Origin of the sequence: Natronomonas sp. CBA1123, from assembly GCF_009741925.1 — an archaeon.
Taxonomy (GTDB): Archaea; Halobacteriota; Halobacteria; order Halobacteriales; family Haloarculaceae; genus Natronomonas.
Map to the genome: position 1 here is coordinate 1 of NZ_WPCC01000015.1, position 55882 is coordinate 55882.

General features: G+C 64.3%; 57 protein-coding genes (1 of these 57 cut by a window edge). 24 read left to right on the forward strand and 33 right to left on the reverse strand.

Annotated features, from left to right (window positions below):
- Positions 1–188: 188 nt before the first annotated feature.
- From GJ631_RS08735 to GJ631_RS08745, 3 genes are read right to left on the reverse strand one after another with little or no spacing between them, the layout of a single operon-like run.
- Positions 189–1202: a nitronate monooxygenase family protein gene (locus GJ631_RS08735; protein WP_156708786.1), complete on the reverse strand. Its 1014-nt coding sequence runs from the start codon at positions 1200–1202 to the stop codon at positions 189–191.
- Positions 1203–1246: 44 nt separating this feature from the next.
- Positions 1247–1630: a methylmalonyl-CoA epimerase gene (mce, locus tag GJ631_RS08740; RefSeq protein WP_156708787.1), complete on the reverse strand. Its 384-nt coding sequence runs from the start codon at positions 1628–1630 to the stop codon at positions 1247–1249.
- Positions 1631–1670: 40 nt separating this feature from the next.
- Positions 1671–3347, reverse strand: a complete 1677-nt coding sequence (locus GJ631_RS08745; protein WP_156708788.1) for a methylmalonyl-CoA mutase — start codon at positions 3345–3347, stop codon at positions 1671–1673.
- Between the two features lie 87 nt (positions 3348–3434).
- Between GJ631_RS08745 and GJ631_RS08750 the strand changes: the two genes are divergently transcribed.
- Entirely contained in the window at positions 3435–3653 is a 219-nt protein-coding gene (locus GJ631_RS08750; RefSeq protein WP_156708789.1) for an antitoxin VapB family protein, read from the forward strand.
- Positions 3653–4063 (forward strand): type II toxin-antitoxin system VapC family toxin, encoded by a 411-nt coding sequence (locus tag GJ631_RS08755; protein ID WP_197424920.1) that lies wholly within the window; start codon positions 3653–3655, stop codon positions 4061–4063. Before GJ631_RS08750 ends, GJ631_RS08755 begins: the two co-directional genes overlap by 1 nt.
- Here the strand turns inward: GJ631_RS08755 and GJ631_RS08760 are convergent.
- Positions 4060–4938 carry a hypothetical protein gene (locus GJ631_RS08760; RefSeq protein WP_156708791.1) on the reverse strand — a complete coding sequence of 293 codons (879 nt, stop codon included), beginning with the start codon at positions 4936–4938 and terminating at the stop codon, positions 4060–4062. The genes GJ631_RS08755 and GJ631_RS08760 overlap by 4 nt on opposite strands.
- Positions 4935–5492, reverse strand: a complete 558-nt coding sequence (locus GJ631_RS08765) for a hypothetical protein (RefSeq protein ID WP_370518609.1) — start codon at positions 5490–5492, stop codon at positions 4935–4937. The genes GJ631_RS08760 and GJ631_RS08765 overlap by 4 nt, the downstream gene beginning before the upstream one ends.
- Positions 5493–6146: 654 nt before the next feature.
- On the opposite strand from GJ631_RS08765, the gene GJ631_RS08770 reads away from it, so the two are divergent.
- Entirely contained in the window at positions 6147–6884 is a 738-nt protein-coding gene (locus GJ631_RS08770) for a hypothetical protein (protein ID WP_156708792.1), read from the forward strand.
- A 159-nt stretch (positions 6885–7043) separates the two neighbouring features.
- On the opposite strand, the gene GJ631_RS18535 is transcribed toward GJ631_RS08770, so the two are convergent.
- On the reverse strand, positions 7044–7289 hold the full coding sequence (locus tag GJ631_RS18535) for a hypothetical protein (RefSeq protein ID WP_197424921.1): 246 nt from the start codon (positions 7287–7289) through the stop codon (positions 7044–7046).
- Between GJ631_RS18535 and GJ631_RS08775 the strand changes: the two genes are divergently transcribed.
- Positions 7257–7817 (forward strand): hypothetical protein, encoded by a 561-nt coding sequence (locus GJ631_RS08775; protein WP_197424922.1) that lies wholly within the window; start codon positions 7257–7259, stop codon positions 7815–7817. The genes GJ631_RS18535 and GJ631_RS08775 overlap by 33 nt on opposite strands.
- 228 nt (positions 7818–8045) lie before the next feature.
- Here GJ631_RS08775 and GJ631_RS18540 read toward each other — a convergent pair whose 3' ends face one another.
- Positions 8046–8384, reverse strand: a complete 339-nt coding sequence (locus GJ631_RS18540) for a hypothetical protein (protein WP_197424923.1) — start codon at positions 8382–8384, stop codon at positions 8046–8048.
- 22 nt (positions 8385–8406) lie between these two features.
- On the opposite strand from GJ631_RS18540, the gene GJ631_RS18545 reads away from it, so the two are divergent.
- Entirely contained in the window at positions 8407–8736 is a 330-nt protein-coding gene (locus tag GJ631_RS18545; protein ID WP_197424924.1) for a hypothetical protein, read from the forward strand.
- A gap of 12 nt (positions 8737–8748) precedes the next feature.
- On the opposite strand, the gene GJ631_RS08785 is transcribed toward GJ631_RS18545, so the two are convergent.
- The 3 genes from GJ631_RS08785 to GJ631_RS08795 form a co-directional block, all read right to left on the reverse strand.
- Positions 8749–9375: a hypothetical protein gene (locus GJ631_RS08785; RefSeq protein WP_197424926.1), complete on the reverse strand. Its 627-nt coding sequence runs from the start codon at positions 9373–9375 to the stop codon at positions 8749–8751.
- 243 nt (positions 9376–9618) lie between these two features.
- Positions 9619–10632, reverse strand: a complete 1014-nt coding sequence (locus tag GJ631_RS08790; RefSeq protein ID WP_156708794.1) for a hypothetical protein — start codon at positions 10630–10632, stop codon at positions 9619–9621.
- 1 nt (position 10633) lies between these two features.
- Entirely contained in the window at positions 10634–11230 is a 597-nt protein-coding gene (locus tag GJ631_RS08795; protein ID WP_156708795.1) for a hypothetical protein, read from the reverse strand.
- 558 nt (positions 11231–11788) lie between these two features.
- On the opposite strand from GJ631_RS08795, the gene GJ631_RS08800 reads away from it, so the two are divergent.
- The 3 genes from GJ631_RS08800 (at position 11789) to GJ631_RS08810 (ending at position 14667) form a co-directional block, all read left to right on the forward strand.
- Positions 11789–12307, forward strand: coding sequence for a hypothetical protein (locus tag GJ631_RS08800; RefSeq protein WP_156708796.1), 519 nt, complete (start codon positions 11789–11791; stop codon positions 12305–12307).
- A 102-nt stretch (positions 12308–12409) separates the two neighbouring features.
- A complete protein-coding gene (locus tag GJ631_RS08805) occupies positions 12410–13540 on the forward strand; it encodes a signal peptidase I (protein ID WP_197424928.1) in 1131 nt (376 codons plus the stop codon).
- Positions 13541–13587: 47 nt separating this feature from the next.
- Entirely contained in the window at positions 13588–14667 is a 1080-nt protein-coding gene (locus GJ631_RS08810) for a DUF5305 domain-containing protein (protein ID WP_156708797.1), read from the forward strand.
- Position 14668: 1 nt separating this feature from the next.
- Here the strand turns inward: GJ631_RS08810 and GJ631_RS08815 are convergent, their stop codons facing one another.
- Complete coding sequence (locus GJ631_RS08815) at positions 14669–15247, reverse strand: GNAT family N-acetyltransferase (RefSeq protein ID WP_156708798.1); 579 nt, start codon at positions 15245–15247, stop codon at positions 14669–14671.
- A gap of 118 nt (positions 15248–15365) precedes the next feature.
- Between GJ631_RS08815 and GJ631_RS08820 the strand changes: the two genes are divergently transcribed.
- Positions 15366–17342 carry an AMP-binding protein gene (locus GJ631_RS08820; protein ID WP_156708799.1) on the forward strand — a complete coding sequence of 659 codons (1977 nt, stop codon included), beginning with the start codon at positions 15366–15368 and terminating at the stop codon, positions 17340–17342.
- A gap of 375 nt (positions 17343–17717) precedes the next feature.
- Here GJ631_RS08820 and GJ631_RS08825 read toward each other — a convergent pair whose 3' ends face one another.
- A complete protein-coding gene (locus GJ631_RS08825; protein ID WP_156708800.1) occupies positions 17718–19535 on the reverse strand; it encodes a S9 family peptidase in 1818 nt (605 codons plus the stop codon).
- A gap of 87 nt (positions 19536–19622) precedes the next feature.
- Between GJ631_RS08825 and GJ631_RS08830 the strand changes: the two genes are divergently transcribed.
- From GJ631_RS08830 to GJ631_RS08840, 3 genes are all read left to right on the forward strand, one after another.
- On the forward strand, positions 19623–21167 hold the full coding sequence (locus GJ631_RS08830) for a lipopolysaccharide biosynthesis protein (protein ID WP_370518610.1): 1545 nt from the start codon (positions 19623–19625) through the stop codon (positions 21165–21167).
- Between the two features lie 72 nt (positions 21168–21239).
- Positions 21240–22295 carry a glycosyltransferase gene (locus tag GJ631_RS08835; protein WP_156708801.1) on the forward strand — a complete coding sequence of 352 codons (1056 nt, stop codon included), beginning with the start codon at positions 21240–21242 and terminating at the stop codon, positions 22293–22295.
- Positions 22296–22376: 81 nt separating this feature from the next.
- Entirely contained in the window at positions 22377–24362 is a 1986-nt protein-coding gene (locus GJ631_RS08840) for a long-chain fatty acid--CoA ligase (protein WP_156708802.1), read from the forward strand.
- 18 nt (positions 24363–24380) lie between these two features.
- Here the strand turns inward: GJ631_RS08840 and fer are convergent, their stop codons facing one another.
- Together fer and folP are read right to left on the reverse strand one after the other, a co-directional pair.
- The gene (fer, locus tag GJ631_RS08845) at positions 24381–25070 is read right to left on the reverse strand and encodes a ferredoxin Fer (protein WP_370518611.1); all 690 of its coding nucleotides are present in this window, start codon (positions 25068–25070) and stop codon (positions 24381–24383) included.
- A 57-nt stretch (positions 25071–25127) separates the two neighbouring features.
- A complete protein-coding gene (gene folP, locus GJ631_RS08850) occupies positions 25128–27572 on the reverse strand; it encodes a dihydropteroate synthase (protein WP_156708803.1) in 2445 nt (814 codons plus the stop codon).
- 124 nt (positions 27573–27696) lie between these two features.
- On the opposite strand from folP, the gene GJ631_RS08855 reads away from it, so the two are divergent.
- On the forward strand, positions 27697–28101 hold the full coding sequence (locus GJ631_RS08855; protein ID WP_197424930.1) for a CBS domain-containing protein: 405 nt from the start codon (positions 27697–27699) through the stop codon (positions 28099–28101).
- Positions 28102–28104: 3 nt separating this feature from the next.
- Here GJ631_RS08855 and GJ631_RS08860 read toward each other — a convergent pair whose 3' ends face one another.
- Positions 28105–28944, reverse strand: coding sequence for a M48 family metalloprotease (locus GJ631_RS08860; protein WP_156708805.1), 840 nt, complete (start codon positions 28942–28944; stop codon positions 28105–28107).
- A gap of 285 nt (positions 28945–29229) precedes the next feature.
- Here GJ631_RS08860 and dapA point away from each other — a divergent pair, with 285 nt between their 5' ends.
- Positions 29230–30111 (forward strand): 4-hydroxy-tetrahydrodipicolinate synthase, encoded by an 882-nt coding sequence (dapA, locus tag GJ631_RS08865; RefSeq protein ID WP_156708806.1) that lies wholly within the window; start codon positions 29230–29232, stop codon positions 30109–30111.
- Positions 30108–30848 carry a 4-hydroxy-tetrahydrodipicolinate reductase gene (gene dapB / locus GJ631_RS08870; RefSeq protein WP_156708807.1) on the forward strand — a complete coding sequence of 247 codons (741 nt, stop codon included), beginning with the start codon at positions 30108–30110 and terminating at the stop codon, positions 30846–30848. The genes dapA and dapB overlap by 4 nt, the downstream gene beginning before the upstream one ends.
- 60 nt (positions 30849–30908) lie before the next feature.
- Here the strand turns inward: dapB and GJ631_RS08875 are convergent, their stop codons facing one another.
- Positions 30909–32306: a PAS domain-containing sensor histidine kinase gene (locus tag GJ631_RS08875; RefSeq protein WP_156708808.1), complete on the reverse strand. Its 1398-nt coding sequence runs from the start codon at positions 32304–32306 to the stop codon at positions 30909–30911.
- A gap of 129 nt (positions 32307–32435) precedes the next feature.
- Between GJ631_RS08875 and GJ631_RS08880 the strand changes: the two genes are divergently transcribed.
- The gene (locus GJ631_RS08880; RefSeq protein ID WP_156708809.1) at positions 32436–33272 is read left to right on the forward strand and encodes a 2,3,4,5-tetrahydropyridine-2,6-dicarboxylate N-succinyltransferase; all 837 of its coding nucleotides are present in this window, start codon (positions 32436–32438) and stop codon (positions 33270–33272) included.
- A gap of 38 nt (positions 33273–33310) precedes the next feature.
- On the opposite strand, the gene GJ631_RS08885 is transcribed toward GJ631_RS08880, so the two are convergent.
- Positions 33311–33592, reverse strand: a complete 282-nt coding sequence (locus GJ631_RS08885; RefSeq protein ID WP_156708810.1) for a hypothetical protein — start codon at positions 33590–33592, stop codon at positions 33311–33313.
- Positions 33593–33673: 81 nt separating this feature from the next.
- Between GJ631_RS08885 and lysA the strand changes: the two genes are divergently transcribed.
- Entirely contained in the window at positions 33674–34918 is a 1245-nt protein-coding gene (lysA, locus tag GJ631_RS08890; protein WP_156708811.1) for a diaminopimelate decarboxylase, read from the forward strand.
- 103 nt (positions 34919–35021) lie between these two features.
- Here lysA and GJ631_RS08895 read toward each other — a convergent pair whose 3' ends face one another.
- Entirely contained in the window at positions 35022–36104 is a 1083-nt protein-coding gene (locus GJ631_RS08895) for a CNNM domain-containing protein (RefSeq protein WP_156708812.1), read from the reverse strand.
- A 69-nt stretch (positions 36105–36173) separates the two neighbouring features.
- Positions 36174–37556 (reverse strand): adenylosuccinate lyase, encoded by a 1383-nt coding sequence (purB, locus tag GJ631_RS08900; RefSeq protein WP_156708813.1) that lies wholly within the window; start codon positions 37554–37556, stop codon positions 36174–36176.
- 147 nt (positions 37557–37703) lie between these two features.
- On the opposite strand from purB, the gene GJ631_RS08905 reads away from it, so the two are divergent.
- The 3 genes from GJ631_RS08905 to GJ631_RS08915 are packed head-to-tail and all read left to right on the forward strand — an operon-like array spanning position 37704 to position 40420.
- Complete coding sequence (locus tag GJ631_RS08905) at positions 37704–38777, forward strand: PQQ-binding-like beta-propeller repeat protein (protein WP_156708814.1); 1074 nt, start codon at positions 37704–37706, stop codon at positions 38775–38777.
- A 51-nt stretch (positions 38778–38828) separates the two neighbouring features.
- A complete protein-coding gene (locus tag GJ631_RS08910) occupies positions 38829–39497 on the forward strand; it encodes an HAD family hydrolase (protein ID WP_370518612.1) in 669 nt (222 codons plus the stop codon).
- Positions 39494–40420, forward strand: a complete 927-nt coding sequence (locus GJ631_RS08915; protein ID WP_197424933.1) for an aminoglycoside phosphotransferase family protein — start codon at positions 39494–39496, stop codon at positions 40418–40420. The genes GJ631_RS08910 and GJ631_RS08915 overlap by 4 nt, the downstream gene beginning before the upstream one ends.
- A gap of 3 nt (positions 40421–40423) precedes the next feature.
- On the opposite strand, the gene GJ631_RS08920 is transcribed toward GJ631_RS08915, so the two are convergent.
- Complete coding sequence (locus tag GJ631_RS08920) at positions 40424–41980, reverse strand: acyl-CoA carboxylase subunit beta (protein ID WP_156708815.1); 1557 nt, start codon at positions 41978–41980, stop codon at positions 40424–40426.
- 221 nt (positions 41981–42201) lie between these two features.
- Here GJ631_RS08920 and purH point away from each other — a divergent pair, with 221 nt between their 5' ends.
- The gene (gene purH, locus GJ631_RS08925; protein ID WP_156708816.1) at positions 42202–43773 is read left to right on the forward strand and encodes a bifunctional phosphoribosylaminoimidazolecarboxamide formyltransferase/IMP cyclohydrolase; all 1572 of its coding nucleotides are present in this window, start codon (positions 42202–42204) and stop codon (positions 43771–43773) included.
- A 27-nt stretch (positions 43774–43800) separates the two neighbouring features.
- Here purH and GJ631_RS08930 read toward each other — a convergent pair whose 3' ends face one another.
- The 6 genes from GJ631_RS08930 to GJ631_RS08955 all read right to left on the reverse strand — a co-directional run bounded on the left by GJ631_RS08930 (position 43801) and on the right by GJ631_RS08955 (position 48535).
- Positions 43801–44091, reverse strand: coding sequence for a transcriptional regulator (locus tag GJ631_RS08930; RefSeq protein ID WP_156708817.1), 291 nt, complete (start codon positions 44089–44091; stop codon positions 43801–43803).
- A gap of 30 nt (positions 44092–44121) precedes the next feature.
- The gene (locus GJ631_RS08935) at positions 44122–45093 is read right to left on the reverse strand and encodes a sugar phosphate nucleotidyltransferase (RefSeq protein ID WP_156708818.1); all 972 of its coding nucleotides are present in this window, start codon (positions 45091–45093) and stop codon (positions 44122–44124) included.
- Positions 45094–45160: 67 nt separating this feature from the next.
- Positions 45161–45880, reverse strand: a complete 720-nt coding sequence (locus GJ631_RS08940; protein ID WP_156708819.1) for a diphthine--ammonia ligase — start codon at positions 45878–45880, stop codon at positions 45161–45163.
- Between the two features lie 42 nt (positions 45881–45922).
- Entirely contained in the window at positions 45923–47068 is a 1146-nt protein-coding gene (locus GJ631_RS08945; RefSeq protein WP_370518613.1) for a DUF373 family protein, read from the reverse strand.
- Between the two features lie 215 nt (positions 47069–47283).
- Positions 47284–48282 (reverse strand): signal peptide peptidase SppA, encoded by a 999-nt coding sequence (gene sppA, locus GJ631_RS08950; protein WP_156708821.1) that lies wholly within the window; start codon positions 48280–48282, stop codon positions 47284–47286.
- Between the two features lie 64 nt (positions 48283–48346).
- The gene (locus tag GJ631_RS08955; protein ID WP_156708822.1) at positions 48347–48535 is read right to left on the reverse strand and encodes a hypothetical protein; all 189 of its coding nucleotides are present in this window, start codon (positions 48533–48535) and stop codon (positions 48347–48349) included.
- A 112-nt stretch (positions 48536–48647) separates the two neighbouring features.
- On the opposite strand from GJ631_RS08955, the gene GJ631_RS08960 reads away from it, so the two are divergent.
- The 3 genes from GJ631_RS08960 (at position 48648) to GJ631_RS08970 (ending at position 50300) form a co-directional block, all read left to right on the forward strand.
- Positions 48648–49106 carry a PUA domain-containing protein gene (locus GJ631_RS08960; protein WP_156708823.1) on the forward strand — a complete coding sequence of 153 codons (459 nt, stop codon included), beginning with the start codon at positions 48648–48650 and terminating at the stop codon, positions 49104–49106.
- A gap of 55 nt (positions 49107–49161) precedes the next feature.
- A complete protein-coding gene (locus GJ631_RS08965; protein ID WP_156708824.1) occupies positions 49162–49557 on the forward strand; it encodes a nascent polypeptide-associated complex protein in 396 nt (131 codons plus the stop codon).
- Between the two features lie 62 nt (positions 49558–49619).
- Positions 49620–50300, forward strand: coding sequence for a methyltransferase domain-containing protein (locus tag GJ631_RS08970; protein WP_156708847.1), 681 nt, complete (start codon positions 49620–49622; stop codon positions 50298–50300).
- Here the strand turns inward: GJ631_RS08970 and GJ631_RS08975 are convergent.
- The 7 genes from GJ631_RS08975 to GJ631_RS09005 form a co-directional block, all read right to left on the reverse strand.
- The gene (locus GJ631_RS08975) at positions 50281–50847 is read right to left on the reverse strand and encodes a hypothetical protein (RefSeq protein ID WP_156708825.1); all 567 of its coding nucleotides are present in this window, start codon (positions 50845–50847) and stop codon (positions 50281–50283) included. The two genes, GJ631_RS08970 and GJ631_RS08975, sit on opposite strands and share 20 nt — an antisense overlap.
- Before the next feature lie 76 nt (positions 50848–50923).
- Entirely contained in the window at positions 50924–51220 is a 297-nt protein-coding gene (locus GJ631_RS08980) for a group 1 truncated hemoglobin (protein ID WP_231753932.1), read from the reverse strand.
- A 127-nt stretch (positions 51221–51347) separates the two neighbouring features.
- The gene (locus GJ631_RS08985) at positions 51348–52718 is read right to left on the reverse strand and encodes a geranylgeranyl reductase family protein (protein WP_156708826.1); all 1371 of its coding nucleotides are present in this window, start codon (positions 52716–52718) and stop codon (positions 51348–51350) included.
- A gap of 69 nt (positions 52719–52787) precedes the next feature.
- Positions 52788–54287, reverse strand: a complete 1500-nt coding sequence (locus GJ631_RS08990) for a DUF790 family protein (protein ID WP_370518614.1) — start codon at positions 54285–54287, stop codon at positions 52788–52790.
- 37 nt (positions 54288–54324) lie between these two features.
- The gene (gene nth, locus GJ631_RS08995) at positions 54325–55140 is read right to left on the reverse strand and encodes an endonuclease III (protein ID WP_156708828.1); all 816 of its coding nucleotides are present in this window, start codon (positions 55138–55140) and stop codon (positions 54325–54327) included.
- A 60-nt stretch (positions 55141–55200) separates the two neighbouring features.
- On the reverse strand, positions 55201–55617 hold the full coding sequence (locus GJ631_RS09000; RefSeq protein ID WP_156708829.1) for a DUF371 domain-containing protein: 417 nt from the start codon (positions 55615–55617) through the stop codon (positions 55201–55203).
- Positions 55618–55699: 82 nt separating this feature from the next.
- A protein-coding gene (locus GJ631_RS09005) for a DUF4396 domain-containing protein (protein WP_156708830.1) crosses the window boundary here: on the reverse strand, positions 55700–55882 show its 3' end. Its footprint extends 558 nt past the window's final position; the window shows 183 of its 741 coding nt (coding positions 559–741); its start codon lies off the right edge, out of view; its stop codon occupies positions 55700–55702.

A 55882-nucleotide genomic window follows, 5' to 3' on the forward strand; every position in this document is an offset into this window, starting at 1 on the left:
ACGCGATGGACCTCGTCCGGGAGTTCTACTAACGACCTTTTTGCACGGCGGGCCTGCGGCCCGCCGGCAAAAACGTCGATGAAAAAGACACGTCGGCTCTCCTTCCAGTCGAGCCTCGGTCCCGCGCCTCCCTTCGGTCGGCGCGGTTGAACCGCTCGCTCACTCCGTTCGCTCGCGGATGCTTGTTTCTACTGGACTACTGCCGATAGCTGGTCGATTCTCGCCTCGGTTTCGGCGACCAACTCCTCGACCACCTCGGCGGCCGGCTGTACCTCGTCGGTGAGGCCGCTGCTCTGTCCGGCGTACAGCGCTAGGGCGTCAAGGTCGCCCTCGACGCCTTCCATCGGGAGGTCGTCGCCGTAGCGCACGATTGGGTGGCCGCCGGGGTATTCGGCGATGGTCTCGCCCTCACCGGGTCGGTCGCCGGGGGTGGGGCGGCCCGCTCGTTCCCACGCTTCCGTGGTGCTGTTGTGGAGAACGCGGTGGGGCATCCCTTTCCATCCGATATCGAACAACTCCGAGTACAGCGTCTCGGTCTCCTCGGCGTCGACGATGCGCTCCCGGTAGTGATTCTCGACGGCGGCCTCTTCGGTAGCGACGAATCGGGTTCCGAGCCACGCACCATCTGCCCCGGCAGCGAGGACGGCGGCGACACCGCGGCCGTCGGCGATGCCGCCCGCCGCGACGACCGGAACGTCGACGGCGTCGGCGACGCGCGGGACGAGCGGCAGCGTCGCCACCTCGCTTTGGACGTGGCCGCCGGCTTCCCAGCCCTGTGCGACGATTACGTCCGCGCCGGCCGCCGCGGCCGTCTCGGCCTCCTCGGCGCTGCCGACGGTGACGAGCACCGACGCGCCTCCGTCGTGGACGCGTTCGATGTACGGTGTCGCATCGCCGAACGAGAAGGAGACGGCTGGCACGCCAGCACCGAGGACCGCATCGAGGTGGTCCTCCGTTGCGACTTCTTTGGCTTCGGGGTCGAGAACGACGTTGACGGCGAAGGGGCGGTCGGTCCGCTCGCGGGTTCGCTCGACGAACTCGGCGGCTCGGTCGGGCGGCCGCCACGTCACCGCCAGTGTCCCGAGGCCGCCCGAATTCGACACCGCGGCGGCCAGTTCGGGTCTGGTCACGCTGCCGATGGGCGCCTGTACGATGGGGTACTCGATTTCGAGGGCGTCACACAGCGGGGTCGAAAGCGCCATATCCGGGAGTAGTCCGGCGGGTGAAAAAGCGTGCTGCCGCCGTGTCAGTGTTCGACGAACTCGACGAGCATGCCGCCGGTCGATTTCGGGTGGAGGAACGCCACTTGATGGCCCCACGCGCCCGGCCGCGGTTCTTCGTCTATCAACTCGACGCCAGCGGATTCTGCGCGTTCGAGGGCGGCGTCGATGTCGTCGGTCTCCAGGGCGATGTGATGTAAACCGGGGCCGTTGTTCTCCAGATACTTCGAGATGGTTCCCTCCTCTTGGGGTTCGAGCAACTCGAAGTAGCCGTTCTCCAGTTCCAGAAAGATGACTCGGAGGTCCCCGAACCGTTCCTCGTGGGCGATGTCACAGCCGAAGATGTCCTCGTAGCGGAAGGCGAGGCTCTCGGCGTTCTCGGTGGCGATGCCGGCGTGGTCGAAGCGCATGCGTTTCCGTCGGTCGCCGAGGGAGAAATAACCTCCCGACTCAGACGCCGGCGCGGTACTCGCCGAAGACGTCCCGCATCGCGTTGCAGATTTCGCCGGTCGTCGCGTAGGCCTTCACCGCGTCGACGATGTAGGGCATGACGTTTTCGTCACCTTCGGCGGCCGCTTTGAGGTCGGCGAGGGCGTCGTCGACGGCGGCCTGGTCGCGGTCGTCGCGAATCGCCTGGACGCGTTCTTTCTGTTGCTGTTGTTCCTCCTCGGAGACCTCCTCGATGTCCTCTTTGGGGTCCTCGTCGACCTGATACTCGTTGACGCCGACGATGATTCGCTCGCCAGTCTCGATTTCGCGTTGGCGCTCGAAAGCGACGTCCTGAATCTCGCCTTGGACCCAGCCGCTCTCGACGGCCTTTCGCATTCCGCCGCGGTCGTCGATGTCGTCGAGGATGTCGAAGGCCTCGTTTTCGAGTTCGTCGGTTAGGCTCTCGACGTAGTAACTGCCCGCGAGCGGGTCGATGGTGTCGGCGGCGCCGGATTCGTGGGCGAGGATTTGCTGGGTCCGCAGGGCGGTGCGGACGGATTTCTCCGTCGGCAGGCTCAGCGCCTCGTCTTTGCCATTGGTGTGGAGGCTCTGGGTCCCGCCGAGAACCGCGGCGAGTGCCTGATAGGCCACGCGGACGACGTTGTTCTCGACTTGCTGGGCGGTCAGCGTCGACCCGGCGGTCTGGGTGTGGAACTTCAGTTGCTTGGAGGCGGGCTTTTCGGCATCGAAGCGTTCCTCCATGATTCGGTACCACATCCGGCGCGCGGCGCGGAACTTCGCGACCTCCTCTAAGATGTTGTTGTGGGCGTTGAAGAAGAAAGAGAGTTGGGGGGCGAACTCGTCGACGTCGAGGCCGGCGTCGATGGCGGCTTCGACGTACTCGACGCCGTCGGCGAGGGTGAAGGCGATTTCTTGGGCGGCGGTCGCGCCCGCCTCGCGGATGTGATAGCCGGAGATGGAGATGGTGTTGAAGTTCGGCACCTCGGCGGCACAGAACTCGAAGATGTCCGTGATGATGCGCATCGAGGGCTCCGGCGGGAAGATGTAGGTGTTCCGAGCGATGTACTCCTTGAGGATGTCGTTCTGGATAGTGCCGCGCAACTCCTCGCGGTCGACGCCCTGTCGGTCGCCAACGGCGATGTACATCGCCAACAGCACCGACGCGGGGGCGTTGATGGTCATCGAGGTCGAAACCTCGTCCAGCGGGATGCCCTCGAAGACGGTCTCCATGTCGTTGAGGGAGTCGATGGCGACGCCGCTTTTGCCGACCTCGCCTTCGGCCATCGCTGAATCCGAGTCGTAGCCCATCTGTGTCGGCAGGTCGAAGGCCATCGAGAGGCCGGTTTGGCCCTCGTCCATCAGGTAGTTGAACCGCTCGTTGGTCTCGCTGGCGGTGCCCATGCCGGCGTACTGCCGCATCGTCCACAGTCGGCCGCGGTGCATCGTCGAGTAGACGCCGCGGGTGTACGGCGACTCGCCGGGGAAGCCGATGTCCTCGTCGTAGTCGAGGTCGGCGATGTCGGCGGGGGTGTAGAGGGGGTCGACCTCCTGGCCGCCGGTGTCGGTCGTGAACTGCTCTTTGCGCTCCCCGAAGCGCTCGACGGTGGGGCCAAAGGTGTCGTCCTTCCAGTCCTCGTGGCCCTCGCGGATGGCTTCGAGGTCGTCGGGGTCGAACATTATTAGAGAAAGGGGTCGCGCGGGGCTTAAGGGTTGGCGGATGGGTGCGACAGCACGCTTTTGCGTATGGGTACCCATACGAAATATATGAGCAAGAACATCTCTATTTCCGACGACGTCTACGAGCGACTTCGACGCGAGAAGGACGGCCGGAGTTTCAGCGAGGTAATCGCCGAGCAGCTCGACGAGGGGGCAACGCTCTCCGATGTCACCGGACAGCAGGTACTGCCTGACGACGCTGCCGAGGGAATCAAGACGGACGTTCGAGAGATGAGCGAGGGGACGCTCGAACGGCTGGAGGAATGATGCTCTGTGACACCAGTGTCCTCGTGGATATCGACCGCGGCGGTATCGACGAGAAAGTCGCACGACTCGACGAGGAGGGCAGACACGCGATCAGTTCGGTGACGGTGACCGAACTGTACCTCGGCGTCGAGAAGGGATACGAGCGCGGAACGGAGGCCTACGAGCAGGCGGTCGTCGGCCTCGAGAGACTGCTCTCTCGGTTCGAGCAGTTCGATGTCACCCGTCCCGTCGGCGTGAATGCGGCCCGAATCGTCGCCGACTTACAGGCTGATGGAGAACGGCTCGATGACCTCCACGACGTGTACATCGCCGCGACCGCTCGGAGCGAAGAACTGCCCGTGCTGACCGCGAACGTGGGGCATTTCGAGCGGATTGACGACGTTCGGGTGGTGGACTGGGAAGGATTCTAATTCGAACAGAGTTCTATCTGTCCGTCCAACTCACAGTCCGCTATCTCGTCGCAGAACTTGGTTTGCGACTTTTCTACTGCATCAGTCGTACGCTGTTCGACATCACACGAATCCGCCTCGAGGAACGTTCGTCGGATGAAGAACGTCGACGAATCGTCTTCGACGAATTCGATAGCGAAAACGCCTGTCGGTCGTCCAGACACTCCATCGAAATCATTGAGTTCGACGCTTTCCCCCTCTCCTGACTGCTCCCCTGTTCTGTAAACTGTCCCGTCCCGCCTATACCACGCACGCAGCGTCTTTCCGTCCAGACTCTCGTCGTACTTGAACTGGCCCCCTCCTGTGAATCTGGGCGCAGTCGTGGCTGCTGTTGGCAGTGAACAGCTGATTTCGAAACGCCGCTGTGCAGAGACACTGAAACCCTCTCCTTCGGCTTCGATTCCGAAGACGACCTCTTCGGTCGCGTTGCCGTTGCAATCTATTTCGACGGTAACAAAAGCATCCTCTCCAGGGGTGAATTCGTCTGGTGGCTTCTCGTTTACTTCGATGGAGTCGAATTCGTCGCCTCGTTCGTCGACCGACAGCGAGAACCCCGTTATTTCTCCTGCAAACTGATTCGTCGCATGAAACAGGTCCTGCTCTTCACCACTGGTCACATTCAGTGTTTCCGGGGGCGTGGCGTTCGGTTCGTCTTCAGTCGGATACGTCCCGTCCTCGTTCGGGTATCGCAACCCAAGAAACGCATACGGGTCCCCAACTACGTCGATATTCACGTCCCGCTCGACCTCCGCCGACGTGAACGCCCCCGACCCCATCACCAGACTCCCGCTCGCCGTAAACGCGCCCATCGAGGCGAGAACGCTGCGGCGCTTCATTCGTCACACACCTCGTATTTCTCGGAGCCGATACGGTTCCGTGCGGCGTCGTAGGTGTGAACCGCGGCAGAAACGGCGAACAGAGCGACGAGAATCACAGAAAGTCCAAGACCTGATAGTTCACCGAAGGGGTACACCCCCACCCACACGGCGGCGACGAGCGCCGCCCCCACCGCCGACAGTCCGAGATAGTACTCGCTCCACGGGATGTCGTTGTGCGGGACGAACTCCAGATACATCTGGACTTCGCGTGCGTCCTCGGTCAACTCCACCTCCCCGCGCATGTGTTCGTACTCGATGATACCGGCGTCGTCGAGCTTCGGCAGGTGATTCTGCCGCAGCGCGGTGTAGACGCGCTTGCGCTCGGCGCTGTCGATTTCGGCCGTCGTGGTGTCGTTTTCCCACGCGGTGACGTGGTCGACGAGCTCGCGCAACTCGACTCGACGGTCGTCCTGTTGTTTGAGATATTGCAGCGCACAGCGGCGCCGGGCGTTACTGAGCACCTCGAAGACCTCGTCGCGCGGCAGCGACGATGCGTTGTCAGAGGGTGACACCGACTCGGAGAGGTGTGGTTCCTTTGAGACTCATGTTCCCCCACCAGAGGACTACATGTTGTCTGACGCGGGTCGCACTAATTAAACCCTACGATGGTTTTGCGGTTTGAGCCGAAATTCGGGTAGCAATTCGGCCGCAGTATGGCGGTTTTGGATGGTTGGTATATAATTGGCCGGTGATTAGGGATGGGTTATTTATAAGAGCATTTTTGACTCTCGAACCACGGCTTCGAACTACTAGCTGTCTCCGAAAATCTATAGTTATCTCTGTGGAATAATATCACTAATTCTCGCGCGCGCTCTGGAAAATCAACGGATAGCGGTCGGTTCTTCTTTCCGAGGGTCGACTATCGGGCGCGGAACCGGTTTTGAGCTACGGCACGCGCGGCGAGATCGCGCCGAATAGCACCCATCTCCCGGTAAAACTGCGATTAATGCTTGGTTAAGCGTCTTTCGGGGACGTTTCAGGATGGGGCTGTGCGCGATTCAGCCCTCTGCTGTCCGTTCGCAGGCCGGGGCTGTGTTCGGTTCTGCCAGTGCATACAGAAGGGGTGTCCTCTCTTTGGGGTGAGTAAGCGCGGAGCCACTGACACCCGGTCGGTCGACGTGAATTGTGGGGGCGTGGGGCCGCGCGAAAACCAAGGTGAAAATACAATGCAACGAAGAAACTTCTTGATTGGAATGGGTTCAATTGCTGCCGGCGGAGCTGCTGTAGTTGGTTCAGGCGCGACAAGTGTCATCCGTGCAGACCGAGGATACAAAGTGGATGTGGCAGGAGATGCAGACGCGTACCTGGGTCTTAATGGAAATACCGACTCACCATTTGTTAATCAGTCTGATGGGACGCTATCGCTTGACTTTGCTTCCGATACTGAAGATGGTGGAGAGGGGGTCAATATCGGTGTGACCGAAGCACGGCCCGCATTTGAACTCATCAACCAAGGCGCCGAAACGATGTACGTTCAAGTGGAGAATCCACTTTCGAACAACGATATAACTACGGATACGACTGGAAACGCAGCTGACGAGGCCACTATCACTGTGCCCGCAGGTGTTGATTTCCAATTTATTGCCACTCCAAGTGGTGATGCTAATAATCTTAGTGGCGGTGAATTTGGCGTGATTGGACGTCAATCAACTCCGTCAACCGGACCCACATTTGGTAGTACAACTGGTCAGAAGTCTATTCGAAAACATCCTGGGGCTACGGGCTACAACTTTATCGAAAACGCTGGCCACGTTGAATTAGACCCGGGACAAAGTGTTGATGTTATTACACGGGTAATCGCTACGGAGCAGGTTAATCCTCCTGAAGTAGATTTCACCGTTGAAGCATTCAGCGATGCACAATGGGCTTCTGGTGATCGCATGGACTTCTACGCTGAAGAATAGACACCAAAAGATATATAAATAGCTCCGAATCTTCAGGAAGCAATTAATCAAATATTCAACTACCATTCCCCTGATAACCGTATATAAATTTAATTTGATATGAATAAATCTCGGAGTACCACTCAAAATCGATACGTACTTTCTTTATTACTTTTTGGATTAATTGGTGGAATCTCGCTTGTAGTTGTCACTGGGGGGGCCGACGTTGTTACTTATGAGGAGACAGACGTTCTTGAGCTTGAACCTGCCGGTAAGGGTATATACACCCAAATAGACGACGAGACCGGCGAAATCCAGATCATCCTCACAGAGGAGAACCCGAACCTGAACGCTGAAGGCGTCAACAACGACGCCGTCACCGATATCGGTCCAGTGTTCACCGTTGAGAACGTCCTTGACCAGCAAACCAATGCGACCGTTTGGATTTCCCACGACAGCAACGCCGTCGAGTTCTACGTTCCGGGCGAGGGAACGGCCGAGAGCCAAGCCGACGGCGTGTTCATGCAGCCGGGCGATTCGGAGACGATAGCGATGCGCATCGACACCCGTGAGACCGACGAAATCACGCTCGGCTCCATCAACGTGATGGCGGTCCTCGACCCCGAAGTCGAGACCGAGGCCGACGCCGGGTCGTTCGAATCTCTCGGGTATGGCGGATCGGCTGACACCGAAACCCCTGAAACGAAGACGCCCTCGGGAGGGGATACCGAAACGGAGACCCCATCGGCAACGGCCACCGCAACCGAGAGCGGAGGCTCGGAAGCCAGAACCGGGACGTCGACACCGACGGCCGCACCCACGCCGACGCCCACCGACGACCCGACCGGAGAGCAAGCAGGCCTCGACCCATCGTCGCTACTGGGGCTCCTCGGCGCGCTCGCGGGGCTGCTGCTTCTGTTCGCTCTCGCTCGGCGCCGCCGAAGCGGAGAATAATTCCCGGCGTTTCAGTTCTCGATACCGGCCGTTCTTTTTACCGTATCGAAAGCGAATAGAGGCGTAATGAGCGATGAGACGGCGACGTCGTTTTTCGGAATTCTCCGAAAGAGCGTCCGTGCTAGCGACCTTGCACTCCTGTTTTCGGTCCCGCTCGTCCTCGTCGCCGTCTTCTCGCTCCCGCGTGCGACCCGCGAATCGCTGACCTTCGCCTACACCGACCCCTCGCTACTCACCGCCTACACCTCGGCGTTCGTCCACCTCGATTCGACCCACCTGCTGGTCAACGTCGGCGGCTACCTGCTCGTCGCGCCGCTGGCGTACCTGCTGAGCGCCCTGAGCGGCCACCGGCGGCGGTTCTTCGTCGCCCTCGCCGTCTTCCTCGCGGCCTTCCCGGTCGCGCTGTCGTATCTGAACCTCGCCGTCATTCGGCCGAGCGTAGGCTACGGCTTCTCGGGGGTGCTGTTGGCGTTCGTCGGCTACCTGCCCATCGCGCTCGCCGATTACCTCGACGCGCAGTTCGATATCGGCTCGCGTCGGTCGCTCGCTCCCGCGTTCTTTTTTCATCGGGTTGGCGCTGTCGGCGCTGTTGAGCGTTCGGTCGCCGGTGACCTACGGGCTGGCGGCGGCGTCGGTGCTGTCGGCGCTGCTGTACGCCTTGCCGGCTTTCGAGCACCCGGGCCGACTCCGCTCGAACGTTCGGGCGGCCGCGGGGATGGCCGGCCACTTCGAGCTGTTCGCCGCCGGACTGCTCGCGTTCCTCGCGTTCGTCTTCGTCGCCTTCCCCGTGGACCCGACGGCCGGCGGGAGCGTCGTCAACCTCTATGCGCACCTGCTCGGCTACGCCTTGGCGTTCGTCGCGACGTACGTCAGCGTCGAAGTCGGGCTTCGACTCCCCGGGTCGGAGGCGTGGGTGTGACCGGACGGACTGCTACCCCAGCGTCTCGATTTCGTACTCGCCGGTCCCAAGCCGGCGTTGTCTCGATTGGTAGGTGTGAGTCGCTGCAGTGACGGTGAAGACGGTTGCAACACCCAAAGCGAGCCACCACGCCGAGAGGAGCCCGAACGGGTAGATACCAGTCCACGCAACGGTGATGAGCGAGATTGCGACAGCCGACTGACCGAGATACAGCTCGCTCCACGGAATGTCGTTTCCGGGGACGTACTCAAGATACAGTTGCACCTCGCGGGCACAGTCGGTCAACTCTACTTCCCCGCGCACGTGTTCATACTTAATGATGCCTGCCTTCTCCATCTTCGGGAGGTGTGTCTGTCGAATCGCGGCGTAGACGCTCTTGCGTTTGTCGCCATCCAGTTTATCGATAGGCGTGTCCGTCTCCCACGCGGCGACGTAATCGACGAGTTCTCCAAGGTCAACGCGCCGGTCGTCATGCTTTTTCAGGTAATGAACGATACACCGTCGTCGGTCGTTGCTGAGGATCTCGAAGATGTCGTCGCACGCCAACTCGCGACCCCCACTGGCTGTACCGATGTGCCCCACTCTTGGTAGTTTGTCGTACATCGTTCCCCTCCCCACAACCGTGTGGATGTGTAACACGGGGGTATTCGAACAAGTAGGTTTTGATAGTTCTAGAGACAGGTGATAAAATACCAGAGATGTCCGGTGTTTCCTCCCTATACTATTAGATGTTCTTGATGTTAGTAATCGCCGATTACCAACACGGAGCGAGAAACTGAGATGGTGAATCGCCTTTGTTTATAAACCACACGGCGTGTCGCCGGTCGCCCGCGGACCACCCCTACTTGCCACGCGTTTCGAGTTCGTCGCCCTCGGCGTCGGTTAGCTACCCACTTTCTCTCCGTCGTCGAAGCTCGACCCACCGAAATCGAACTTCACGCCGACGATGCCGTCGGGGCATGGCGATTGAGGAGTTTGTTCGGGCTGTGAGTCCGTCCCGAAGGCGTCGACGATTCCACTGAGAGAATCACCAACCGGGTGGTTTTGGATTCCCGGCCCTGATGCACTGCTGTCTCCAGTACTCGACCCGGCTTTCGTGACGACCACCTCGACCGACCCGCTGCTCTCCCAGTGCACTGCGGTGGGTTCGCTGCCGTTCCATTTCGCAACGGAGACGTTTAGGTCCGCATCGAGCGACACGCCACAGAGTGCGAGGAAACTGATTCCTTTCTCTGGGTCGTCGGTCGCGTGCTTGCAGTCCTCCGGGACGCTTCGGTTGAGCGTCGCAGTAATCGGCTTCGTCACGTTAATCGTAATCGGGTCACCGGCTTCGAACGATCCCTCGAAGGTGGCGTCGTCCGTCCTACCCGGTGAAGTCGGGCCGACATCCTTCGTGGTGCCATCGACCGTGACCGTCCCCTCCAGTGGCCGAGCGAATCGGTTGGTGACCGTCACCGTGAGCTCGGCGCGCGTCGACACGCTCGGAGAACTGTCGACTGTAATTCCTTTTGAGCCGATATCGACACCGACGAGATCGTTGTCGCTTTCAGCTGACTCGTTCGCAAAGACATTGGCGTCGACGAGGTCGTTGTCGCTGCCGGCCGAACTCTCCGAGAAGATGTCCGCATCCACGCCGTCGTCGTCGTTCCCTGCGGATTCGTTGCCTCCCAGGTCGGCGTCGACGAGGTGATTATCCGGTCCTCTATCGTGTGGACCGTGCCGCACTGTCTTCTCCTCACAGGACACCTCAAAGCCGACGAGCGCAGACTCGTCGTCGGCAACCGATAGTGCAGTCGTCCGGTCGGCGTTGGCGGCCGTGAAACTCCCGGTTCCGGACGCGAGCAACACGACCGACGTGGCGACCGCGAGGACGCCGAGGACTTTGAGAGTGTTCATATTAGCTTCTCAATTCCGGTGGATTCGGTGATTTGCCGAGTTTCATGCGCCGAGTGATGTAGGCGTGTGCGAGCGCCGAGACGGCGAAAGCGGTGACACAAAACACCGCCCAGCCGATATCCGGAAACAGTCCGAACGGGACGATATCCAGCGCCGCCGCCGACAGCAACGCGGCGGCGACAGCGGAGAGACCGAGGTAGTAGTCACTCCACGGGAAGTTCCACCCGGAGATGACCTCGGTGTATATGTCGATATCCGAGAGCGCTTCGGCCGGCTTGACGACGCCGTCCCGTCGCTCGAACTCCACGATTCCCACCCGGTCCATCTTCGGCAGATGCTCCTGTTGGAGCGCGGTGTAGGTCCGCTTTCGCTGGGCGGACGTTACGTTCCGAACTGTAGTGTCACACTCCCAGGCGGCGAGCTGTTCGGCGAGCGTCCCCAGTTCGACGGGTTCCTCGTGAAACTGGAGGTAGTGAACCGCGTATCTGCGCCGCGAGTTCGACAGAATTTCGTAGATCTCGTCGCGTGTCGGTTCCCCTGACTCGACAGTGGGGCCGCCCGAGTCGTCCCCGTGCCCCCGTGATGTTGTGGCTGACATAGATCCCCTATTGCCCACCACGTGAGACAATACCACGGAATAAAGTATTGAGGTCCCTGTGTTTCGATAATCGACTGTTGTGCCGGCGGAAATCACCGTCAGACGCGTGGCTGACTGTTCGGTCAACGGTCTCACACTCGAACCGGAGTAACATCTCGTTTGTAACCTTCAGAACGACTCTGAACGGCGTTCAGACGACTCAATACAATGCCCCTACATCTCCTTGGGCCGTGTAAGCGCACCTCATGTGGGGGGGCGTGACAACCAAGGTGAGACCAACTATGGTGAAACGACGCAAGATGTTGATCGGAATGGGATCGCTCGCCGCTGGCTCGGCGGCAGCAGTAGGAAGTGGTGCGTTTACGTCGGCGCTGATAACGCGTGACGCGGACGTTACTGTGGCTAACGACAAGAGCGCATACATCCAACTGGAAAAGGGGGGGTGCTCGAGGCGTTGGTGATAAAGTCGGTCACGAGAATGGTGAACTCTACATTGACCTCGGAAGGAATGCCAGTGGTTCGGGTGTCAACGACGATGCTCGATACCAGCTTGGCGCAATGAACGATAGTGCGACGGGTGATGGCATTAGCTTCGAGAGTCTCTACGACAGTGACTCAGCCCCGGCGGCAGCCGGATCGGGGGCTCCATGGGTTCCTGGCAACAACGGAGGTACGGACCAGTCAGCCTTCGTCGTTAGAAACCGAAGCGGTCAGGTTCTCGACATTCGAATCGGTCTGAACACCTCTACCGCGAACACGAATGCAACAGTGTACCTGCAAGGCGCAGCCACGAAAATTGACGGTGCTTCACAGGGAGACCCAAGCACGGTTGACGGCGCGGAAGCCGTTCGTACGAGCGTACTTGATTTGGACGACCCTACTCAAGGGCAAAATAATGCAGTGGAAGCGCTAAGCTTCAACAACGACAACGACCCGGATGAAGCAATTCCGCCGGGGGAATCGGTGTACGTGTCGCTTCAGGTCGATACGAGAAGTGGAGAGACGAGTGATGGAACTAGTCTAAGTGAAGAATTAGTCGTCGGTGCGAATGAGGCTGCCGAACCCGGCATCGAATAAATCGAACGCACGGGAATCCGTCTGCTGACGACTTTTTTCGAACGACTACCCCACCAGTCCCGGTGAAACGCTTTTCCCAATCGCCGCCGAGAGAAACAGTACGTGTCGCTTCGAGGCTACGCCACCCGGGGGGTGGAACTACTGTTAGTGTTGGCGTTGGTCGCGCTCATCGCGGGGGCCGCGCTCGGCCAGCCCGTGCTGTTGGGGTTCGTCGAGACGGGAAGCATGGAGCCGACGCTGGAACCCGGCGACGGCTTCGTCGCGATTCCCTCACCCGTCGCCGGCGACATTGAGGAGGGCGACGTTATCGTCTTCGAAGCTCAGAACCTCCAAGGTGGCGGGCTGACGACCCACCGGGTCGTCGGCGAGACCGAATCGGGGTACATCACCCGCGGTGACGCAAATCCCTTCACCGACCAGGACGGCCAAGAGCCGCCGGTCACGGAGGGCCAAATCGTCGCGACAGCGTGGCAAGTGAACGGCGAGGTCGTCGTCATTCCGGGATTGGGTCTCCTGACCGAGGCAGCCCGCGGGATGCTCGATTCCGTCCAGCGAACGCTGGCACAGACGTTCGGGACGCGGGCGTTCCTCGGCACGCAGGGGCTGGCGCTCCTCATCGCCGGCGGTGGGTTGGCAGTGCTTCTCTTCGGGTTCCTCTTCGACGACGAGCGACGACAGCGCGTCGTCAAGCGAACCCGGCGCCGGAAGGGCATCTACGACCCCCGCAGACTCGTGCTCGCGATGGCGCTGTTCGTCGCCTTGGTCAGCGGCGGGACGATGGTCGCGATGTCGAACACCCAGGAGTACGGCATGGTGAGCGCGTCGTTCGACTCGGAGAACCCGACGACGGTGCCGACGAACGAGACCTCGAACCTGACGTACCCGGCGCTCAACGGCGGCCAGCTACCCGTCTATGCCTTCTATGCACCCGCGAGCAGCAACGTCGACGTAGAGCCGACGTCGATACGGATGGACCGCGGCGAGTCGCGAAACGTCACGGTCACCTTACAGGCGCCGCCGGAGACCGGCTACTACCCCCAATACGTCGCCGAACACCGATACTTCGCCGTGTTGCCCTTCGGCGTCGTCGCGGGGCTGTACGCGGTCCATCCGTGGCTGCCGACGCTCGTCACGAGCCTGCTGATGGGTGGGGCGTTTCTGCTCGTCGGGTTCCTCCTACTCGGTGCCTCGCCGGTTCGGACCCGCTCGCGCTCTCGAAGCTCGTGGTTCTGACGGGCGTGGCAACCCTTTTATTGTGGCCTCGCGTTTGCCGGGACGAAATGTGGGGGAAACGGGCGAAGGTGGTGGTCGCCGACTACGCGGTGGTTATCGCGGCGGCGCTCGTCGTCGTGTTACTCGTCGGCGGGGCACTGACCTACACGACCAACGTCGAACCGGGGACGGAGACCGAACAGCGGACCGTAAGCGAGTGGCGCTCCGTCGGCGGCTACACCCACTCTTCGACGATTCAGACCGAAAACAGGGTGTTCGACGTCGGCGAGACGTTGGAGGACCGCTCGCTGTACTACACGCAACTCGGGCCGGAACTCGACGGGCAGTTCAGATACGGCTTCGAGGCACCGAGTGGGGAACTGACCGTCGAGAGTACCACGACGCTCGTCATCCGGTCGGTGTCCGAGGGTGAGGAGGGCGACACCGAGGAACTGTGGCGCATCGAGGAACCGCTCGGAACGACCTCCGAAACGGTCGCACCCGGAGAGCTGGCGACGACGACGTTCACCATCAACGTGACCGAAGTGCTCGCCGAAATCGAAGGCGTTCGTGAAGACCTCGGCGCCTCGCCCGGCGAGACCTCGGTCAGCGTCGTCTCGGCTGTCGAAGCCACCGGCAGCGCCGCGGGCGGCGACGCAACCGACGAAGCCACCTACACGCTCACGCTCGACCCCGGTTCGGATACCTACAGCGTGAGCGGACCCTCCGGGGAGACCGAATCTCATCCACGTACCGAGACAGTGACGGTCGAACGGAGCTACGGCCCGGTCCGGAGCGCGCTCGGGCCGCTGCTCGTCGTCCTCTCGCTCGTGGGACTCGCCGGTATCGCGGCCGGCCGATATCGCGGGGCGTTCGAGGTGACCGACGCCGAACGCCGAACCCTGTCGTTTGCCGCCCAGCGCGAGGAGTTCGACCAGTGGATCTCCCGGGGTTCGGTGTCGACCGCTGCCGACGACAAACCGCGCGTCCGCATCGACGCCCTCGAGGACCTCGTCGACATCGCCATCGATACCGACGCACGCGTCATCGAGGACGTGGGCAAACACCGGTACTACGTTCTCGGGGAGTCGCTGTGTTACGAGTTCGAACCGCCGACAGAGGTCGACCTCCGCAGTCTGTCGAAGTGAGTCAGCTAGTGTCGTACTTGTAGGTCGCTTCGTCGGGGTCGATCCCGAAGTCCTCGGCGGATTCCTCGGGTTCGGGCTCGGGTTGGGCCTCGGCTGCGACCTTGAACCGCTCGCGGAGGCGCTCGGGCATTCGGAACCGCTCGGTGTCGATGCGCATGGGGACGGCTTCGGGGTCCAGCGACTCCCGCTTGGATTCGAGTCGCTCCTGCAACACTTCCGGAAGGTCCTCCGAGGCGACGCCTTCGAAGCCGAACTGGGTGAGGTAGTCGTGGGAACTCGTCAGCGAGTAGACGTGGTCGAACCCTTCGGCTTCGGCGCTGTCGACGAGGCGTTCGACGACGTGGGCGCCGACGCCCTGTCGTTCCCAGCCGTCGAGGACGCCGATGGAGGTGAGTTCACACACCTCGCCGTCGTCGCCGCTGTGGACTCGAATCCGGCCGAACCCCGCTCGGGTGTTCGACTCCTCGTCGACGGCGATGACGTAGTCCCGCGACCGGAAGGCGGTTTCGTCCAGGCCCATCGCCTCGATGTGGTCTAACAGCCAGGCCTCATCGCGGTTTCGTGCGTCCCGGACGTACATAGCGTTGCGTTGGAGCGGCCGACGCAAAACCGTTCCCCCTCCTCGGACAACATGAAATTCATTTTTTGTTTTTTCAAGGAAGAAAACTACTTGACGGCGGGTGCGAACACATCACAGTATGGAGTCTCTCGAGGAGTTCGACGAAATCGTACACGAGCCCGACGACGCGTTCGTCGAGTCGACCAACGTGTACGCGTTCATGCAGGAGTACGGCATCGACGACTACGAGGAACTGATAGAACGCACCACGAGCGACGTGGAGTGGTTCTGGGACGAATTGCCCGATTATCTCGACATCGAGTGGTACGAGGAGTACGATAGCGTCCGTGACGACTCGGAGGGGCCGCAGTTCACCGACTGGTACCCCGGCGGGAAACTGAACGTCGCCCACAACACCGTCGACCGCTATGCGGCGGCCGATTCCGAGCGCCGGAACAAGGTCGCCTGCATCTGGGAGGGCGAGGACGGCGACGTTCGGAACTTCACGTATCACGAACTCTCCCGAACGTCGAATCAGGTCGCCAACTACCTCGAATCCGTCGGCGTCGAGAAAGGCGATACCGTCGCGCTGTACATGCCGATGGTGCCGGAGGTCATCTCCATCCTGTACGGCTGTTTCAAGGTCGGCGCCATCGCCGTTCCCATCTTCTCGGGCTTCGGCGTCGAGGCCACAGCGACCCGCATCGAGGACCCCGAAGCCGACGTACTGTTCACTGCCGACGGCTTCTACCGACGGGGGTCGGAGATACCGCTGAAAGCGCCCGCCGACGAAGCCATCGAGGAGGCCGACCACGACGTGACCGACGTGGTCGTCTACCGGCGCTTCCCAGACAGCGACCCCGAGATGACCGAGGGCCGAGACGTCTACTGGAGCGAGTCGGTCGCAAAACAGGATGACGACTACGAGACGGCGGAACTCGACGCCAGCGACGAGTCGATGCTGCTGTACTCCTCGGGGACGACGGGCAAGCCGAAGGGCATCGTCCACACCCACGCCGGCGCCCAACTGCAGGCCGCAAAGGAAGTGTACTTCGGGTTCGACTTGAAGCCTTCAGACCGGTTCTTCTGGGTGTCCGACATCGGGTGGATGATGGGGCCGTGGACGCTCATCGGCACCCACACCTTCGGCGGGACGATGGTGATGTACGAGGGCGCCCCGGACCACCCACAACCCGACCGGTTCTGGGAGATGATAGACCGCCACGACATCACCCAGTTCGGCATCTCGCCGACCGCCATCCGGGCGCTTCGCAAGCAGGGCGACGAGTGGGTCGAAGGCCACGACCTCTCCTCGCTCCGACTGTTGGGGTCGACGGGGGAACCGTGGGACCCCGAATCGTGGCTGTGGTTCTACGAGGAAATCGGCGGCAGCGAGGCGCCCATCATCAACATCTCGGGTGGGACCGAGATTTTCGGCTGTTTCCTGATGCCGATGCCCATCAACTCGCTGAAGCCGTGTACGCTCGGCGGGCCCGGACTCGGGATGGACATCGACATCGTCGACGAGGCCGGCGAGTCCATCGCCGAGGACCACGAGCGCGGCTATCTCGTCGCGCGGGACTCCTGTCCGTCGATGACGAAGTCGCTGTGGCAGGGTGACGACCGCTATCTCCACGAGTACTGGTCGAGTTTCCAGGACCCGCCGATGTGGGACCACGGCGACTGGGCTCAGAAGGACGAGGACGGCTTCTGGTTCCTGCACGGTCGGGCCGACGACGCGCTCAACGTCGCCGGCCGGAAGGTCGGCCCCGCCGAAATCGAGGGCGCGCTCATCGAACACGAGGCTGTCAATCAGGCCGCTGCCGTCGGCGTTCCCGACGACACCACCGGCACCGCCGTCGTCACCTACGTCGTCCTCGAGCCGGGCTACGAGGAGTCGGAGGACCTCAAAGAGGAACTCCGCGCGAAGGTCGGCGAGGAACACGGCAAACCGTTCCGGCCGCGGGAGGTGCTGTTCGTCGACGAGTTCCCCAAAACTCAGTCCGGGAAAATCATCCGCCGAGCGATTCAGGCCACCTACACCGGCGAGGACCTAGGTGACATGTCCTCCATCGAGAACCCCGAAGCGATGGACGAACTGGAGAACGCACGGTAGCGGTATCGGCGCTCGAAAAAATACTCGGTCGTGTGTTTCGCTCGGTCCGTCGGTTGCTCGGTTCGTTTTTCGATTCGTTCGGTTCGCGTCGGTTTCGCTACGGTCCTCGGGACAGGGTCCGGACCCTCGGTGCTCGGTTCAAACGTGGGTTGTGAATCGATTCGATGCAGTGCGTCGGCCCTCTTGGGTCGGGAGTTTTCGAGTCGATACCACTACAGCAGTCGTTCGATGGCGATTCGTCCGGTCGATTGCTGGTGTGTTTCCCCGTAGACTGGTCACCACCTCTTACACTGTGGTATGTGTTGACGTACCAAAAGGCTTGTGCCCAAAATCGACTCCCGCTCGAATACCCGAATCCGGCCTCGAAAGCCGTCTTCAGACGTGTTCGTCGAGGAAGTCGACGATTTCGGTGTACGCCTCTTTGCGGTTTTCCAACTTCGAGAAGCCGTGGCCTTCGTCTTCGAAGATGAGTTTCCTGACCGGAACGCCCTGTGCTCTGGCTTGCTCGACTATCTGTTCGGCCTCTCCCACAGGAACGCGGGGGTCGTTGGCGCCGTGGAGGACGAACAGCGGCGCCTCGATGCTCTCGATGTTGTTGATAGGTGAGATGGATTCGAGGAACTCACGGTCCTCACTCAGTGAGCCGTACTCGGCCTCGCGCAACTCGCGGCGCCACGACCCGGTGTTTTCGAGGAACGTCACGAAGTTGGCGATGCCGACGGTGTCGATGCCGGCGGCCCACAGTTCGGGGTACTCGGTGAGCGCCGCGAGCACCATGAACCCGCCGTAGGAACCGCCCTTGGCGACGATTCGGTCGCCGTCGATGTCGGGTCGGTCGGCGAGCCACTCGACGGCCGCCTCGATGTCGGCCACCGAATCCATCCGCTTTTCGACGTCGTCGAGATGGGTGTAGGCCCGCCCGTAGCCGGTCGACCCGCGGACGTTCGGCTCGAAGACGGCGTAGCCGTGTTCGAGGAGGTACTGCTTGACCGGCGAGAAAGATGGTCGCCGCTGACTCTCGGGGCCGCCGTGGATGTCGACGATGACGGGCGTGCCCTCTTCCGGTGCCGACTCCGGAAGCGAAAGGTAGCCCGGAATCTCTCGGTCGTCGAACGTCTCGTAGCGCACCAACTCGCTTTCGCGGAACGTCTCTTCGGGAATACCCGCCGTGGAGGCCCGAGTCCACCGCTCGGCGTCGCCCGACGCTACGTCGACGACGTAGACGTTCGTGTTCTCGGTGTCGGCGGTGACCGTCACGGCGAAGCGGTCGGCCTCGTCGTCGAAGGCGACACCGCCGGCGACCCCCGCCGGAATCTCGGGGTCGGGAAACGCCTCGATAGTCGTCTCGCCGGTCAGTTCGCCGACGGTCAACTTCGTGTAGCCGTCGACGTTCCGCGAGTAGACGAGTCGGCCCGTCTCGTCGTCCAAGGCGACGCCGTCGAGGTTCCACTCGCCGCCCTCCTCGACCGTCTCGATGTCGCCCGTCTCGGCGTCGAGTCGCGCGAGATACAGCGTGTCGGCATCGAGGTCCGTACAGCAGTACACCCCCGTTCCGTCGGGCGACCACGAGAGGCTCGAATACCGGATGGCGTCCTCGGAGTGGTCGGTCAGATGGGTCAACTCCCCGGACTCCACGTCGAGGACGTAGGCGTCGTGGTCGAAACTGGAATAGGCTTCGTGAACGAGCAGCCGTGAGTCGTCGGGGCTCCATTCGCCGAGCGACAGCCAGCCGTCGCCTTCGTGTATCAACTCGGCGTCGTCGCCGGTCTCCTCGCGTCCCTGGACGTAGATGTCGAAGGCCGACTCCTCGCGTCGGTTCGAGGCGAAGGCGATGCGGTCGCCGTCGTGGCTCCAGCCACCCCACCGGTGTTTCGCGTCCGTCGCGGTGAGGTTCCGTACCGTCCCGTCGGCGTCGAGTCGGAACAACTGCTGGCGTTCGTTGCCGCCCTCGTCTTTCCCGAAGACGAGTTCGTTCCGTTCGGGCGACCACGTGCTGAAGGTGACTCGCTCGTCGTAGAAGGTGCGCTGTGTCGGCCACGCGCCCGGTTCCTCGACGGTCCACACCTGTGGCGTCCCAGTCGTGTCCATCCGAAACGCGAGCGTGCCGTCGGGGGCGAAACTCGCCCCGAAGGCGCTTCGGACGTTCAGATAGCGCTCGATGTCGTACACGTCCGCGTTGTGGAGGCGGTGCATAATAGCGATTCGCCCGGCGACTCTCTGCGGCCGCCCTCGTCGGGAACCCGACGATTTTACGACGACACCGACGGAACGCTACGACCAGTGGGCCGAACCCGAGACGACTCGGTCGAGTCGATTCCCGACGACGAACGCGAGGCGCTGTTGACCATCGCCCACGGCGCGGTCGTCACCTCCGGTGGCGTCTCCGGCCAGCGGCTACTGATGACGACCGTTGAGGTCGTCCTCGCACGCGGTCTCGGCCCCGCCGCCTACGGCGTGTACGCGCTGGCGTGGCGAATCACCCAACTGCTCGTCAAACTCGTCACGTTCGGAAGCGTCCCCGCACTGCAGCGGTTCCTCCCGTCCTACGAAGACGACCCGCGGCGACGCGCTGCCGTAGCGGGGTTGGCCTACCTCACTACTCTCACCTTCGGCATCGCCATCGCCGCGGCCGTCTGGCTGTCGGCACCGCGACTCAACGACCTCACCGTCGCCCGGCCGTCGTTCGTCCCGACGATGCGCGCCTTCGGTGTGCTCGTGGTGTTGCTCGGTGTCATCACAGTTGGTAGTGCCATCTTTCGGGCGGTCGGGTCGGCCCGCGGCGAAGTGCTGTTCAACAAACTGCTCCGCCCGGCCGTCCGTCTCGTCGGTGCGACCGTCGCGCTCGCGGCGGGGTACTCCGTGGTCGGCGTCGCCGGCGCCATCGTCGTCGCGACGGGACTGCTCGCCCTCGTCGTCGTCCCGGTTGCGGCGCGGGTGACTGGCGTCGTCCCGTCGCCCCGTGGGATGAGAACCGAGGCCCGCCGGTTCTACAACCACGCGGCGCCGGTCGCGATGAGCAGTCTCGGAAAGGTGTTTCAGAACCGCATCGACGTGCTCCTCGTCGGCGCGCTGTTGACGGCCGTCGCGGCCGGGGTGTACAACGCCGTCCTCGTGTTGGTCGCCATCGCGTGGATTCCGCTGTTGTCGTTCAATCAGCTGTTGCCGCCCGTCGCCTCGGAGTTGTACGCCGACGGCCGAACCCAGACGCTCAACGCTGTCTACTCGTCTGTGACGCGACTCATCGTCACGACGGTCGTCCCGATACTGGCGGTGCTCGTCGTGTACGGACGCGAGCTACTCGGCGTCTTCGGGCCGGGGTACGTCGAGGGATATCTTCCCCTCGTCGTCTACCTCGGTGGCGTCTCCGTCGGCAGCGCCGTCGGGGCGACCGGCTGGCTCCTGATGATGACCGACCACCAGTACGCCCGGATGCTGCTCGATTGGCTGCTCGCGACGCTCAACGTCGGGTTGACCTACGCGTTCGTCCTCCGGTTCGGTCTCGTGGGTGCCGCCCTCGGCACCTCGCTCGCCATCGCCATCCAGAACGGCATCCAGGTGCTGTTGTTGCGACGGTTCGAGCGCCTGTGGCCGTTCGACCGGACGTTTCTCACCCCGATGGCGGCGGGGGTCGTCGCCCTTGCAATCATGTGGGTGATTCGACTCGCCGTTCCGGGACTGGCGGCCGTCGGCGTCGGCGCTGTCAGCGGAATCGCCGCGTACGTGGGCGCCCTCCGCGTCATCGGCGTCGACCCGCGGGACCGACTCGTCGTCCGAGAACTGACAGAGCGGTACACCGCCGACCTGACACAGCTACTTCGCCGGTGACCGACTGCCGCCGAGCGTTCGGACCGCCCCGATTCCCATTCCTTTTTGCCACCCCGCTTCGTCGTCGAGTCCATGCGAATCGCGGTCGTGTTCAGAAGGCCACCGCCGCAGTCCGACCGCGACGGCGCCCTCCGCCTCCGGCGACTCGCCCGCCGCTTCGCCGCTCGCGGCCACGAGGTTCGGGTGTACTGTCTCGGCTGGTGGGGCAGCGACACCCGGCAGTTCGAACTCGACGACGTGGTCTACGAGTCGGTCACCTTCGATACGCCGCCGCTGTTCTACACGCGGATTCCGGGTTTGCTCGCTCGGCACCGCCCCGATGTCGTCCTCGCCTCGGCGTCGCCGCCCGGCGCCGTCGTCTCCGCACGAATCGGCGCCACGCTCGCACGTGCGCCGCTCGTCTGTGAGTGGTTCGGCGACGAACCGGAAGTCGAGAGGTCGCCGTGGACCGGGACGGCCGCTCGCGTTCCGACGCGAGTCGTCACGCCCTCGGAACTCCAGCGGACGCGCGTCCGGGAGTTCGGCGCGACGGAGGAGAACACCACCGTCGTCCCCCAGAGCATCGATTTCTCGCTCGTCGCCGACACCGACCCCGCCGAGCGCCGCGACGTGGTGTACGCCCGCCGGCTCGACGAGGACGCCAATCTGGAGAGCCTCCTGCTCGCGCTGGCGGAACTCCGCGGCGAGGACGGCTGGACGGCGACGGTCATCGGTGACGGTCCCCAGCGGGCCGACTACGAGCGGCAGGCCCGTGACCTCGGATTGGCCGACCGCGTCGAGTTCGCCGGCGAGTGCGACCGCGAGGAGCGCGTCGCCATCTACCGCGGCGCCCACGCCTTCGTCCAGACCGCCCGACGGGAGTTGTTCGCCGAGGAGTTGCTGTGGGCCCTCGCCGCCGGCTGTGTCGGTATCGTCGAGTATCAGGGCGACTCCAGCGCCCACGAACTCGTCGAGCGCCGCGAGCGCGGCATCCGCGTCACCGACATGGAAGCTCTCGACGACGCCATCGAGGAGGCCTGGAGCTACGGCTTCCAAGACATCGACGAGTCCTTCCGGTCGTTCGACCACGCCGCGGTCGTCGACGACTACATCGAGTTGTTCCGGAACTGTGGCGTTGAGGCGCCCTGAAATCCGTCGAACCCACCTCGTAACACGATAAAGTGGTCAACGTGCGGATAGCTTCAAGTGCGTGTGTGATTATCAATCGCTATGGATTGGAGAGCAGTCGAACGCGAGTACACGGACGAGGTAATCGGCGAGACGACCATCCCGGAGCTGTTCTTCGATTCGGTGGGGCGGAACGGCACTCGGGACGCCCAGATGTACAAGGGCGGCGTCTACGACCGGTCGCTGACCGACGACGTGGTTCCGGAACCGCCCCGAGGCGAGTACGGTGCGCTCACCTACGAGGAGACCGGCGACATCGTGCGCTATCTCGCCACGGGCTTTCGGGAACTCGGCGTCGGCCCCGACGACCGGGTCGGCATCTACGCGAACACCCGCATGGAGTGGTCTCAGGCCGACTACGCGATTCAGTCCGCCGAAGGCGTCGTCACGACCGTCTACACCGAATCCTCTGCGCCGAAGGTCCAGTACCTGCTGGACGACAACGACGCGATGGGCTGTGTCGTCGAAAACGAGGCGCTACTGGAGACGCTGCTGTCGGTCGAGGACGACCTTGAGTTGGAGTTCGTCGTCGTCATCGACGAGGTCTCCGAGGAGTACGCCGACCGCGAGGACATCCACACGCTCGCAGATGTGTACGAACTCGGGGCGGCCAACCACGACGAGGACACCTTCCAGTCGTGGCTCGAGAACCGCGAGTGGACGGACCTCTGTTCGCTCGTCTACACCTCGGGGACGACCGGCGACCCGAAGGGCGTCGAGTTGACCCACAAGAACTGGCGGACTTGCTTCAACCAACTCCGGAAGCGCATCGGGCCGCGTCCCGACAAAGACGAGGACATCCCCGTGATGGAGGCCGGGATGACGGCGCTTTCGTTCCTGCCGCTTGCACACGCTTTCGAGCGCATCAACCACTTCCACGAGTTGGGCATCGGCATGACCGTCGCCTACGCCGAAAACCCCGATACGGTCGGCGACGACCTCAAACAGGTCGGTCCCGACGCCGCGGCGTCGGTACCTCGGGTCTACGAGCGCATTTACAACCAGATGCGCGAACAGGCCTCCGAATCGCCGGTGAAAAAGCGCATCTTCGAGTGGGCCGTCGACACCGCCCAGACGTACGACGACGCCGACGACCCCGGCACCATTTTGGAGACGAAACTGAAAATCGCCGACAAACTCGTCTTCTCGCAGGTGCGTGAGGCCCTCGGCGGCAACGTGCAGTTGTTCGTCTCGGGCGGTGGGTCGCTGTCGGAGGACCTCGCGAAACTGTATCGGGCGATGGGGCTGACGATTCTGGAAGGGTACGGTCTCACCGAAACCGCCCCCGCGCTGACGACGAACCCACCGGAGGACATCCGCGTCGGGACGATGGGCATCGCGCTGTGTGACGTGGACCTTCAACTCGACCCCGATGTCGTCAGCGAGGAGACGAAAGCCTCCGAGAAAGGGCAGGTCGGCGAACTGCTCGCGAAGGGGCCGAACGTCTTCGAGGCCTACTGGAACAAACCCGAGAAGACGGAGGCCGCCTTCACGGACGACGGCTACTTCCGGACCGGCGACATCGTCGCCATCGACGGCGACGGCTACGTCCGCTTCGTCGACCGACGGAAGAACCTCATCGTCCTCGATACGGGCAAGAACGTCGCCCCGGAGCCAATCGAAGACGAGTTCGCCACCTCCGCCCGCGTCGACCAGATTATGGTAGTCGGCGACGACCGGAAGTTCATCGGCGCGGTCATCGCGCCGAACTTCGAGGAGTTGTGGGAGTGGGCCGACGAGGAGGGAATCGACCTTCCGGAAGACCCGGAGGCAGCCATCGAGGACGACAGAGTCCACGAATGGGTCGCCGAGGAGGTCGACCGCGTCAACGAGGTGCTGTCGAAACACGAGACCATCAAGGAGTTCCGGCTGGTGCCCGAGGAGTGGACCGCCGAAAACGACCTGTTGACACCGTCGATGAAGAAGAAGCGGCGGAACATCCGCGCTGCCTACGAGGAGGCCATCGAGGACATCTACGGTGAGGAATCCGACGAAGCCGAGGCGGAAGCAGCCGCGACGGACGACTGAACCGCCGAGCGTCCGCTCTCAGTCGTCGGCTTGGGCCTTCTCGAAGGGACTCGGCGGCAACAGGAGGTCGTCGAGGTCGGGCAGGTGTTTGACGTTGTAGACGACCTGCAGTCGGTCGGTCGCCGGCCGCGCCATACAGGAGAGTCGAATCCCCCGGTCGAGCATCTCCTCGGGGAGGATGTGGTCGACCGGCATCGACAGTTCGCCCTCCTTGATGGCGACGGCGCAGTTCGCACACGCGCCGCCGCGGCAGGCGTAGGGCCACGCGAAACCGCGGTTCTCGGCGGCTTCGAGGAGCGATTCCCGCGGTTCGGCCAGAAACCGGCCGTAGTCCTCGTGGTCGAGGTTCGCCGCCGACGCTTTATCGAAGAGGTCGTCGTCATCGAGGCTCCAGCCGTGGTCCGCGAGTACGTCGTAGTTGAGATACTCGACGCGCGTCGCCGACTCCTCGGGTCCGTCGGTGGTTTCGTCCGACTCGTCGGCCTCGGATTGCGGTTCGCCCGGCGCGCCGACCTTCTCGTCGGCGTCGGGCACGCTCCGGGCGCGGCCGGCTTTGATGTCCTCGTAGGCCTCCCGGACGCGCTTGAACTCCCGTGGAGAGCCGCCGTGGTCGGGGTGGGCCTCCTTGATTCGGTCCCGGTAGGCCTGCTCTATCTCCCGCTGGTCAGCACCCGGCTCGACACCCAGAACCTCGAACGGGGACGCCACGCCTACGTGTAGTCGAACGGCGAGGATATATCTTCTCCAATCGGCCGAACGTGTCGGTTACTCTTCCGTGAACGCCGCGGGGTCCATCACGGCAGCGGCCGTCTTCACCGCGGCGACGTTCTCTTCGACGTCGTGAACCCGCACGATGTCGGCGCCCCGCTCGGCAGCCAGCGCGCTTGCGGCGACGGTTGCGGAGAGCCGTTCGTCCGCCTCACGGTCGAGGAGTCCGAACATCGACTTGTGCGAGTGGCCGAGGAGAACCGGACAGCCGAGCGCACGGAACTCCTCTAAGCGACCGAGTATTTCGAAGTCCTCCCCGGGAGACTTTCCGAACCCGAGGCCGGGGTCGACGATGATTTGTGAGCGGTCCAATCCGGCCTTCTCGGCCAACAGGACGCGTTCGACCAGCGCATCGAGCGTATCCGAGACCACGTCGTCGTACTCGATGTCGGCCTCGGGGTCGACCGGGGTGTGAATCGAGTGCATCACGACGACGGGAACGTCGTGTTCGGCTGCCACCAGCCGCATCTCGGGGTCCTCCAGCCCGGATACGTCGTTGAGAATGTCGGCGCCGGCATCGAGAGCGGCCCGTGCCACCTCTGCTTTCCGGGTATCGATAGAGACGAGGGCGTCGGCGTCGGAAAGCGCCTCGACGACGGGAACGACGCGCTCTTTCTCTTTTTCGACCGCGACAGGGTCGGCGCCCGGTCGGGTGGACTCCCCGCCCACGTCGACGATATCGGCGCCGGCCTCGACGAGGCGTCGACCCTGTTCGACGGCGTCGTCGATGTCCTCGTATTGGCCGCCGTCGTGGAAGGAGTCGGGCGTCACGTTCAGAATCCCCATGACCGCGGTTCCGTCGTCCCACGGGTAGCCGTGTGGTTCGGGTCGATGGCCGATTTCCAGCGTCTCCCTGAGTTCGTCGGCGAACCGCGAGAGGCCGTAGGCCTGCCCGTCGAGTTTCTCCGCGAGGCGCTTGAACTGTGCGAGCGTTCCCATCAACACCACGTCGACGAGTTCGCGGTCCTGTGCTGTGAGTCCGGAGGTGGCACACTCCGCGCCCAGCGACAGCGACTCCTGTTTGAGGTATTCGGCCTGTCGGGGTTGGACGCGGGTGGCGACGACACGGTGGACGCCCTTCGCTCGCATTCGGTGGATGCCACCCTCGGTCACGTCGGCGCTTTCGAGCACGTCGCGAGCGGCGTCGAGGTCCGGCACGCGCTTTTCGACGCGGAGTCGGGTCCAGCGCCGCCTGGCTTCGGCGACGACGAACAGCGACCCACAGACGAGAACGGCGTCGCCGTCGCCGGCCGCGTCGATGGCGGCCTCGACGGCGTCCTCGACGGCCGCCTTCGTCCGTCCCTCGGCGTCCGACCCGGCGGCCTCGAACGCCGCCGCGAGCGCCTCGGGCGTTTCGGCGCGCTCGAAGTCCGGCCGGCAGGTGTAGACGTAGTCGGGGTCGGGCAGCGCTTCGACCATGCCCGCGTGGTCCTTGTCGCACATCGCACCGAAGACCAGATGCAGGTCGTCGTACTCGAACGTCGATAGCGTCTCCGTGACGCCGGCACAACTGCCGGGGTTGTGTGCGCCGTCGAGGACGACGAGTGGCTCTCGCTCCATCACCTCGAAGCGGCCGGGCCAGTGGGCGTTCCGGAGGCCGCGTTCGATGTCGTCGGTCGAGACGCCGCCCATCTGTCGACAAAGTTCGGCCGCGACGCCGGCGTTTCGAGCCTGATACGTCCCGAGGAGCGGGAGGCGTGTCTCCACAGTCCAGTCGTCGCCGTCGAGTGCGACGGCCTGCTCGACGCCCACCCGACCGTCGTCACGGACGCGGATGTCCGCCTCGTCGTCGGTTCCGACCCGACGGACCGTTCCGGCCACGTCCGTGACGGCGTCGAGGGCGTCGCCCTCGGTGGCGGTGACGAGCGGGTTCGAATCCGGCGCGACCGCGGCCTTATCACGGGCGATTTCGGGTATCGTGTCACCGAGGATGTCGGCGTGTTCGAGCGTGACGCTCGTGACCGCTGCGGCCTCGCTGTCGACGGCGCCGGTCGCGTCGTAGCGGCCGCCGATGCCGACCTCCAGTACCGCCACGTCCACGTCGGCACGGGCGAAGGCCCACACCGCAAGCGCCGTCGTCGTCTCGAAGAACGTTGGCGAGGCGCCCTCGGCGGCCCGCTCGGTGACGTACGGTTCGACCTGCTCGACGAACTCACACACTGCGGTCTTCGAGACCTTCCGGCCGTCGATGCGGACGCGCTCGCGAACGTCGTCGAGGTGCGGAGAGGTGTACAGCCCCACGTCGTAGCCGGCTTCCCGGAGGACGGATTCGACCATTCGGGCGGTGCTGCCCTTCCCGTTCGACCCAGCGATGCGGACGACCCGGAGGTCCTCGCCGGGCCCCCCGAGGAAATCGAGGAGCCGCCGGGTCGACTCGACACCGGTCGTCGGCGAGTACCGGCGGAGGTCGAACAGGAAGTTCGCCGCCTCGTGGTACTCCATACCCTAGGGAGTTCCGGCGGCCGCTTTAGCGTGTCGAACGCAGGTGAGACGGCAGCGACTGGCGGTGGTGGCGGAACGCGCCGAGAACCGGATGCTTATAACCGGGTGCGCGCAACGGACCGCCATGAACACGGAAGTCGGGCATCTCATGACCGCGCCTGTACTGACGGCCGACCCGGAGACGCCCGTCGAGGAAATCGCTGACGGAATGCTCGAGAAGGGCATCAAATCCGTCGTCGCCGTCGACGACGAGGGCCGCCCGATTGGCATTCTCACCTCGACGGACTTCGTCCGCATCGTCGCCGAAGGGACGCCCAAGTCGACGACGACCGTCGGCGACCACATGACTGAGGACATCGCGACGACGCAATCCGACGTGGCGATTCCCGAAATCGCCGAACGGATGGTCGAGTACGAAATCAGTCACTTCCCGGTCGTCGACGAGGACGGCGAGGCAATCGGAATCATCTCGGCGACGGACCTCACCGAGTACATCTCCGGAATGGCGGTCAGAGAACCGAGCGAATAGAATTCAGTAGTACGACCGTTCCACGTCCCGAACGGCCTCGATTCGCTTCTCGATGGGCGGGTGCGTCGCGAACACTCGCTCCAGTGCCGAGCGCTCGCCGCCGAAGATACACAGCGCGCTGACGTTGTCGTCTAACTCGGCGTTGCCGCGCTGGCCGGCCGAACTAATCTTCTGGAGCGCGCGTGCCATCGCGTCGCCGCCGACGTGCTCTGCCGCATCGGAGTCGGCGACGTACTCCCGGTACCGGGAGATGGCCAGTACGAACACCATCGCCACCGACTGGACGAGGATGGAGGCGATGTAGCCGAGGATGATGCTCCCGATACCGTCCTCGCCGGCGAAGGCAACGACGAAGTACGCCGCCAACCCGAGCATCGAGGCGATGGACTGGCCCATCACCATCGTAATCACGTCGCGGTTGTCGATGTGGGCGAGTTCGTGGGCGAGGACTGCTTCGAGCTCATCGTGGCTCAGGAGGTGCATCAACTCGGTGGAGACGACGACCACGCCGGCGCCCCGGCGGCCGACCGCGAAGGCGTTCGGAACGCCCATGTCGGCGACCATCAGGCGTGGCTTTTCGAGGTCCATCTCCTCGCTGATGCGTTCGACCGAGCGATGCACCTCGGGGAACCGGTCTTCGGGCATGTCCTCGGCGCCGGTACTCCACAGCGCCATCTTCTTGCCGACGACGTACTGGAAGCCGGCGAAGGCGACCGTCCCCAGCAGGATGACGGGGATGCCGACGCCGAAGACCTCGAAGGCGACGATGGCGAGCATCGCATAGAAGGCGAAGAGGATGCTCCCCACGACCGCCATGCGGGCTTTGAGTCCTACGTGTCTCATGTACCCCGAGTTAGGCGTTTACGGTCAAATGGCTTCTGGCGTGGATGATAACACACCACACGACGGTGTGTCGGACTCAAAACGCCTAAGTCCGTCCGCGAACGTCTCTGATGTATGCGAGATGGCGTACTCGTCGGTCGGCCACGGACGAACCCCAGCGAGTCCGTCGTCTCAGTCGCTTTCTCCAAAGGCAAACGTTCGTAGACCGGTCTCCGGCGGGCGTGGCGTCCCGTCGCAGGTCGACACCGAACGCACAGCCTCCGAACGCACGACTCCCAACACACCATGACACACGACACATTCGACGGCGTCTTCCCCGCGATGACGACGCCGTTCCACGACGACGAAAGCATCGACCACGACACCCTCCGGGCCCACGCCCAGCGACTCGAAGCCGCCGGCGTCGACGGCCTCGTGCCGGTCGGCACGACCGGCGAATCCGCGACGATGACCCACGACGAACACATCGAGGTCGTCGAGACGGTCGTCGACGCGGTCGACGACGTGCCGGTCATCGCCGGCAGCGGGTCGAACAACACCCGCGAGGCGCTCGACCTCTCGGAACGGGCGGCCGCCGCAGGCGCCGACGGCCTGCTCCTCATCTCGCCGTACTACAACATCCCTGAACCGGACGGGATGGAACACCACTTCCGGCAAATCGCCGACGCGGTCGACCTCCCGCAAATCATCTACAACGTCCCCGGCCGCACCGGCCGGAACATCGCCGTCGAGACCGCCGTCTCCCTGGCCGAACACGAGAACGTCGTCGGCTACAAGGCCGCAAGCGGCGACCTCAACCGGACCAACGAGGTCATCGAGCGTACCCGCGAGGAGAACTTCTCGGTGCTGTCGGGTGACGACGCCCTGACGCTGCCCGTCATCGCACAGGGCGGCACCGGCTGTATCAGCGTGGCGGCGAACGTCGAACCCGAACGCACCGTCGCCCTCGTTGGGGCGGCCCTCGAGAACGACTTCGACCGCGCCCGCGAACTCCAGTACGAACTGGGTGACCTCTTCCGGACGCTGTTCGTCGAGACCAACCCCATCCCCATCAACGAGGCGATGGCGATGCGGGGTATCCACTCCGATACGATGCGCTCGCCGCTCAATCCGCTCCAACCCGAGAACCGCGACCGACTGCGCCGCGTCCTCGACGACCTCGAATGAACCTGCTCGTCATCGGTGCGACCGGACGGACCGGCAGCGAAATCGTCGCCGAGGCCAGCGGTCGTAGCCACGACGTGACCGGCGTCGCCACGTCCTCTGACACCATCGAGGACGTTCGCGTCTACCCCGACGAGGACCTCCCCGAACTGCTGGCAGACGCCGACGTCGCCATCGACTTCACCGTGCCGTCGGCCAGCCGCGAGTACGCCGCCCTCGCCGCCGAATCGGGCGTCCCCTACGTCGTCGGGACGACGGGGTTCGACGAGGGCGGCCTCGATGCGCTCCGGGCGGCCAGCGAGTCGACGCCGGTGCTGAAGGCGTCGAACTTCGCCCGCGGCGTGCAGGCGCTGCTCCGGGTCGTCGAGGCCGGCGTCGAGGCGCTGCCGGGCTACGACGTCGAACTCACCGAGACGCATCACAACGGCAAACGCGACGCCCCGAGCGGGACGGCGAAGACCCTCCTCGAGGTCATCGATTCCGCTCGTGACGATGCCCTCGACCGCGTCCACGGCCGGGAAGGCGAACATGAGCGGGAGGATAGCGAAGTCGGCGTCCACGTTCGCCGGGCCGGCAACGTCCGCGGGGAACACGAGGTGCTTCTGGCCGACAACGACGAGGTGCTGACGCTGACCCACCGCGCGGAATCGCGTCGAGTGTTCGCGGCGGGCGCCGTCGACGCCGCCGAGTGGCTCCTCGGCCGTGAGGCCGGCTGGTACGACTTCGAAGACGTGCTGTAGGTCCGTTTCTACACTCCTCCTCGGCGCTCCGAGGGACGCACGAGGCGACGAGAGTCTGCATCACTGTCGGACGAACTCGATGCCGGTGAATTCGAAGCGTGCTCCCCCGGCAGTTCCCTCGTGGACTTCGATGTCCCAGCCGTGTGCCTCTGCAATTCGCTTGACGATAGTCAGGCCGAACCCGGTACCACCGCTCGCCGACGAGTGACCGGGTTCGAATACGGTTTCCCGGTCGGCTTCGGGGATACCGGACCCGTTGTCCTCGACGTAGATGCCGTGTTCATTGATACATCCGATGTGGACTGTTACGTCAACCCGTCCGTGTTCGACCGCGTTCCGGAAGAGGTTCTCGAAGACCAGTCGGAGTCGGCTTCGGTCACCGCGGATGGTGATTTCGTCGTCGATTTCGATAGTCGCCTCCTGCGTTGCCGTAGTTTTCCAACAGGACCAAACGAGGTCGGTCAGCCGTATGGAATCGAACTCCGCGACGACCTGTCCCTGTCTGGCGAGGGTGAGCGTATCCGAGATGAGTCTCTCCATCCGGTTGAGCGCCTGCAGAAGCGGCTTGAGATGCTCGCTGTCGTCGTCCTCGGCGAGGAGTTTCGCTCGTCCCTGTGCGACGGTGAGTGGGTTTCGCAAGTCGTGAGAGACGACGCTTGCGAACTCGTCGAGTTGCTCTTTTTGCATTCGGAGTTGCCGCTCGCGTTCGACGCGCTCGGTGACGTTCCGCGTGATGCCGATAATCTGAGTCACTTCGCCGTCGGTGACGACCGGTGCGAGGTTCGTCTGCCAGAACCGTGCTCCCGTCTCGACGGGGACTTCCTCCTGATACGTAATCGGTTTGCGGGCCATCGCACACCGGTGATAGTTCGACTGGAGTTCCAACCCGAGTTCGTCGCCGAATACGTCGGTCGGGGTCTTCCCTCGGACGTCCTCGGTCGTGATGCCCGTCTGTTCCTCGTAGCTCTTGTTCAGCCGTTCGAACCGAAATTCCTTGCTGTCGTCCACGTCGTCAACGGCCAGAAAGAAGATGCCGTCTTCGACGGTTTCGAGCAGTGTCTTGTACTCCTCTGCGAGCTGTTGATACTGTTGTTCCTGTCGTTTTCGTTCGGAGATGTCACGGCTATTCACCAAAATCCCGCTGATGCGAGGGTCGTCTATCCGGTTTTGTAGCGTCGCTTCAATCCAGCACCACGACCCGTCGGCACGCCGAAACCGGGTTTCGATAACCCGTGTCTCGTTGGGGTTCGCCTGCAGCCTCTCGATGGCTTCGGCGACCGCCGCACGGTCGTCGGGGTGTTGGTAGTCGAACCCTGACTCGCCGAGCAGCCCCTCCTGCTCGTACCCGAGTGTCTGCTCTACCGAGGGACTGACGTACGTAATCGTCCCGTCAGAATCGATAATCGTGGCAATATCGGAGGACTCATCGACGAGTTTCCGATACGTATCCGCCTCCATGTGGATACTACGGCACGTTATTTTATAAGTCGTGTCGTCAGCCCACCATGAGTCCCTGTCAGCCCGGCCGCCACGGAAAACACGCGTCTTCCAATAGAGCCAAGTCCCGTGTTTCCGAGGATACGCCCAATGAGTGCACTCGAAAACGACATCGTGGACCTACAGCAACGAAAAGAAGAGGGATTGACCGCCGATGAAGCCACCGCCGAGGATATCGCCGTCTTAGAGGAGTTCCTAGCGGCACTCGAAGCGGGCGAGGTCCGCGCCGCGGAGAAAAACGACGGCGAGTGGGAGGCAAACGAGTGGGTCAAACAGGGCATTCTGCTCAATTTCGGCTTGCGGAACATCGAGACCCACACCTACGGCGGCGTCGACTACCACGACGTGTTGCCGCTGCGAGAGACCGACGACCTCCCCGAGCGAGGCACCCGGAACACGCCCGACGGCACCGTCGTCCGCCGCGGCGCCTACATCGGCTCGGACGCGATTCTGATGAGTCCGGCGTTCGTCAACATCGGGGCCCACATCGGCGACGGCACGCTCGTCGACTCTTGTGACACGGTCGGCTCTGCAGCCCAAATCGGTGATAACGTGAAGTTGGGTGCCAACACCCTCATCGGCGGCGTCCTCGAACCCGTCGAGGCCGCCCCCGTCGTCGTCGAGGACGGCGTTTCCTTGGGCGCTGGCTGTCGAGTCACCTCCGGATTCGTCGTCGGCGAAGGCAGCATCGTCGGCGAGAACACGCTCCTGACCCCGCGCATTCCGGTGTACGACCTCGTTGAGGAGGAGGTCATCTACGGCGAGTTGCCGCCCGAGCGGCGCGCCTTTACTCGGTTCGTCGAATCCAGCGTCGGCGACCACGACCTCTTCGAGGGCGGCGCCTACAAGCCCGCCGTCGTCGCCACCGACGTCGAGGAAGAGACCCTGGAGGCGACCCAACGCGAGGACGCCCTGCGCGATAACTGAGGGCGGTACGAGAACGGTTCTGTGGCAGGACTCGACGTTCAGTCGTCGGCTTCGGCGGGTTCGTCGTTGCTCGACTCCGTGTCGTCTTCGCTGCTTTCGACCGTTTCCTCGTCTGCGTCCTCGATTTTGATTGTCGTGGCGTCGGCGTCGTCGAAGCCGTCATCGTCGTCCCTGCCCGCGCCGACGGAGAGTTTGAACGCGAAGCGGTCTTCGCTGACGACGCTGCCGACGGCGGCGCTGAAGGGACCGAGCGTCGACCCGATGGCGATGCCGACGGGGTTCGTGCGGTCACTGCGGCGGCGTGGCGTCTCGTCTGTCATACCCCTCGGTTCGCTGTCGAGTAGGGCAAGCCTTTCGGTCGAAGCGGAACCCTTGTTATCGGTCGACCCTCCCTTTCGACAATGAGTCTCGCCGCCTCGCCGCTCGTCAAGCGCCTCGCCGATTGGGACGCCGACCGCCTCGAACGGGTGGCCGACGAACACGGCACGCCGCTGTACGTGATGGACCACGACCGCATCCGCGAGAACTTCGCGCGGTTCGATTCGGCGTTCGACTTCGCCCACGTCATGTACGCCGCGAAGGCCAACACGGGCCGGGCAGTCATACAGACGCTGTACGACGCCGGCGCCGACATCGAGTGTGCCGCTGCCGGGGAACTCGACCGCGCGCTGAAAGCCGGCGTCGCGCCCGAGGACCTCCAGTACACCGCGGTCAATCCGCCGGACGGCGACCTCGATTACGCCGTCGATTTGTGGGAGGACACCCCCGAATTGACCATCACGGCGGGCGCGGAGATGACGCTGGACCGTCTCGAAGCACGCGGCTTCGACGGCCGCCTCGCCCTGCGCGTCAACCCCGGCATCGGCACCGGCCACCACGAGAAGGTCGCCACCGGCAAGGACGCGAAGTTCGGCCTGCCGTACGACGAGGTCGAACAGGTCGCCGAGGAGGCACGCGAACGCTTCGACTTCGTCGGCCTTCACGCCCACGTCGGTAGCGGCGTCCTCTCCGATGACCTCGACGACCACCGTCGGGCCCTCGAGAAGGTCGCCGACCTCGCCGAACGCGTGGGTGATATCGAGTTCCTCGATTTGGGCGGCGGCTTCGGCGTCCCCTACCGCCCCGAGGAACCGCCGCTGGACATCGAGGCCGCCGCCGAGATGGTCCGGGGGGTCACCGAGGACGTCGATGCCACCATCGCGCTCGAACCCGGTCGGTATCTCGTCGCCGACGCCGGCGCACTCCTCACGCGGGTCAACACCATCAAACAGACGCCCGAGACGCGCGTCGTCGGGGTCGACGCCGGTCTGACGGCGATGATTCGCCCCGCGATGTTCGACTCCTATCACCACATCAGAAACGTCACGGGCGACGACCGCGAGGCCGTCGAATCGAGCGTCGGCGGGCCGCTGTGTACCAGCGCCGACGTGTTCTGTACCGACCGGCCCATCCCCCGACCCGAGGCCGACGATTTGCTTGCCATCGGCAACGTCGGCGCCTACGGCATCAACCTCGCCAGCCAGTTCCACTCCCAGCCCAAACCCGCCGAAGTCGCAATCGAGGGCGACGACGTTCGCCTGACGCGTCGCCGGGAGACGTTCGACGACCTGACGCGACTGGAGGACGAAGCGCCCGGAACCGAGTGACGCGGTGGTCCTCACGTGAGCCGTCGAAGGTGCCGACGCTTGTATCCGTCTCCCGACTGACTCGTTCAGCGTTCGGGTATCGAATACGTACTGTCTGCTCGTGTCACTGTGGAGCGGTCGTTCGGTCCCCGAGTTCGATATCCAGTGGGTCTTCGATTTCACCCATCACGGCTTCGAGGGCGTCAGTTGCGGTAATCAACCCCACGACGGTCCCGTCCGTGTCGTCAGTCACGAGCGCGAGTTCCTGGTGTTCGTCCTGAAACGAATCGACGGCATCACTGATGGGTGTGTCCGCGGGAAGCGTCATCGGCGGAGCGGCGATATCCTCGAACGTAACTTCGCCGCGTCTGAGGGCGTCGAGTTGGTCGACGACCGTGGGGACGTAGACGATTCCCCGATACTCCGCGGGGTCGTCACCGATTAACGGAAACCGTGTATGTGGGCTCGTCCCGATTCGGTCGAGGTTCTCTTGTGCAGAGACGGCCGTCGAGAGGAACACGATGTCCGACCGATGGGTCATGACCTCACTCACCGGCAGTTCGCCCACGCTGAACGCGTTGATAACCTCCTCTTTGCGTTCGTTGGTGAGGTCTCCGTTGTCGAGTAACGTCCCGAGTCGGTGACGGAGGTCTGCCCGCGATTCGACACGGTCGGTTTCGGTTTCGAGCCAGGCACCGGTCATCTCGATACCGAAAAGCCCGAGCGTCCATTTGGCGACGCTGTCGCCGAGTATGATAACCGGATAGAGCAGTTTGGCAAACCAGTAGAGGGGAGTCGCACCGTACCGAGCGACGAACTTCGTCCGCTCGACCCCGAGATACGTGGGCGTCTGCTCGCCGTGGGTCAGGTGGAGTAGATTGATGATGACGAACGCGAGGATGCCCCCCACACCAATCGACGTAAGCAGTGTGTTTTCGAAAACTGGATTAATCAACGCAGCCAACGCTGGTTCTGCGACGATGCCGACAGCAATACTGGTCGCGGAAATGCCGACCTGACAGCTCGTGAGATAGATTTCGAGGTTCTGTGTCATCTCCCAGGCCCGCCGGAGCCCCGGGACGTCGAACTCGGATCGTGGATACTGCCGGACACGGGTCAGCGCGAACTCGATTGCGACGAAAAAACCGTTCGCCAAAATGAGCAAGCCCCCGGCCAGCAGGCGAAGTATTAGTTCCACCCCGTTCATGTATCGATATCTTCCCGCCCGCATTATCAAGCGTTACGTTCCCTTCCCTCCGGGGTGAGCGGCCGGGTATCAAACCTCCTCGACCAACTCGCTGCCCAATCCGGTGTAGCCGGCGGGAGTGAGGTCGTGGAGTTCCTGCCGAACCGATTCGTCGACATCGAGTTCGTCGAACAACTCACGGAAGTCTTCCAGCGTCGCTCGCTGTCCCCGTGTGAGCGCCTTGATGCGCTCGTAGGCTTCGGTGTCGCCCTCCCGACGGAGGATTGTCTGGACGGCCTCGCCGATGATTTCGGGATTGGCCTCCAGTTCCTCCCGCATCACCGCCTCGTTCGGTTCGACTTTCGAGAGTCCCTTGGCGGTCTTGCCGTAGCCGATGAGACAGTGAGCGAAGGCCGCGCCGATGTTGCGCTTGACGGTCGAATCCGAGAGGTCCCGCTGGAGTCGTGAGGTGGTGACGTAGTCGGCGAGGAACGTCAAATCCGAGTTCGCTTTCGTGAGGTTCCCCTCGCTGTTCTCGAAGTCGATGGGATTGACCTTGTGTGGCATCGTCGAGGAGCCGGTCTCGCCCTCGACGGTTTCCTGACCGAGATAGCGGTCCGAGACGTAGAGCCACATGTCCAAATCGAGGTCTCGGAGGACGTTGTTGACGCCGCGCAAGGCGTCGAAGACGGCCGCGAGGTCGTCACAGGGGTTGACCTGCGTCGACAGTTCGGTGTGTTCGAGACCGAGGGACTCGACGAAGGATTTCGAGAACGCTCGCCAGTCGACGTCGGGGTAGGCGACGTGGTGGGCGGCGTAGGTGCCGGAGGCGCCGGCGAGTTTCCCCGAGAGGTCGTCGGCGGCCGCCTCGAGGCGACCGAGCGCACGGCCGAGACGGGAGGCGTAGACTGCCAACTCCTTGCCGTAGGTGGTCGGCGTCGCCGGTTGGCCGTGGGTGCGAGCCAACATTGGAAGGTCGCGGTACTCCCGTGCCTCCGCGACCAGCGTGTTGCGCAACTCACGGATTTCGGGCGCCAGCACGTCCTCGACAGCGGGTTTCACGAGCAGGCGGTGGGCGAGGTTGTTCACGTCCTCGCTGGTGAGCCCGAAGTGGACCCACGGCCCCTGTTCGTCCTCGTCGGGCAGCGCCATCCGGACGAAGTACTCGATGGCCTTCACGTCGTGATTCGTCGCGCTGTAGCCGGCGTACCCCTCGGTTTCGAGCTGTTTGACGACGGCGGCGTCCTCGGCGTCGAAGGATTCGTATCGGTCCCGAAGCGTCGCGCGTGTCTCCTCGTCCAGCGACAGCGGCGTCGCCTCGAGGTCGGCAAGGGCGATGAGGTACTCGACTTCGACCTCGATGCGGGCACGCATGAGGGCGGCCTCGCTTGCGTACTCTGTGAGCGGTTCGGTGTAACGGGCGTAGCGGCCGTCGAGCGGCGAGACGGCGTACAGCGGGCCCCGGTCAGTCATGGTCGTACCTGCGACGAGGCGTTGAAAAAGGGTGTCGATAATCGGCCCGTGGGAGCAGAATATAATCACGTCCGTGTATATCCTATCGCCGTTCGCGCGCTCGTTACGGGCGGAAAGATTTTTTCGTCGCTCTTCGTGCCGCGGAGCATGTCGCCCACACGCAGGTGCTTCCTCCGCAGTGTCGGTGCCGCGGCCGTCGGTGGTTCGCTGGCGGGCTGTACCGGTCTCGACGACATCGCTGGCGCGAACGACGGAATCTTGGCTGCCGTCGACGCGACCGACGGCAGCGAAAACTGGACCTTCGAGGCCGCCGACTGGATACGCTCCTCGCCGGCGTTCGCCGACGGCACCGTCTACGCCGGCAGCGACGACACCTACTGCTATGCGGTCGACGCCGCCGACGGAACCGAACGATGGCGTGCGTCCCTCGGGTCGGGGTCCGAAGACTGGGTCCGGTCCGGACCGACCGTCGTCGACGGCACCGTCTACATCGGCAGCGACAGCAGCCACCTCTACGCGCTGGATACGGACGATGGGTCCGAAGAGTGGTCAATCGAGACTGAAGACTGGGTTCGTTCCTCGCCGACGGTCGCCGAGGGAACGGTGTACGTCGGCGACGAGTCCGGTGTACTGTATGCGGTCGGTGCCGACTCCGGGACGGTCCGCTGGCGGTACCGAACGGACGATGCCATCGAGGGCACACCAGCCGTCGCCGACGGAACCGTCTACGTCGGGTCACGCGAAAGCGGCGTTCACGCCGTCGACATCGAATCCGGAACTGACCGGTGGCAGGCGGCCACGGGCGAGGAGTTCGTCGCTGGCCCGGCCGTCGCCGACGAGAGAGTCTACATCGGCAACACCGACGGAAGGATGTACGCCCTTGGCGTCGACAGCGGGACGGTCCAATGGGACCGAACCCTCGACGACAGCGGCGTGTACCGGCGAGCGACGCTGGCCGACGGCGCCCTCTACGTGAGCACGTCGGAGGGCCGACTCTACGCGATGGACACCGACGGCGCGCCACGATGGGAGGTCGGTCTCGGAGGCGAAGCCTACTCCGCACCCGCAGTCGCCGACGGCATGGTGTACGTCGGCAGCGACGACGAGACCCTGTCCGCCTTCGATACCGAAGGCGGGGACCGGTGGACCTACTCGATGCTGGATTGGATTCGGACCGACCCGCTCGTGGTCGACGGAACGGTGTACGTCGGGTCGGACTGAGACGCCCGCCGCCACCGCGGGAATTTTGCCGGAGCGGCACCTACTGGAGCCGTGACCTACAGCGCCGTCCTGTTCGACCTCGACGGAACCCTCTGTGAGCAGGCGCAATCGCCGGAGACGGTGTATTACGGCGCCTTCGATGCCGCCGGAATCGAACCGTTCGGCGAACCCGACGACCTGTGGGCGGCGCTCGGTGACTCGCCGCCACCGGACGACCAAGCGAGTTATCTGGCAGCCGGATTCACGAAGGTGGCCGCCCAACACAGCCGGGCGCCGGTCGACGCGACAGCTCTCGGTGAGGGATTCCTCAAGGTCGTGGATTACGCCCAGGTGACGCCGTCTCCGGGCGCGGAAGCAGCCATCGAGGCGGCCCGAAACCACGCTCGGGTCGGCCTCGTCACCAACGGCCCCGAATCGAGACAGGCCCAGAAACTCGACGCGCTGGCGTTCGGCGACCGCTTCGAGACGGTCGTTTACGCGGGAGACCTCCCGCGTCGGAAACCGCACCGCGACCCCTTCGATGCCGCACTCGATACGCTCGATGTCGCGGCGAGCGATGCGCTCTACGTCGGCGATTCACTGGAGTACGACGTTGCCGGTGCGCAGAACGCCGGACTGGCGAGCGCGTGGTACTCGCCGACGGAGGCCGACCCCGAACCGTACCGACCCGAACACGTCCTCGGTTCGCTGTCGGACCTCGGCGGTGTGGTCGGCCCGTGACTGACTCGCCGGAAGCCGTCATCGCGGAGGTGTGTCCGGAGGCATCCGTCCAGTCGGTCACGACGCCGTCGGAGGGGAACCGAAAGCGAACGGCTATCGTCGCCCTCGATGACGACCGAACGGTCGTCGTCCAGCAATCGCCCGACGCCGAGGCGCTCCGGACGGAGATGCGAGTGGCACAGGCGGTCGCGACTCGAACGACGATTCCGGTCCCTGCCGTTCTCGACGTCGGCCGCATCGACGCCTTCGGCTACTGTGTCACCGAGTACGTCGACGGTGACAACCTCCACGAGCGGTTCGTGTCTCTCCCGCCGGACCGCCGAGCGCACATCGCACGGCGGTTCGGCCACGCGCTCGCCGAGTTACACGAGGCGTTCCCCTTCGACGCCTTCGGCCCCGTCCGTGCCCAAAACGGGACCCTCGGGGCGAACGGACCGGACGCGTACGAACCGTGGCTGGTCGGCCACGGCGAGGCCGGCGTTCGTGCCCTCCCGGCGGCGTTTGCCGACCTCGAATCGCCGTTGCTCGATGCGATACGGGAGGGTCCCGACCGGAAGCCTCCACAGCCTCGGCTGTACCCGTGGGACCTGCGGCCCGGAAACGCACTCGTGGCGGCCGGCGAACTCGTCGCCGTCCTTGATTGGGGCGAACCGCTCGCGGCGACGACTGGCCTCTCTGTTGCCAAGACCGAACACCTCGTCGCCGACTGGTACGTCGACGACCCGACCCGGCTTCGGGCGGCGTTCCGTGACGGCTACAGTTCCGTTCGACCGCTCCCGGAACCGACGCGACGGGAGCGACTGATAGCCGTCCTCCGGTCGGCAGTCGACGCCGACGGCGAGGTCACGCGGCCGGGATATCCGGAACGAACCGGCGGCGACGCCGTCGCCTTCCACCGAAACCGACTGGAAACGCTGTTGTGAGCGCTACCACGGATTGATTGCGTGTTTCTTCGGCGGCCACTCCTCCTCCCGTGGTTCGTCGTAGCGATTCAACGCGCGTTTCACCCAGCCGTACGTTTCGGTGGGTTCGATGACGGCGTCCATTCCGACGCCCTCGACGGACCGAATGGCGTCGGTGCGGTCCTTGTAGAACTCGACGAGTTCCTGCCGTTTGGCATCAGGGTCGTCGGCCGCCTCGATTTCCCGTCCGTGGACGACGTCGACGGCGCCCCCGATACCCATCGCGGCGACCTCGGCGGTCGGCCAGACGGCCGTGAGGACGTTCTGGACGGACTCGCCGCCGCCCATGGCGACGTGACCGAAGCCGTAGCCGCGCCGAAGGACGAGATTGACGACCGGTACCGTCGCGCGATTGAGTTCGAACGGGAGTTTGCCGGCGGCGCGGGCGACGCCGTCGCGTTCGGAATCCGGCCCCGGGAGGATGCCGGGTACGTCTTCGAGGGCGACGATGGGGAGCCCGAAGGCGTCACACAACGAGACGAACCGTGCGGCCGCGGTGGAGGCGTCGGCGTCGATGGTGCCGGCCATCACCCGGGGGTTGTTGGCGACGATGCCGACCGGTCGGCCGTCGATGCGGGCGAACCCGGTGACGACGTTCCGTGCGAACTCCGGTTTCGTCTCGAAGAACGTCTCCTCGTCGGTGACGCCCTCGACGATGGCGTAGATGTCGTAACCCTTCTTCGGGTCGGCGGGCATCACTTCCAGCAGGCGTTCGCGGGTGGCCTCTGCGGGCGGCCGGGCGTCGGCACTCGGCGGGTCGCGACGAGCGTTCCGCGGCAGATACGAGAGGAACTCCCGAACCCCGTCGAGGCAGGCCTCGTCGTCCTCGTAGGCGCGGTCCGCCATACCCGTCTCGGCCGTCTGGAACCCCGCGCCGCCCAACTCCTCCTTCGAGAGGTCGACGCCGAGGGCGGCTTTCACCAGCGACGGGCCGGCCACGCCGAGCGTCGACCCTTCGACCATCGGCACGAAGTCGGCCATCGCCGAGAAGTTCGTCGGTGCGGCGAACCCGGGGCCCATCATCGCCGAGACGATGGGTACCCACCCCGAAAGTTTCGTCTGTAACCGGAAGATGCCGCCGTCGCCCTGTGCGGTGGGGCGGGCGTCCAGTCCTTCCTGAATCCGGTGGCCGCCGCCGTCGTGGAGGAGAACGGTGGGGAAGCCGCGTTCGAGCGCCAACTCCATGACTCGCTTCAGTTTCTCGCCGCCGGTGTGGCCGATGGAACCGCCCTTGACCGTGAAGTCGGTGGCGGCGATGGCGACGGGCCGGCCTTCGATATCACCGACGCCGGCGACGACGCCGTCGGCGGGGGCATCCTCCCGGTCCCAGTCGGCAGTCTCGGGCGTCGTCGGCGCCGGGGCGGCGAGTTGGCCGATTTCGTCGAAACTCTCACAGAGGTACTCGACGCGCTCGCGGGCAGTGAGTTTGTCCTGTGCATGCTGGCTCTCGACGGCGTCCGGCCGCCCCTCGTCGGCGACGGCCCGTTTTGCCTCCCGCAGTTCTTCGAGAAGGTCTGCCATTCGCGTTTCCTCCGACATGGGACGACGCTCACCCCGCGTGCTGTTAACATTGTTCGTCGAACAGCGAACACATACCCAACGCGTTAAACTGGGTTCTGTAGGCACAAACGTGTATAACAGCGGCATTCGGAGCCGCTGTCGTTCGTATTATATCCGTATATGTGTATATTCGAGGACCTGCAACCGCAACTACTTTGCCGGCGCGGCGGTCCGTTTCAACCATGAAAATAGCCGGTATGGCCTCGAACCGCGGCCGAAACCTGCTTCACATCGCGGACACCGAACCGGGCGGTGCCGAGTTCTCGGTCGTCCTCACGAACGAGGAGGGCGCCCCCGTCATCGAAGGCGCCGCAGAGCGCGGCATCCCGACGGAGGTCGTCCCCAAATCCGACGACGAGACGCGCGAGGAACACGAACGTCGCGTCCTCCAGCGGTTGGAGGGGTACGATGTCGATATCGTCTGTCTCGACGGCTACATGCGCATCCTCACCGACGAGTTCCTCGATGCGGCGCCGACGACGCTCAACGTCCACCCCTCGCTTCTGCCGTCGTTCCCGGGGATGGACGCCCACGAGCAGGTGCTCGATTCGGGCGTTTCCGTCACCGGCTGTACCGTCCACGTCGTCGACGAAACCGTCGACGGCGGCCCTATCGTCACCCAAGAGCCCGTCCCCGTCTACGACGGTGACGACGCCGCCGACCTGAAGACTCGCGTCCTCCACGACGCGGAGTTCACCGCCTACCCGCGCGCAGTCAAGTGGTTCGCCGAGGACCGCGTCACCCTCGAAGACGGCGACGTGTCCGTCGACGGCGACGACGGTGGACAGTTCCCCGCCCGCCGGTTCGTCTCCGACGACCGGGGTCGAGAACTCCGCTACGGCGAGAATCCCCATCAGGACGCCGCGGTGTACGTCGACGGCGCCTGTGAGGAGGCTAGCGTCGTCGACGCCGACCAACTGAACGAGGGCGCGAAGGCGCTGTCGTACAACAACTACAACGACGCCGACGGCGCCTTGGACCTCATCAAGGAGTTTGACGACCCCGCGGCGGCGGTCATCAAACACACCAATCCGGCTGGCTGTGCGACCGCGGGAACGCTCGCCGACGCCTACGAGCAGGCGCTGTCGACGGACCCGATGAGCGCCTTCGGCGGCATCGTCGCGCTGAACCGCGAGTGCGACGCCGCCACTGCCGAGGCCATCACGGATTCGTTCAAGGAAGTCGTCGTCGCACCAGCGTACACCGAGGCGGCGCTGGATGTCCTCTTCGAGAAGGACAACCTCCGTGTCCTCGAGGTGGGTGACCTCTCCGAGCGAAGCGAAGCGCTCACCGAACAGCATCTCGTCGGCGGCCGACTCGTCCAGGAGCGGGACTTCCAGGCGCCCTCGGCCGACGACCTCGAAATCGTCACCGAACGGGACCCCACCGACGAGCAAATCGAGACGATGCTGTTCGCGTGGCGCACCATCAAACACGTCAAATCCAACGCCATCCTCTTTGCCAAGGGAACCGAGACGGTCGGCGTCGGGATGGGACAGGTCTCCCGGGTCGACGCCGTCCGACTCGCCGCGATGAAGGCAGACGAACACGCCGAAGGAAAGGACGCCGACGGCGCCGTGATGGCGTCGGACGCCTTCTTCCCGTTCCCCGACGGCATCGAGGAGGCCGCCGACGCCGGCATCGAGGCGGTCATCCAGCCCGGTGGCTCGGTCAACGACGAGGACGTCATCGACGCTGCCGACGAACACGACATCGCGATGGCGTTCACCGGCCAGCGGGCCTTCCAGCACTGACGCGACGCAGGCCGGCGATTCGGCGCGCTACCGTATCGTAAACGCCGGTTCGGTCACGTTCTCGCTTTTACACTCCGGACACCGCGAGGGCCGGTTCGTCAGGTCGTCGAACGACGAGAAGCCACAGTCGCGACACTCCGGCGGCGCCGCGAGCAACTCCTCGTCGGTACCGTCGAGCGACCGCGCGATGTGTTCGACGTGCGACAGCGCGGCGGCGGTGGTAATCTCGAATTCGTTCGCCAGCGCGCCCGCTTCGGCGCTGTTGTTCCGGAGGAACTCGGCGATGCGCTGCCGGGTGGTCCGCTCTGCACCCTGCATACCGCTACTCCGGGTCCCGAGGGCTAAAGCTTACTCCCCGGAACCGTTCGTGAGCCGCGTGTGGGCGCCGATGAGCGCGCCCGCGAGGTCGACGTTCTCGATGTGGGTTCCCTCGTCGATGATGGTGTCGTGGATTTCACAGTCGGAGACGGTAGCGTCGCCGAAGACGACCGACCGGTCCAGCGTCGAGTCGACGATTTCTGCGCCCGGCATGACGTGGACGTTCTCGCCGATGGTGGAGTTCTCGACGGTCGCCGACTCGGCGATGACGCTGTCGCCGTCCAGTGACCACGCGATTGCCTCCAGATACGACTCCGGCGTGCCGATGTCGAACCACGGTTCCTCGAAGACGAAGGCGTGGACCGCCTCCCGTGACTGCAGCCACTGGAGGAACCATCCCGGTTCGTCGGGATTGTTGCCGCCCCCCAGGTACTCCTCGAAGCGCAGCGACTCCGCGGGGAAGGCGTAACACGCGATGGAGACGAGCGTGCTCTTGGGCTCGTCGGGTTTCTCCTGGAAGTCGACGACGCGGTCGCCTTCTAACTCCACGAGACCGTAGGACTTGGCCTTCTCGCGGTCGCCGACGTCGTAGGCGGCGAGAGCGGCCGTCCCCTTCTCCTCGAAGTAGTCGATGAAGTCGGTGAGGTCGAAGCCGATGAGGTTGTCGCCGGCCACGACGACCAGGTCGTCGTCGATGCCCTCGCGGTCGACCAACTGTCCGAGCGCGCCGACGACGCCGAACTTCTCGGATTCCTCGGTGGTGTCCTCGACCGACAGCGTCGGCTTTTCGAAGCCGCTGTCGGCGATGTAGCGTTCGAACTCCTCGGCGAAGCGCTCGTTCGTCGAGACGTATACTTCCTCGATGCGGTCGTCTTCTTCCAGCGCCTCGAAGATGCGGTCGATGACAGTAGACTCACCAACCGGGAGAAACATCTTCGGACGGTGTTTCGTGATGGGCCACAGACGCGTCGCGTACCCGCCAGCGAGAACGACGGCTTTCATTGTTCGATGACGACAGATGCCGCGACCAAGTGTCTTTTGTTACGGCGAACGGCCGATGAAGTGGCCGTTACTCGCCGAGCCACGCGTCGGTGACCCGCAGGGAGCCACGCGACCCGTCGAAGGTCGTCTCGTAGGACAGTTCGATAGGGCGGTCCATGTGGGGGCCGTCGGTGACGAGCGTCTCGAACTCCCCACCTTCGCCGAGGACGTGGACGCCGTACTCGTCGTTGAGCGCTTCGAGGTCGGCGACGGCGTCGGCGTCCAGCGTCCGCCCGAGCCACGACTCGTCGAGGCCGTAGGCAGCCACCCGGACGATTGTGATTTCGAAGCCGGCGTCCAACATCGCGTCGGCCAACTCGCGGGGGTCTTCCTGCCACAGCGGGGCGAACAACTCGCATTCAAGCCGGTCACACATCGCCTCGATGCGGTCGGTCTGATAGCTGCTCTCGACGGCGCCGGCCGTGACGCCGCCGATGCCACCGAGGCCGTCGGCCAACTCGGCCAGCGCCGCCTCCAGCGGCTCCAACTCCCGGTCGCCGCGCTCGCCGCTGTCTTCGGCCGGGTCGGCCCCTGCCTCGAAGTCATCGGGGCGAACGTCGACGAGCGGAATCCCGATGCTCTCGGCGGCCAGCGACGCCAACTCCGTCGCTGGCACGTGATACATGAAGGAGTCACCCTCGGGATGGACCGTCACCAGTCGCTCGACCGGCAAATCGCGTTCGAGCGCCCGGTACAGCGCCCACGAGGAGTCCTTTCCGCCCGAAAAGAGGCTCACCCACGGATTCATACTCGGAGTAACCCAGCGCCGACTAAATGGGCGTCGGTTCGGCTACTCGGGGACCTCGTCGAGCGGCGACTCGCCCTCGCTCATCCGCGAGGCGAAGGCGACGCCGAGGAAACTCGCGAGGATGCCGGCGGCGACGTACAGCGCGAGTCGCCCCCAGATACCGAGGACGAACCCCTCGATACTCACTGGGCCGAGTTCTACCGCCGTGACCTCCAGCGGACCGATGACGGCCGCGCGTTCGAGGAAGTACCCGGTAAAGCCGCGGACGACCAATCCGACGGCGACGACGCCGAACGGAAGGTTCATCAGCGCCGCGGAGACGCTCTCTTCGGCCAGCAACTCGTCGATGAGGCGGCCGGTCGCCGCGGCCAGTGCCGCCGCCGCGAACCACGGAACGCTGTCGAAAATGAACCGCAAGCCGACCAGGAGTTCGCCCGTCTCGGCCGTTCCCACGCTACCCATGTTCGTCGCGCTGATGCCGCCGGCGAAGATGCCGACGAACGCCAACCCCGTCCCGACGACGTAGGTGACGAGCGACACCTGCCCGGAGTAGAAGGCGTCACGAACCCGTCGGGGGAGCGTCGCCACGAAGTCGTCGATGCCGAGGCCCTTGTACAACAGGAACGTCCCGATGACCGCGGCGATGGCCGACAGCGCGATGGCCACGTCGTCGGCCAACAGCAACAACACCGGAAACGCGAGCAACGCGGCGCCGATGGGGACCAACACCGTCCCCCGGAGTTCCTCGTCGCCGAGGAACTGCTTCAGGAGGTAGTACGTCGACTGGATGTCGTGGGACTGCCGGACGACAACGCGGTCGACCGCGTCGACTTGGACGCGACTCTCTATGATGGGGACGAGTCGCTCGTCGCTGGCCGAATCCGTGACGACGATGGCGGCCTCGATGTCGTTGTCCGCGACGAGGGTGTCGATGCCCCGGGCGACGGCGCGGTCGCTGTTGACGCCGTCGCCGCCACCGCCGGAAATGACGGCGACGAGGGGGTCTTCGCCCTCGTCGCGGAGGTCACGGGCGACGCTGAGCGTCTCCAGCAGGCAGTTGACGCGGCTGTCCTCGGGGTCGTCGATGCCCACGTCGGTGACGAGCGCCTGGACGGCCTCCCAGCCGACGATTGGGCCGTCCGGCCCGAGGGTCCCGTCGCGGTCGACACACACGACCAGCGTACTCACGGTGGTCCGTTGCCAGTGGGCGGACAAAAGCTTTCAGGACGAACTTTTTGCACGGTCGCCTGCGGCGACCGGCAAAAACTTCGATGAAAAATAGCGACTCGTTCCCGTCGCGCGCCGAGGGCGCGCGGTGGTCACTTCGTCGCTACCGGCGGCTTCGCCGCCGGCGAACCGCTCGGCGCTTCGCGCCTCGCGGATGCTCAACTATCCCGGCGGCGTTATACTCGGAACCGGAACTCGCCGCTGGCGTCGGTGAACTGACTGGCGATACCGGCGCCGACGGCGTAGGCGACGGATTCGGCACCACCGCGGAGCCGTTCGGTGACGCCGAGTTGGGGCTCCAGCTCCGTCGTCGCCACCTCCTCGTCGAGCAGGCTCTCGAGGCGCTCCTCGACGTCTTTGCGGGTGCCGATGGAGTCGACGAGCCCCATCTCGTGGGCCTCGCTTCCGAGGAAGACTTTCGCTTCGGTGTCCCGAATCTCGGTTTCGTCCATCGCTCTCCCCTCCGCGACGGTTTCGACGAACTGGTCGTAGTAGTCGTCGATGATACCCTGCAGGTACTCCCGTTCCTCCGGCTCGAGGTCGTCGAAGGGAACGCCGGCCTCCTTGAACTCCCCGGCGGTGAGTTGTTCGTATTCGAGGCCCGCCTTTTCGAGGAGGTCGGCGGCGGTCATCCGCGAGCCGCGGACGCCGATGGAGCCGACGACGCTGCCGTCGCGGGCCCACAACTCGTCACAGCCGGAGGCTATCCAGTAGCCGCCGCTTGCACACACGTCCGTCGCGTAGGCGATAGTGGGGCCGTCGAACCGTTTCGCCGCCAGTCGGATGTCGTCGCTCGGGACGACGGCGCCACCGGGTGTGTTCAACCGCAGCAACAACGCCTCCGCGTTGTCGTCGTCGTCCGCGTTTTCGATGAGGTCGACGATTTTGTCCGCGCCGGGTGTACCGGGGGTCGACGGGGGAAATCCACCACCGCCGTCGCGGGTAATCGGCCCCTCGACGGCCACCTCCGCGACGTTGTACGCCGGAAACACGTTGGCAGCGATGTTGCTCCCGATGCGGAGTCCAACCGCTACGGTCGCGACCACAAGGAGCACACCGAGCAGGTCTGCGATATCTGTTGGGGTCTGGACGAACAGTAGCCAGCCCGCGGCTGCCGCGACGATTGCGACGAAGATGCCAACCGTGAGTCTGGCTACTTTCTGAGCGCCGTTCATGTACCGACCGAAGGCTGGCGGACTGTTAAGTGTGGCTCGTCAATAAAAAGAATCGACCGACGGTTCAAACAGCGGCGTCCTTCTCGGAGAGCCCGACGAGAAGGGTTCCGACGACCATTCCCAGCGTGGCGACTGCAGCGACACCCGTGGGGTACGGAATCGGGGTGTCGAGGAATCCCGCGACGAGGACGACGATACTGCAGACGACGAGGAGCACGCCACCGACGACGAGTCTGCCCGTGTTGGTTGCCATACCTGTCGGTATGTGAACCCGGCAGTTAAAACTCACCGATTGTCACTGGCGGAGGTGCCGTCGCTCAGGGCCGACTCACAGGGGTTTTGCGGGTGCGGCACTCAGCGATGGCATGGGCAGCAGTCTCGATTCGTTGCGGACCGTCGCGGACTACCAGTTCGGGGCGGGCGCCGGCGCCGCGCTGTTCGACGGTGATATCACCGTCCAGCGAACCAGTTCCGGCCGGCCACAGCAGATTCTCGCCGACGACGAGCGGATACTCTCCTACGGCGTCGACGGCCGATTCACGCTCGGCGCGGCGGGCGGCCGACGCCTGCAGGCCGCCCTCGATGCGCCGGCCTACCGGGTCGTCGTCGGCGACGACAGCGAACCCTTCGTTCGCGAGGAGAAGAACGTCTTCGCGAAGTTCGTCCGGGAAGTCGACCCCGCCGTCCGACCGGGCGACGAGGTGTTGGTCGAACACTACGACGGCGACCTCCTTGCGGTCGGTCGAGCCGAACTCTCGGCCGACGCCATGCTCGATTTCGAGACGGGCATGGCGGTGAAAGTCCGCGACGGCATCGAGGCGTGAGTTCTCCCACGGCGTAACATCAGGCTTTTTGCCCCGTCGCACCCTCACTTCGGGTATGTTTGGAGGAGGCGGCGGCATGAACCCGCGCAAGATGGAACAGATGATGAGCCAGATGGGTATCGACCTCACCGATATCGACGCCGAGGAGGTCATCATCCGCACGGCTGACGAGGAACTCGTCTTCCACGACGCCGACGTACAGCGGATGGACGCCCAGGGCCAGCAAACGTATCAAATCGTCGGCGACCCCGACACCCGCCCCCGCGGCGAGGGCACCGAGGCCATCGAGGCCGAGTCGGAATCCGAGAGCGACACCGGCGACAGCGAGTTCTCCGACGAGGACGTCGAAATCGTCGCCCGTCGAGCCGAAGTCCCCGAGGAGCGCGCCCGTGAAGTGCTTGAGGAGACTGGCGACCTCGCGGCGGCCGTCCAGAAGCTCGAAGTAGAGTGAGCGAGCGACGCGTTCTCGTCGTCCGCGGCAACCGTGAGTTCCTCGTCCGCCCCGGCGAGACGATGGAGTCCGACCTCGGCATCCTCGAAGTCCCCGAGGACGTGACAACCGGGACGACCCTCGAGACGCATCTCGGGGAAGCCTTCGAGGTCCGACGACTCCGCGGTCCGGACCTCTTCGACCACCTCGAACGCACCGGCGCGCCGATGATGCCACGCGACATCGGCTTGGTCGTCGGCCACACCGGCGTCGCGTCGGGCGACCGCACGCTCGACGCCGGTACCGGAACCGGCGTCCTCGCCGCCTATCTCGGCCGCCTCGGGGTCGACGTGACGACCTACGAGCGTGACCCGGAGTTCGCCGAGGTAGCCCGCGAGAACATGGACCTCGCGGGAGTCACCGACCACGTCGACGTTCGAACCGGCGACCTGCTTGAAGAAATCGACGACATCGAGGACTCCTTCGACTTGTTGACCCTCGATACGGGCGATGCGCCCGAAGTCGTCGAGCGCGCGCCCGAATTGCTCGCTCCCGGTGGGTTCGTCGCCGCCTACACTCCCTTCGTCGAGTCCGCCCGCGCCTGCGTCGAGTCCGCCCGCGAGGCGGGCCTCTCGGAAATCGAGACGCTCGAAACCATCCAGCGGCGGATGGACTTCGACGACCGCGGCTCCCGCCCCTCGACCGCGGGCGTCGGCCACACGGGGTATCTCTGTTTCGCCCGGTTTACCCCACAGCTCGAATGATATCGAGCAATTCTCCTTCGTAACGCGCCGTCTCGGCGTCGACCCACCGGTCGAGACCCTCCGTCGGGTAGGCGCCGCCGGCGACGTAGAAATCGCGGTCGTACCAGGCTGCTACCCGTCCGCTGACGGGGAGAGACTCGCCGTCGAGTGGCAATTGCGCCCGATAGCGGGTAAGACGCGCCCGCTTGCGGTTGTCCGTGCGGATGCTCTCGGTGTCGCCGATTTCGACGGCTTCGAAGCCACGCTCCCGGAGTTCCTCGGCGAACTCCCGTTTGGACTCGGTGACGATGCGCGGATTCACGAGCGACGTGGTTCCGAACGGAAGCGACGGCGAAAATTCGAGTCGAGTCGCGAAGACGAACCGCCAGATTCGGTCCGGGCCGCCCGCGGCGACGATGCGCTCCCGGAGGTCGGCGTCCTCGTAGACAACGGTGTGGCCAGTCACGTCGACGTTCGGGAGGCTGAACACCGTCTCGGTCGTCTCCTCGGTGCGTTCCCACCCGCCCGACATCTCGTCTGGAACCGACGGTACTCCGGCGTTCGACATACGCCGAGAACGGACCGAAGGGCCTTCATTGTACGCGACACTGCGGTCGCTGTCCGAATTCACCCCCGAACGCGTCTCACTCGCCGTCCGGCGATGCCAGGAGGTCCTCCTCGTATGCGGCAATTGCCCCGATGACTTTCTCGGCGTCGTCCTCCGGCACGTCGAACGCATCGAGCGAGTCGGACAGGAGGTCGACCGCGCGCTGGATGTGGGCCGGCGTGAACGGCACGTGGAGGTGTGCCTCGCGCACGGGCGCTGCGTCGTACGTTTCCGGACCGCCTGCTGCTTCACAGAGGAAGTCCGTCTGTGTCTTCCGGAGTCTCTCCATGTCGGCATCTTCGAAGAACGGCCCGAGTTCGTCGTCTGCCTGCAATCGGTCGTAGAAATCGTCGACGACGGCGCGGATTCCATCGTGCCCCCCCGAGTCGCTCGTACAGCGTCTCCTCGGCCATACTGACTCGGTTCGTGTTCTCGCGGATTAAACGACTCGAAACCGGCGTTCAGTACTTCGGTTCCGCGCCCGTCTCCGTGTAGATGTCGTCCATGATGTGGTCGCGCTCGCGACGCCACGACTCGAAGCCGTCGGGGCTGGAGGGGTAGGTCTCGTAGTGGTCGAGCAGGCGGTCGGCGAGGCTCTTCGTGTCGTAGAGGTTCTTCAGCGTCCCCCAGTGGCCGATGGACTTGTACAGCACTTGCAGTTTGAGTTTGAGGCTGACGTTCGCCGACCCCGAATACAGCGCATCCGAGAGCTTTTCGGCGGGCATCGCGGCCAGCAGGGCAAGGAGGTCGTCGAGGTCGTAGGCCGTCGAGAAGATGTTGTAGATGTCGAGGGCGGCGTACCGGCCGCCGTAGTGGTCCATCACGCGCTCGTTGTACCGCCAGAGACTCGACTCGCTCACGTCGCCCTCTTCGATGGCCTGGATGGCCTGTTCGCCAGCGTACTGGCCGGCGTAGGCGGCGCCGGCGATGCCGCCACCGCTGATGGGGTTGACGTGGGCCGCCGAGTCGCCGATGGCCATGTATCCGGGTGCGACCGCCGAGTCGTAGGGGCGGCGCGTCGGGAGAGCGGCGCCGAGTTTGTCCTTGACGGTGGCGTTTTTCAACTCCGGCCGCTGGCTGATGTCCTCCCGGAGGTCCTTGACGAGTTGCATCGGCTCCTCGTTCATCTGGAAGCCCAGGCCGACGTTGATTTCGGTGGGCGTCCGCGGGAAGTACCAGAGATACCCCGCCGAGCGCTTGGTCGGTTTGAAGACGAGGGCGTCGGACCACTCGACGGGTTCGTCGACCTCGATGACCTCTCGGTAGGCGGAGGCGAACTGCGAGTAGCGGACGTTGGTGTCGAAGGTAGTGTCCTCGAAGTCGGCTTTGTCCTGCAGCAGCGACAGCGAACCGGCGCCGTCGAGGGTAATCGTCGCCTCGTAGGTTCGGGGTTCGCCTTTGTGTTTGGCTTTCACACCGTGGACGCGACCGTCGTCGTCCTGCATCACGTCCTGGACGACGGTGTCGTAGTGGAACTCGACGCCGGCGCGTTCGGCGCCGTCGATGATGAGTCGGCCGTACTCCCAGCGGTCGATGACGGCGAGTTCGCCCGGAACGGGAATGTCGAGGACGGCGTCCTCCTGTGGAATCTCGAACTGGCCGTGGTCGACCTCGGTGTTGGTGAAGGCGTCGGCGATGTCGGATTTCGGAATGGACTCGGGGAAGTTGTCGGCGCCCTTCAGGGCGTCGCCGCAGGCGATGTGGCCCGCCTCCTCTTCGTCCTTCCGTTCGACGATGACGACGTCGTAGCCCGCATCCGAAAGCGTCGCGCCGGCGTAACAACCGGCGGTTCCGGCCCCGACGATGACGACGTCGTACTCGAAGGTGGTCATGTCCGCCTCTCAACACCCGGGCGGCAAAACTCTTGCCAACAACCCCGGGTGTTCGACGACCCCGCTCGACTACTTCTCTCGAACCGTGCCGCCGCTTAGCCCCTCCCACTCGACGCGGTAGCCGAGTCTGGAGAGGACCGCACTCGCGTCGTCGATGTCGTACTCTGCCAGTCGCTCTTCGACGGCGGCAAGGTCCATCCCTGCCTCGATTCGGCCGTCGAGTGACTCCAGCACCGCCGGCCGGACGAGCGTGCGTCCGACGCGTTCGTGGTCCGGGAACGCCGCTGCTTCGATGGCCGATTCGGGGACGCCGTAGGAGTCGGCGAGGGCGGCGATGGTCGTCACGTCGGCTTCGGGCGTCAGTTCGTCGGGAACCGATTCGGCACTCTCGGCGCGCAACTCCTCTTCGTAGGGGCGAAGGGCGTCTCGTACGTCTTTCAGTCGAACCGTCTTCGAGTACGGTATCGCGCGGTGGCCCTCCGCTTCGATGGCCTCGCCGACGCCGAGTGATTCGTCGTAGGCGACCAGAAACGCCACGTCTTCGAGGGTCGCGAACTGCGAGAGTTTCTTCTCGACGTACTCGGGGGTCCAGAAGCCCATTATTTCGAAAAACACCCTGAAATCGCCGTGTTTCCAGTCGAAGGCGAAATCGGGGATGGCGACGTGTTCGCCGGCGGCCAGCGGTTCGGGCTCCCGAACGAGGTTCCAATCGAGGTCCAGCGCGTCGAATCTGGCGTAGAAATCCGATTCGACGCCGCTGTCGAAGGTCGGTTCGGCGACGGGGTCGGTTCCCGGTACCGTCACGTCGCCGTCGTCGAGAGTCAGGCGGCGTTCGGTGCCGCGGTCGTCGATGGTGGCTTCGAGATGCCACTCCTCGGCTTTGGCGACCGTCCGCAGCAGGCGGGCGAAGCGCGTCCCGTAGCGACGGGAGCGCTTGAACAGCGCGTCCGGGCCGGTGACGACCACCTCGCGTCCGTCGTCGGTGCGGCGGATTTCGTACATCAGACGGAGCCGTTTGACGGCCGAGACGAGCGCCTTCGGGTCCGATGACCGGACTCGTACTTCGACGGCGTCGAACAACGCGGTCTGTGCGAGCGAGAGGTCGTACTGTTTTCGGAGGCTCTCGGGGTCGTAGTTCGATTCGACGGCGACGAGGACTTCTTCGGGTTCGCGGTCGGCGAACAGCGACGCCTCGATGTCCTCGGTGGCGGCATCGAGACGCGCGGCGGCCCGCTCCAACGCCGTCTCGCGTTCGGCCTCCGTGACGACGCCGACCGACTCGGCGGCCTCGAAGGCGGCCGTCCGTGCGCGAATCGGGTCGATGGGCGCCCGCGTCTCGAAGGTCGCCGCCCGTTCGAGCAGTTTGGCGAACCCCCGGACGAGTTTGAAGTCGTCGGCCTCACCTTCGATGTCGGTGAGTGCGGCCTCCAGCGTCTCGCGTCGCTCGCCGACGTGGCCCTGATAGACGCCGAGGACGCGCGCGGCGAGCGCCTCGTCGTCGGCGTCGGTGAACTGCGGCTGGTAGCCGCCGCCGGCACGGGAGACCCGCAGGAGGTCCTTCGTGAGCACTATCGGGGGTGGGCGGGCGGCCCGCAAAAACGTCCCGCTACTCGGCCTCGGGGGCTTCGCTCGGGTCGACCACCTCGCCCGTCTCCGGGTAGACGCCGAGTTGGTCACAGTCGTCGGCCAGCGGGCAGGCGTCGGGGTCCTCCAAACACGCCGGCTTGCGCGCCGAGCAGTACTCCCGGCCGAACTGAATCATTGCCGTGTGGCCGAAACCACACTTGTCGGCTGGAACGTCGCGTTCGAGGTACTCTCGGACTTCCTCGTGGTCGGCATCGGCCGGAGCCAGTCCCATCCGGCGGGCGATGCGGTGGACGTGGGTATCGACGGGGAAGACACCCCCGCGACCCCCCGAGAACAGCAACACACAGTCGGCGGTTTTCGGACCGACGCCCTTCATCTCCAGCAGGGCGCTCCTGACTTCTGGGGGGTCTTCGTCCTTCACGAACTCGTCGAAGCCGTCTTCGCCGCCGTATTCCGCGACGACGCGCTCGGCGAGTCGGATGAGCGTCTCCGATTTCTGGTTGTACAGGCCCGCCGAGGAGATTGTCTCGGCGAGTTCGTCTTGGGCGGCGTCGGCCAGCGCCACCGCGAGGTCGCCGGGGTTGTCGCTGCCGTACCGTTCCATCAGCGCGTCGTGTGCCGGTTGGCTCGCCTTGTCGGAGGTGTTCTGGCTCAACACGGTGCGGACGAGACACTCGAAGGCGTCCTGTCCACCGTAGGTCTTCTGCCAGTACAACTCACCGAGTCGATCGACGACGCCTTCGGCGCGAGTGTCGGCACTCGTGGGGTCGAACTCCGAGACCGTGCCGCCGCCGGATTCGCCGCCGGAGATGTTCTCGGCGGGTTCGTCGTCCATGCGGCCACGTAGGCGGTCGACGCCCTAAACCCTACCCGAGGCGGCGAGGCGTTCGTCTGTTCAGGCGTCGACCGAGAGGATACATTCGAGGTCGGCCCCTTCGGCGAGTGCCTCGACGAGGTCGCGGTCGAGGTCCGCTGCGGCGGCATCGCAGTCGACGGCGACGGTCCGGTCGTCGACGTAGTCGCTGGTTCGGCCGACCATGCCGCGCATGTTCTCGAAGGTGAGGTCGGGGTGGCCGCGTCCCTCGATGACGTGTTCGTGGCCGTCGGCCCGGAGCGTGACCGTGATTGTCGCGTCGTGAGACTGACAGGCTGAGACGAATTCGTCGTCGAACTCCGCGGGGACGGTGTCGGCTTCGATACCGAGGATGCAGTCGCCGGCGGGCGTGAGCCAGTCGTCGCTCGTCAACTCGAACGTACTCGTGTGTTCGGCGGTGACGTGCTCGTGGCCGCTCGCGTGTACGTGCTGTTCCATAATCGGGGCAACGACGCACGTCGGTTTGTGTCGTTTGATTGTGCTGCGTCGGCCCGCATGGAACAGCGACCTCTCGAAGGCGTCAGTTGGCAGCCTGTGTCTGTCCCGTGTTCTGGTCGACACTCATCTCGGCCGGGTTCTTCATCCCTTCCTTGACACCGAATCGCACGAGGACGACGTTGATGGGGTAGGCAGCGATAAACCCGAGCGACAGCGAGAACGCCAGCGCCATCCAGAACAGAAGGTCTCCCATGTGGGCCTCCGA

Bases quoted from the DNA above. Each gene is read 5' to 3' on its own strand.
- GJ631_RS08855 (WP_197424930.1), top strand. From the start codon at position 27,697: ATGAACACGGAAGTCGGGCATCTCATGACCGCGCCTGTACTGACGGCC.
- GJ631_RS08760 (WP_156708791.1), bottom strand. From the start codon at position 4,938: ATGAAGCGCCGCAGCGTTCTCGCCTCGATGGGCGCGTTTACGGCGAGC.
- GJ631_RS08820 (WP_156708799.1), top strand. From the start codon at position 15,366: ATGGAGTCTCTCGAGGAGTTCGACGAAATCGTACACGAGCCCGACGAC.
- nth (WP_156708828.1), bottom strand. From the start codon at position 55,140: ATGGACGACGAACCCGCCGAGAACATCTCCGGCGGCGAATCCGGCGGC.
- GJ631_RS08860 (WP_156708805.1), bottom strand. From the start codon at position 28,944: ATGAGACACGTAGGACTCAAAGCCCGCATGGCGGTCGTGGGGAGCATC.
- GJ631_RS08800 (WP_156708796.1), top strand. From the start codon at position 11,789: ATGAACGATAGTGCGACGGGTGATGGCATTAGCTTCGAGAGTCTCTAC.
- GJ631_RS08930 (WP_156708817.1), bottom strand. From the start codon at position 44,091: ATGCAGGGTGCAGAGCGGACCACCCGGCAGCGCATCGCCGAGTTCCTC.
- sppA (WP_156708821.1), bottom strand. From the start codon at position 48,282: ATGAACGGCGCTCAGAAAGTAGCCAGACTCACGGTTGGCATCTTCGTC.
- folP (WP_156708803.1), bottom strand. From the start codon at position 27,572: ATGGAGTACCACGAGGCGGCGAACTTCCTGTTCGACCTCCGCCGGTAC.
- GJ631_RS08940 (WP_156708819.1), bottom strand. From the start codon at position 45,880: ATGAATCCGTGGGTGAGCCTCTTTTCGGGCGGAAAGGACTCCTCGTGG.
- mce (WP_156708787.1), bottom strand. From the start codon at position 1,630: ATGCGCTTCGACCACGCCGGCATCGCCACCGAGAACGCCGAGAGCCTC.
- GJ631_RS08795 (WP_156708795.1), bottom strand. From the start codon at position 11,230: ATGTCAGCCACAACATCACGGGGGCACGGGGACGACTCGGGCGGCCCC.
- GJ631_RS08935 (WP_156708818.1), bottom strand. From the start codon at position 45,093: ATGAAAGCCGTCGTTCTCGCTGGCGGGTACGCGACGCGTCTGTGGCCC.
- GJ631_RS08920 (WP_156708815.1), bottom strand. From the start codon at position 41,980: ATGGCAGACCTTCTCGAAGAACTGCGGGAGGCAAAACGGGCCGTCGCC.
- GJ631_RS08840 (WP_156708802.1), top strand. From the start codon at position 22,377: ATGGATTGGAGAGCAGTCGAACGCGAGTACACGGACGAGGTAATCGGC.
- purB (WP_156708813.1), bottom strand. From the start codon at position 37,556: ATGACTGACCGGGGCCCGCTGTACGCCGTCTCGCCGCTCGACGGCCGC.
- GJ631_RS08825 (WP_156708800.1), bottom strand. From the start codon at position 19,535: ATGCACCGCCTCCACAACGCGGACGTGTACGACATCGAGCGCTATCTG.
- GJ631_RS09000 (WP_156708829.1), bottom strand. From the start codon at position 55,617: ATGGAACAGCACGTACACGCGAGCGGCCACGAGCACGTCACCGCCGAA.
- GJ631_RS08970 (WP_156708847.1), top strand. From the start codon at position 49,620: ATGGAGTCCGACCTCGGCATCCTCGAAGTCCCCGAGGACGTGACAACC.
- GJ631_RS08885 (WP_156708810.1), bottom strand. From the start codon at position 33,592: ATGACAGACGAGACGCCACGCCGCCGCAGTGACCGCACGAACCCCGTC.
- GJ631_RS08985 (WP_156708826.1), bottom strand. From the start codon at position 52,718: ATGACCACCTTCGAGTACGACGTCGTCATCGTCGGGGCCGGAACCGCC.
- GJ631_RS08965 (WP_156708824.1), top strand. From the start codon at position 49,162: ATGTTTGGAGGAGGCGGCGGCATGAACCCGCGCAAGATGGAACAGATG.
- GJ631_RS08745 (WP_156708788.1), bottom strand. From the start codon at position 3,347: ATGTTCGACCCCGACGACCTCGAAGCCATCCGCGAGGGCCACGAGGAC.
- GJ631_RS08790 (WP_156708794.1), bottom strand. From the start codon at position 10,632: ATGAACACTCTCAAAGTCCTCGGCGTCCTCGCGGTCGCCACGTCGGTC.
- GJ631_RS08960 (WP_156708823.1), top strand. From the start codon at position 48,648: ATGGGCAGCAGTCTCGATTCGTTGCGGACCGTCGCGGACTACCAGTTC.
- dapA (WP_156708806.1), top strand. From the start codon at position 29,230: ATGACACACGACACATTCGACGGCGTCTTCCCCGCGATGACGACGCCG.
- GJ631_RS08880 (WP_156708809.1), top strand. From the start codon at position 32,436: ATGAGTGCACTCGAAAACGACATCGTGGACCTACAGCAACGAAAAGAA.
- GJ631_RS08905 (WP_156708814.1), top strand. From the start codon at position 37,704: ATGTCGCCCACACGCAGGTGCTTCCTCCGCAGTGTCGGTGCCGCGGCC.
- GJ631_RS08735 (WP_156708786.1), bottom strand. From the start codon at position 1,202: ATGGCGCTTTCGACCCCGCTGTGTGACGCCCTCGAAATCGAGTACCCC.
- GJ631_RS08975 (WP_156708825.1), bottom strand. From the start codon at position 50,847: ATGTCGAACGCCGGAGTACCGTCGGTTCCAGACGAGATGTCGGGCGGG.
- GJ631_RS08815 (WP_156708798.1), bottom strand. From the start codon at position 15,247: ATGTACGTCCGGGACGCACGAAACCGCGATGAGGCCTGGCTGTTAGAC.
- GJ631_RS08895 (WP_156708812.1), bottom strand. From the start codon at position 36,104: ATGAACGGGGTGGAACTAATACTTCGCCTGCTGGCCGGGGGCTTGCTC.
- GJ631_RS08875 (WP_156708808.1), bottom strand. From the start codon at position 32,306: ATGGAGGCGGATACGTATCGGAAACTCGTCGATGAGTCCTCCGATATT.
- GJ631_RS08755 (WP_197424920.1), top strand. From the start codon at position 3,653: ATGCTCTGTGACACCAGTGTCCTCGTGGATATCGACCGCGGCGGTATC.
- GJ631_RS08810 (WP_156708797.1), top strand. From the start codon at position 13,588: ATGTGGGGGAAACGGGCGAAGGTGGTGGTCGCCGACTACGCGGTGGTT.
- lysA (WP_156708811.1), top strand. From the start codon at position 33,674: ATGAGTCTCGCCGCCTCGCCGCTCGTCAAGCGCCTCGCCGATTGGGAC.
- GJ631_RS18540 (WP_197424923.1), bottom strand. From the start codon at position 8,384: ATGAAAAAAGAACGCGGGAGCGAGCGACCGACGCGAGCCGATATCGAA.
- GJ631_RS08770 (WP_156708792.1), top strand. From the start codon at position 6,147: ATGCAACGAAGAAACTTCTTGATTGGAATGGGTTCAATTGCTGCCGGC.
- GJ631_RS08750 (WP_156708789.1), top strand. From the start codon at position 3,435: ATGAGCAAGAACATCTCTATTTCCGACGACGTCTACGAGCGACTTCGA.
- dapB (WP_156708807.1), top strand. From the start codon at position 30,108: ATGAACCTGCTCGTCATCGGTGCGACCGGACGGACCGGCAGCGAAATC.
- GJ631_RS08955 (WP_156708822.1), bottom strand. From the start codon at position 48,535: ATGGCAACCAACACGGGCAGACTCGTCGTCGGTGGCGTGCTCCTCGTC.
- purH (WP_156708816.1), top strand. From the start codon at position 42,202: ATGAAAATAGCCGGTATGGCCTCGAACCGCGGCCGAAACCTGCTTCAC.
- GJ631_RS08835 (WP_156708801.1), top strand. From the start codon at position 21,240: ATGCGAATCGCGGTCGTGTTCAGAAGGCCACCGCCGCAGTCCGACCGC.